We start from the raw sequence: 57,671 nt of genomic DNA, 5'->3' as shown, positions 1-57,671 counted from the left end.
CGGGTCCGCGATCTCCAGCGTCACCGAGTCCGCGCCGGACTTGGCCATCCGGATCCGCAGCGCCGACGCGCCGACCGCGTGCACCTGGACACCGCTCCAGGCGAACGGAAGCCGCGCCTGGCCGGTGTTCTCGAAGAACTCGCCGAGGCCGACCGCGTGCAGCGACGCGTCGAGCAACGCCGGGTGCAGCCCGTAGTCGTCGGTGTCCTCGGCGTCGATGACGATCTCGGCGAACACCTCGTCGTCCCGTCGCCAGGCCGCTTTCACGCCCTGGAAAGCCGGGCCGTACTCCAGGCCGATGGCCTCGAAGCCGTCGTAGAGACCGCTGACGTCGACCTGCATCGCGTCGAGCGGCGGCCACACGTCCAGGCCGCCGGCCGGCTGGTCCCCGGCCGCCGCCAGCACACCGGTGGCGTGCCGGGTCCACGGCTCGTCGTCGAGTCGCGAGTGGACGGTGACCGTGCGGCGGTCCTCGTGGTCGGGTCCGCCGACGAGCACCTGCACCTGGACGGTGCCGTGCTCGGGCAGGACGAGCGGCGCGGCGAGGGTCAGCTCCTCGAGCACCCCGCAGCCGGCCTCCTCGCCCGCCCGCAGCGCCATCTCGACGAACGCCGTGCCGGGCAGCAGGACCGTGCCGGAGACCGCGTGGTCGCCGAGCCACGGCAGGCTGCCCCGGCCGATGCCGCCGGTGAAGAGGTAGCCGTCGGAGTCGGGCAGGCCGATGCCGGCGCCGAGCAACGGGTGCCCGGTCGCGGCGAGCCCCTGGCCGGTGGCGGGCGAGCCGTCGTTCAGCCAGTAGCGCTCGTCGTCGAACGCGTAGGTCGGCAGGTCGACGCGGCGAGCGTCGGTGCCCGCGAAGAACGTCTTCCAGTCGACCTTCGCGCCCCGCACGTAGGCGGTGCCGAGAGCGTGGAACACGGTCTGGACCTCGCCGCGGCCCTTGCGCAGCGACGGCGCGAACACGGCGTCCTCGGCGCTCTCCGCGCCCATCGCGGTGAGCACGGCGTCCGGGCCGAGCTCCACGAACGTCCGCACGCCCTTGGCTTCGAGCGTCGTGACGGCGTCGGCGAACCGGACGGTGTCCCGCACGTGCCGCACCCAGTACTCCGGGTCCGTCACGTCGCCGAGCACCGCGATCTTGGGCTCGTTGAACGTCAGTTCCGAGACCACCGAACGGAAGTCGTCCAGCATCGGGTCCATGAGCGGCGAGTGGAACGCGTGGGACACGGTGAGGCGCTTGGACTTGCGGTCCGGGAACTGCTCGACCACCTGCTGCACGGCGTCCTCGGCGCCGGCGAGGACGATCGCGCTGGGGCCGTTGACGGCCGCGACGGACACGGCGTCGGTCAGGTGACCGGCGACCTCGTCCTCGGTGGCCTGCAGGGCGACCATCGCACCGCCGGTCGGCAGTGCCTGCATGAGCTGGCCGCGAGCGCTGACCAGCGTGCCCGCGTCGGCCAGGGACAGCACCCCGGCGACGTGGGCGGCCGCGATCTCGCCGATGGAGTGGCCCGCCAGGAAGTCCGGCTTCACACCCCAGTGCTCGAAGAGGCGGTACAGCGCGACCTCGATGGCGAACAGCGCGGGCTGTGCCGTGCCGGTCTCGTTGAGCGCCTTGACGTCGATGCCGAACACGACCTCCTGCACCGGCGCGTCGAGCACGGCGCACGCGGCGTCGAAGGCCTCGGCGAACACCGGGAAGCGGTCGTACAGGTCGCGGCCCATGCCGAGCCGCTGGCTGCCCTGGCCGGTGAAGAGGAACGCGAGCTTGCCGTGGCCCGCCACCCCGGTGAGCGTCACCTCGTCGAGCCCGTCCTGGGCCGGCTGGACCACGAACGCGCGGTGCTCGAACGTGGACCTGCTGGTGGCCAGCGAGTACGCGACGTCGAGCGCACGCAGGTCGCGGTCGCGGACGTGCTGCCCGAGCCGTTCGACCTGGCCGCGCAACGACCCGGCGGTGCGCGCCGAGAGCATCCACGGCAGCTCGACGTCGGCCCCGGCCTCGACCGGCTCCTCGTCCGGCGCCTGCTCGATGATCGTGTGCGCGTTGGTGCCGCTGATGCCGAACGACGACACCGCGGCCCGGCGCGGCCGGTCCACCGACGGCCACTCGACCTGCTCGGTGAGCAGCTCGACCGCGCCGGCGGTCCAGTCGATGCGCGGCGAGGGCTCCCCGACGTGCAACGTCTTCGGCAGCACGCCGTGGCGCAGCGCCATGACCATCTTGATGATGCCCGCGACACCGGCGGCGGCCTGGGTGTGGCCGAGGTTGGACTTGATCGAGCCGAGCAGCAACGGCTGCGTGCGGTCCTGGCCGTAGGTGGCCAGCAGCGCCTGGGCCTCGATCGGGTCGCCCAGCGAGGTGCCGGTGCCGTGCGCCTCGACCACGTCGACGTCCGAAGTGGACAGACCGGCGTTGGCCAGCGCCTGGCGGATCACGCGTTGCTGCGAAGGGCCGTTGGGGGCGGTCAGGCCGTTGGAGGCGCCGTCCTGGTTGATCGCGCTGCCACGGACGATGGCGAGCACCGGGTGGCCGTTGCGGCGGGCGTCGGAGAGGCGTTCGACGAGCAGCATGCCCGCGCCCTCGCCCCAGCCGGTGCCGTCCGCATCGGCGGAGAACGCCTTGCAGCGGCCATCTGCGGCGAGCCCGCGCTGGCGGCTGAAGCCGATGAACGTGCCGGGCGTGGCCATGACGGTCACACCACCGGCCAGCGCCAACGTGCACTCACCGCTGCGCAGCGCCTGCACGGCGAGGTGCAGCGCCACCAGCGACGAGGAGCACGCGGTGTCGACCGTGACGGCCGGGCCCTCCAGGCCGAAGGTGTAGGACACGCGGCCGGAGATGACGCTGCCCGAGCTGCCGGTGCCGAGGTAGCCCTCGATGCCGTCCGGCACGGACCGCAGCCGCGACGCGTAGTCGTGGTACATGACGCCGGCGAACACGCCGGTCCTGCTGCCGCGCAACGTGTGCGGGTCGATGCCCGCGCGCTCCAGGGCCTCCCAGGACGTCTGCAGCAGCAGGCGCTGCTGCGGGTCCATCGCCAGCGCTTCCTTCGGGTTGATGCCGAAGAACGCCGGGTCGAACTCGCTGGCGTCGTAGAGGAAGCCGCCCTCACGCGAGTAGGACGTGCCCTGGTGGCTCGGGTCCGGGTGGTACAGGTTCTCGATGTCCCAGCCGCGGTCGGTCGGGAAGCCGCCGATGGCGTCGCCGCCGTCCTCCAGCAGGCGCCACAGGTCCTCGGGGGACGTGACGCCGCCGGGGAAGCGGCAGCCGATGCCGACGATGGCGATCGGTTCGTCGTCGACGACGTCGACCGTCACCGGGCCGGTCACCTCGGTGGCCGCTCCGCCGAGCTCGGCGCGCAGGTGCTCGACCAGCGCGAGCGGGGACGGGTAGTCGAAGACGAGCGTCGCGGGCAGCCGCAGGCCGGTGTCGGCCGCGAGCCGGTTGCGCAGCTCGACCGCGGTGAGCGAGTCGAAGCCCAGTTCGCGGAACGACCGGACGGCGTCCACGTCGTCCGCGCCGCCGTAGCCGAGCACGTCGGCCGCCTGGCCGCGCACCAGCTCCAGCAGCACCACGTCCTGGTCGGCCGAGGTCAGCCCGGCGAGCTTGGCGCGCAGCCCCGCGTCCCCGGCCACCGCGGTGGCGGCCCGGCGGGTCGTGCGGACGAGCCCGCTCAGCAGCGGCGGGACGGCCGTGCCCTTGAGCGCGGCGACGTCGAGGCGCATCGGCACCACGACCGGGTTCCCGGTGGTGGGCGCCAGGTCGAACAGCCGGACGCCCTCGTCGGCCGACAGCGTGGCGAGGCGGCTGAGGTGCTCGGCGGTCATGCCGCCGGTGTCCTCCCACAGACCCCACGCGAGTGACAGCGCCGGAAGTCCCTGCGCTACGCGGTGTTGCGCGAGGGCGTCGAGGTAGGCGTTGGCGGCGGCGTAGTTGCCCTGGCCCGCGTTGCCGAACGTGCCGGCCGCCGAGGAGAAGACGACGAACGCGGACAGGTCGTGGGTCAGCTCGTGCAGGTTGCGCGCCGCGTCCACCTTGGGGCGCAACACGGTCTCGACCTGCTCCGGGGTGAGCGAGGTGATCGTGGCGTCGTCCAGCACACCGGCGGTGTGCACGACGGCGTTGACGACCCGGTCGTCCAGGAGGTTCTTCAGCGCCGTGAAGTCGGCGACGTCGCAGGCGACGAGCTCGGCCGACGCGCCCAGCGCGAGCAGTTCCTCGCGCAGCTCGGTGGCGCCGGGGGCGTCCGGGCCGCGCCGCGAGGTGAGCAGCAGGTCGCGGACGCCGTACTCGGTGACGAGGTGCTTCGCGAAGACCGCACCCAACGCGCCGGTGGCGCCAGTGACCAGCACCGTGCCCTCGAACGAGAGCTTCGTGTCCACAGTGGACGACGCACGGGCGAGCCTCGGGGCGAGCGCAACGCCCTGGCGCACCGCGATCTCGGGCTCACCGGTCGCCACGGCGGCGGCCAGGTCGAGCGTGAAGTCGGTGTCCACCAGCACGAACCGGTCGGGGTTCTCGGACTGCGCCGACCGCACCAGGCCGCGCACCGCGGCACCGATCAGATCGGTCACGTCGTCGCCGGGCTTGACGGCGACGGCCTCGCGGGTGACGAAGACCAGCCGCTCGGGGCGGTCCTCGGCGAGCCAGGCGCGCACCGTGGCCAGCGCCTCGTGCACGGCGGCCGACACGGACTCGCCGGTGATCTCGGCCTCGACCACGTCGATCTGCTCGGTGCCGGTGACCGGCACCCAGTCGACCTGGAAGAGAGAGCGGCTCACCGGCGGCGCGCCGACCTCGTCGGGCGAGAACGCCCGCAGCACCAGCGAGTCCACCGAGGCGACCGGCGCGCCGGTGCCGTCGGCGATCTCCAGCGCGACGCCCTCGCCGGCCTTGGTGATGCGCACACGCAGTGCCGTGGCGCCTTCCGCGTGCAGGGCGACGCCCCGCCACGCGAAGGGCAGCCGGGTCTCCCCCGCCGCCGCGCCCAGCGAGAGGGCGTGCAGCACGGAGTCGAACAGGGCCGGGTGCAGGCCGAAGCGGTCGGCCGTGCCGTCCAGCTCGATCTCGGCGAAGATCTCGTCACCCTGACGCCACGCGGCGCGCAGGCCCTGGAACGCCGGTCCGTACTCCAGTCCGGCGGCCGCGAGGCCGGGGTAGATCTCCTCCACCGCAACGGATTCGGCGGCGGGCGGCCACTGGGCGAGCGTGAACGCGGCCCGGGGTGCCTGCGGCAGCAGGGATCCGGTGGCGTGCCGGGTCCACTGCTCGTCGCCCTCCGGCCGCGAGTGCACGGTCAGCGAGCGGCGGCCCTCGTCGTCGGCCTCACTGAGCGCGAGCCGCAGCTGGACCGGGCCGTGCAGCGCGAGAGGTGCTTCCAGGGTCAGTTCCTCGACCAGGTCGCAGCCGACCTCGGCACCCGCGCGGAACGCCATCTCGGCGAACGCGGTACCGGGCACCAGGACCGTGCCGGACACGACGTGGTCGGCGAGCCACGGGTGGGTCTCGACCGAGAGCCGGGCGGTGAACAGGTGGCCGTCGGGCAGGGACACCGCCGCACCCAGCAACGGGTGGTCGGCGTCGCCGAGACCGACGGACGTCACGTCGCCGAACGCCACCCCGGCCGTCGGCCAGTAGTTGAGGCGCTGGAACGCGTAGGTGGGCAGGTCGACCCGGCGGCCGCCGTCGAGCAGCTTCGCGAAGTCCACGTCGAACCCGGCCGCGTAGGCCTGGCCGACGGCGTGCAGCAGCGTGCTGACCTCGGGACGGTCCTTGCGCAGCACCGGGAAGACCGGCACGTCGGCCATCGCGGCCAGCACGCCGTCCGGGCCCAGCTCGACGAACGTCCCGACGCCGGCGGCGGTCAGGTCGCGCATCGTGTCGGCGAACCGGACCGTGCCGCGCACGTGCCGCACCCAGTACTCGGGGTCCGTCACGTCGCCGAGCATCGCGATCTTCGGCTCGTGGAACGTCAGCTTCGCGACCACCGCGCGGAAGTCGGCCAGCATCGGGTCCATCAACGGCGAGTGGAACGCGTGCGAGACGGAGAGGCGCTTGAACCTGCGGTCGGCGAACTGCGCGACCACCTGCTGGACCGCGTTCTCCTCCCCCGCCACGACGACGGAGTCGGGACCGTTGATCGCGGCCAGCGACACCAGGTCACCCAGGTGCGGCGTGACCTCGTCCTCGGTGGCCTGCAAAGCGACCATCGCGCCACCGGCCGGCAGCGCCTGCATCAATCGGCCGCGCGCCTCGACCAGCACGGACGCGTCCTCCAGGGAGAGGACACCCGCGACGTGGGCCGCGGCGATCTCGCCGATGGAGTGGCCGGCCAGGTGCGACGGGGTCAGCCCGAAGTGCTCCAGGGTGCGGAACAGCGCGACCTCGATCGCGAACAGCGCGGGCTGCGTGAGCGCGGTCTGGTCGAGCGCCGCCGCGTCCGTGCCGAACACGATGTCCCGCAACGGGAGGTCGAAGTGCGAGCGCACCTCGTCGAAGGCCCGCGCGAACTCCGGCACCGCGTCGTACAGCTCGCGGCCCATGCCGAGCCGCTGGCTGCCCTGACCGGTGAACAGGAACGCGAGCTTGCCGCCCGTCACCTCCGCGCGGCCGACCGCGGCCAGGTCGCGCAGGACGTTCTCGCCGGACACGACCACCGCGCGGTGCTCGTGGGTGGCGCGGGTGGTGAGCAGCGAGTGGCCGATGTCGAGCGGGTCGATTTCCGGGTGGGCCTCGACGTGCGCGGCGAGTGCCAGCGCCTGGCCGCGCAGGGCGGCCGGGGTCTTCGCCGAGAGCACCCACGGGCGCGGAGCCTCGGTGACCTCGCGGGCCTCGACGGTCTCGACCGGCGGCTGCTCGATGATCACGTGGGCGTTGGTGCCGCTGATGCCGAACGACGACACCGCGGCGCGGCGCGGCCGGTCGACCGACGGCCACGGACGTGACTGCGTGGTCAGCTCGATGTCGCCCGCGGTCCAGTCGACCTCGGGGGTCGGCTCGTCGATGTGCAGCGTCCTCGGCACGATGCCGTGCTTGATCGCCTCGACGACCTTGATGATGCCGGCGACACCTGCGGCGGCCTGCGAGTGGCCGATGTTCGACTTGATCGAGCCGAGCAACAGCGGGGTCTCGCGGTCCTGGCCGTACGTGGCGAGCAGGGCCTGGGCCTCGATCGGGTCGCCGAGCTTGGTTCCGGTGCCGTGCGCCTCGACCAGGTCGACGTCCGAAGTGGACAGCTGGGCGCTGGCCAGCGCCTGCTGGATCACGCGGCGCTGGGACGGACCGTTGGGGGCGGTGAGGCCGTTGGACGCGCCGTCCTGGTTGACCGCGGAACCGCGCACGATGGCGAGCACCGGGTGACCGTTGCGCTGCGCGTCGGACAGCCGCTCGACGAGCAGCATGCCCGCGCCCTCGCTCCAGCCGGTGCCGTCCGCCGCGCCCGCGAAGGACTTGCAGCGGCCGTCCGGCGCGAGCCCGCGCTGGCGGCTGAAGCCGACGAACGTGGACGGGGTCGCCATCACCGTGACGCCACCGGCGAGAGCCAGGCCGCACTCGCCGTTGCGCAGCGCCTGCACCGCCAAGTGCAGTGCCACCAACGAGGACGAGCAGGCCGTGTCGACCGTGACGGCCGGGCCTTCCAGGCCGAACGTGTAGGACACGCGACCGGACGCGAGGCTGCCGCCGGTGCCGAGGTAGCCCTCGACCTGCTCGACGCCGCGCTCCACCACGGACGCGTAGTCGTGGTACATGATGCCGGCGAACACACCGGTGCGGCTGCCGCGCACGGACGCGGGGTCGATGCCGCCGCGTTCGAAGGCCTCCCAGGTGGTCTCCAGCAGCAGCCGGTGCTGCGGGTCCAGCGCGAGAGCCTCACGCGGCGAGATGCCGAAGAACGTCGGGTCGAACTCGGCGGCGTCGTGCAGGAAGCCGCCGTCGCGCACGTAGGACGTGCCGGGGTGGTCGGGGTCGGCGTTGTACAGGCCCGCGAGGTCCCAGCCGCGGTTGTCCGGGAAGCCGGTGATGGCGTCCGCGCCGGAGTCGACGAGCCGCCACAGGTCTTCCGGCGAGCCGATGCCGCCGGGGAACCGGCAGCTCATGCCGATGATGGCGATCGGCTCGTCGGAGCCGAGGACGACCGGCTCGGTGACGGTCGCGGTGGTGGCGGCGCCGCCCAGTTCCTCCCGCAGGTGCTCGGCGAGCGCGAGCGGCGTCGGGTAGTCGAAGACCAGGGTGGCGGGCAGCCGCAGGCCGGTGTGGCCGTTGAGGCGGTTGCGCAGCTCGACCGCGGTCAGCGAGTCGAAGCCGAGCTCCTTGAACGCCAGCAACGGTTCCACGTCGGCGCCGGAGCCGTAGCCGAGGACCTCGGCGACGTGGTGGCGGACGATGTCGATCAGCTCGGCGCGGGACAGCTTGGCCGCCTGGGCCGGGGCGGCGGTGGCACGGGCGGCGCGCTTGGCCGGGCGGACGAGGCCGCGCAGCAACGCCGACACGGTGCCGTGCGAGCCGAGGACCTTGGTGTCGAGGTGCGCGGGCACCTGGACCGGGAGGTCCGCGGTGAACGCGGCGTCGAACAGCGCCAGGCCCTCGGCCTCGGTCAGCGGGCGGACGCCCATGCGGGTCAGCCGCTCGAACGCGGCGGCGTCGACGTCCATGCCGCCCACGCCGGTCCACAGGCCCCAGGCGAGCGACAGGCCGTGCTGCCCGGCGGCGGTGCGGCGGCGGGCGAGGTTGTCCAGCACGGCGTTGGCGGCGGAGTAGTTGGCCTGGCCCGCGTTGCCGAACGTGCAGGCCGACGAGGAGAACAGCACGAACGCCTTGAGGTCCGTGGTCAGCTCGTGCAGGTTGAGCGCGCCGTCGACCTTCGGCCGCAGCACGCGGGTGACCTGGTCGGGGGTCAGCGCCTCGACGACGCCGTCCTCCAGCACACCGGCGGTGTGCACGACGGCGGTCACCGGGTGCTCGGCCAGCAGCGCGGCCAGCGCGTCGCGGTCGGCCGCGTCGCAGGCGGCGACGGTCACCGCGGCGCCGAGGTTCTCCAGGTCGGCGACCAGGTCCGCCGCGCCGGGGGCTTCGGGGCCGCGGCGGGAGATCAGCAGCAGGTCCGTGACGCCGTACGCGGTGACGAGGTGCTTGGCGAACAACGCGCCGAGCCCGCCGGTGCCACCGGTGATCAGGACCTTGCCGTCGAGCACCGGTGCGCCGGTGCGGACGTCGGAGCTGCGGGCGAGCCGGGCCGCGTGCACGACACCGTCGCGGATCCGCAGCTCGGTCTCGTCGGCGAGCGCGGCGGCGGGCAGCGCCTGCCGGGAGGCGTCGGACCCGTCGGTCTCGACGAGCAGGAAGCGGTTCGGGTGCTCGGTCTGCGCGGACCGGATCAGCCCGTGCACGGCGGCGGCCTGGCCGTCCTCGGTCAGGTCGCCCGTGAGGAACGCGAGGCGGGCAGCGGCGAACCGGTCGTCCGCGAGCCACGCGCGGACCAGCGCCAACGCGGCGTGCACGGCGTCGTGGATCTCGGCGGCGCGGTAACCGTTGGCCTGCAACGGAACCAGCACCACATCGGGCACGGTCTCGATCGTCGTGAGGTCGATGTCCAGCGCGGCCTCGACGATCGTGGCCTCGCCGCCCTGGACCTTGATCGGCGTCCAGTCGACGTGGAACAGCGACTCGGTGTGGCCGGCCGAGACCTGACCGGCCTCGCGCAGCACCAGCGCGCCGATGGTGGCGACGGGAGCGCCGGAGCCGTCGGCGACGGTCAGCTCGTAGCCCGCACCGGCAGGGGCCAGCCGCACGCGCAACTCGGTCGCACCGGTGGCGTGCAGGGCGACGTCGCGCCAGGAGAACGGCAGCCTGGCGGCACCTTCGGTGACCAGGGCGAGGGGATGCAGGGCCGCGTCCAGCAGGGCGGGGTGCAGGCCGTACGCCTCGGTGTCGGCGTCGACCGCGATCTCGGCGAACAGCTCGTCGCCGCGCCGCCAGACCGCCTGAACGCCCTGGAAGATCGGGCCGTAGACCAGGCCGGCGCTCGCCAGGCCGTCGTAGAGGGAGTCGATCTCGACGGGCTCGGCGGCCGGCGGCCACTCGGACAGCCCCTGTGCGGGTGCGGGTGCGGCCGGAACCACCGTGCCGGTGGCGTGCCGGGTCCACGGTCCGTCCACACGCGAGTGGACGGTGAACGCGCGGCGGCCGGTCTCGTCCGGTCCCCCGACGCCGACCTGGACCTGCACACCGCCGTGCTCCGGCACGACCAGCGGCGCTTCGAGGGTGAGCTCCTCCAGGTGATCGCAGCCGACCTCGTCGGCGGCCCGGATCGCCAGCTCCACGAACGCGGTGCCGGGCAACAGGACCACACCGTGCACCGCGTGGTCGGCCAGCCATTCGTGGGTGTCCAGCGAGAGATACCCGCTCAGCACCAGGCCGTCCGAGTCCGCGAGCGACACGGTGGAGCCGAGCAGCGGGTGGTCCGACGCGCCGAGGCGGACGCCGTGGACCTCGGAGAGCCAGAACCGGTCGCGCTGGAACGCGTAGGTGGGCAGGTCGACCCGGTTGCCTCCGCCGAGGAACGCGGCCCAGTCGAGTGCGACGCCGCCGACGTGCAGGGCACCGATCGCGGCCGCGACGGTCTCGGCCTCGGGGCGGTCCTTGCGCAGCAACGGGATGACCGGGACGTCGGCCATCGCGGCCAGCACGCCGTCCGGGCCGATCTCCAGGAACTTGCGGACGTGCCGCGACTCCAGCGCGGCCATCGTGTCGGCGAACCGCACGGTGTCCCGCACGTGGCGCACCCAGTGCTCCGGGTCCGTCACGTCACCGAGCATCGCGATCTTCGGAGCGTTGAAGGTCAGCTTCGAGACAACGGCCCGGAAGTCGTCGAGCATCGGGTCCATCAACGGCGAGTGGAACGCGTGCGAAACACTGAGGCGCTTGGACTTCCGGTCCGCGAACTGCGCAACAACCTGCTGCACAGCGGCTTCCTCACCGGCGACCACTACGGACGAAGGCCCGTTGATCGCGGCCAGCGACACCAGGTCGGTGAGGTGCGGCGTGACCTCGTCCTCGGTGGCCTGCAACGCCACCATCGCCCCGCCCTCGGGCAGGGCCTGCATCAAGCGCGCACGAGCGCTGACCAGCGTGGCCGCGTCTGCCAGCGACAGCACGCCGGCGACGTGCGCGGCCGCGATCTCGCCGATCGAGTGGCCGGCCAGGAAGTCCGGGCGGATGCCCCACGACTCGACCAGGCGGTAGAGCGCGACTTCCAGCGCGAAGATCGCGGGCTGGGTGAACTCGGTGCGGTCGAGCTGGTCGTCCCGCACGTCCACCAGCGCGGCGACCTCGTCGAACGCCTTGGCGTACACCGGGAACGCGGCGTACAGCTCACGCCCCATGCCGGAACGCTGGCTGCCCTGACCGGTGAACAGGAACGCGAGGCCCGCTTCGGTCGCGACGCCGGAGGTCAGGTTGCCGAGCCCGCGCGTCACGTCGGCCAGGTCGCGGCCGACGATCGCGGCGCGGTGGCTGTGCGCGGTGCGGGTGGTGGCGAGCGACCAGGCAAGGTCGCGCGGGTTCAGCCCGGGGTTCGCCGCCAGGTGGTCGCGGAGCTTGGCCGCCTGCGCACGCAGTGCCTGCTCGCTCTTGCCCGACAGCACGAACGGCACGGTCGCCGGGCCGGTGAACTCGGCGGGCTCGACGGCGTCCGGAGCCTGTTCGATGATCGTGTGCGCGTTGGTGCCGCTGATGCCGAACGACGACACGCCCACGCGGCGCGGACGGTCGGAGGCAGGCCACTCGCGCGCCTCGGTCAGCAGCCGGACGTTGCCCTCCGACCAGTCGACCTGCGGCGTCGGCGTGTCGGCGTGCAGGGTCTTGGGCAGCACGCCGTTGCGCAGCGCCATGACCATCTTGATGACGCCCGCGACACCGGCGGCGGCCTGGGTGTGGCCGACGTTGGACTTCAGCGAGCCGAGCCACAACGGCTCCGCGCGGTCCTGGCCGTAGGTGGCGAGCAGCGCCTGCGCCTCGATCGGGTCGCCCAGCCGGGTGCCCGTGCCGTGCGCCTCGACCGCGTCGATGTCCGAAGTGGACAGACCGGCGGACGCGAGCGCCTGGCGGATGACCCGTTGCTGCGCCGGCCCGTTCGGGGCGGTCAGGCCGCTCGACGCGCCGTCCTGGTTGATCGCGCTGCCCCGCACCACCGCGAGCACGGGGTGCCCGTTGGCCACGGCGTCGGACAGCCGCTCCACCAAGAGCATGCCGGCGCCCTCGCCCCAGCCGGTGCCGTCGGCCTCGGCCGCGAAGGCCTTGCAGCGGCCGTCGGCGGCCAGTGCGCCCTGACGGGCGAAGTCGATGAACGTGCTGGGCGTGGACATCACGGCCACACCACCGGCCAGTGCCATGTCGCACTCGCCCAGCCGCAACGCCTGCACGGCCCAGTGCAGCGCCACCAACGACGACGAGCACGCGGTGTCGATCGTGACGGCCGGACCTTCGAGCCCCAGCGTGTAGGCGATCCGGCCGGTGGCGATACTGCCCGCGCTGCCGTTGCCGAGGTACGCCTCGACGCCCTCCGGCGGCGCGATGTCCCGCATGACGTAGTCGTGGTACATCAGACCGGCGAACACGCCGGTCCGGCTGCCCCGCAACGTCGTGGGGTCGATGCCGGCGCGTTCGAAGGCCTCCCACGCGGTCTCCAGCAGCAGCCGCTGCTGCGGGTCCGTCCCCAGCGCCTCCCGCGGCGAGATCCCGAAGAACGCCGGGTCGAACTCGCTGGCGTCGTGCAGGAACCCGCCCTCCAGCGGGATGTCCGCCGCCTGCCAGCCGCGGTCGGCCGGGAAGCCGGCGATCGCGTCGTGGCCGCCGGCGACGAGGTCCCACAGGTCCTCCGGGGTGGAGACCCCGCCGGGCAGGCGGCACGACATCGCGACGATCGCGATGGGTTCGGAAGCCCTGTCCTCGACGTCCTTCAGGCGCTTGCGCGCGTCCCGCAGGTCGGCGGTGGCACGCTTCAGGTACTCGAGGTACTTGTCCTCATTCGCCACGTGGTCATCTCCTCGGGCAGCGGCGTCGGTCACGTGGGTCATGACAGCTCGTTGTCGAGCAGGTCGAAGAGCTCGTCGGCGGTCACGGAGGCGAGGTCGTCCTCGGCCACTTCCGTGGCGGCCCCCGTGTCCCATTCGGCGAGCAGGGACCGCAGCCGATCGGCCACCTGCTGTCGTCCGGTGTCGTCCAGGGCGGCCGTCGCGAGCGCGGCGGCCAGCCGGTCCAGTTCGGTGTGCACCGGCGTCGCCGCGTCCTCGACGGGCACGACCGTGCCGAGGTGCTGGGCGAGCGCGTTCGGTGACGGGTAGTCGAAGATCAGCGTGGCCGGCAGGCGCACCCCGATCGCCGCGCTGACCTGGTTGCGGAACTCGACGGCGGTGAGCGAGTCGAAGCCCAGCTCCAGGAAGCCCCTGCCGGGTTCGACCGCCGTGTGGGAGTCGTAGCCGAGCACCGCGGCGGCGTGGCCGCGCACCAGGTCGAGCAGGGCCTTGTCGCGGTCGGCACCGGTCAGTCCGGCGAGCTTGCTGACCGCCGCCCCCTCGCTGACCGCTTCCGCGGCCCTGCGGGCGGGCATGCGGACCAGGCCGCGCAGCAACGGAGCGAGCGTCCCGGCCGTGGCCTGCGTGCGCAGCACCGCGGTGTCCAGCTTGATCGGCACCAGTCCGGCGAGGTCGTGTCCGAGTGCGACGTCGAACAGCGCCAGGCCCTCCTCCGGGCTGAGCGGTGCGACACCGGCGCGGGCCATGCGCTGGAGGTCGGCGTCGGTGAGACCGCCGCCCATGCCGTCAGCGGTGCCCCACAGGCCCCACGCGACCGAGGTGGCGGGCAGTCCGGCCGCCCTCCTGCGCTGGGCCAGCGCGTCGAGGTAGGCGTTCGCCGCGGCGTAGTTGCCCTGGCCCGCGGCGCCGAAGACGCCACCGGTCGAGGAGAACAGGACGAACGCGGCGAGGTCCAGGTCGCGGGTCAGCTCGTGCAACGTCTGCGCGGCGTCGACCTTCGGCGCCAGGACGCGGTCGAACTGCTCCGCGGTGAGCGAGGTGATCGTGCCGTCGTCCAGCACACCGGCGGTGTGCACGACGGCGGTCAGGGGGTGCTCGGCAGGGATCGCGTCGAGCAGCCCGGCCAGCGCGGCGCGGTCGGCGACGTCGCAGGCGACGAAGTCCACCTCGGCACCGCCCGCCACCAGTCGGTCGCGCAGGTCCTCTGCGCCGGGGGCGGCGAGGCCACGCCTGCTGGTGAGGACCAGGTGGCGCACCCCGCGCTGGGTGACGAGGTGCTCGGCCACCAGCCCGCCGAGCGTGCCCGTGGCGCCCGTGACCAGCACGGTTCCGTTCGGGTCGAGCGCGGCCGGGTGCTCCGCCGCGGCCGCCTTGGCGAGCCTCGGCGCGAACGCGGTTCCGTCGCGCAGCGCCACTTCCTGCTCGCCGGCGGCGAGTGCGGCGGCGAGCGCCCGGTAGGAGCTCTCCGCCTCGTCGAGGTCGACGAGCCCGAACCGGCCGGGGTTCTCGGCCTGGGCCGAGCGGACCAGGCCGCGCACGGCGGCACCGGCGAGGTCCGCGACGTCGTCGCCTGCGTTGACCGCGACCGCGTTCCTGGTGACCAGCACCAGGTGCGACTCGTGTCCTTCGGCGAGCCACGTGCGGAGCCGGTCGAGCACGGCGGCCGTGGCGGTGCGGACCGAACCGTCCTGGTGGGCCACGCAGGAGGCGAAGACCACGTCGGCGTCGGCGGCGGGCACCAGGTGGACTCCTGCGGCTTCGAGGCCCGCGCCCACTTTCAGCTCGTCGTCGCCGAGCACGGCGTACGTGACGCCGGGCTCGGGGGTGCCGGGCGTGACCGCGGTCCACTCGACCCGGTACAGCGACTCCAGGTGCTGTGCCGGACCGGCGAGCTGGTCGGCCGAGATCGCCCGCAGGGCGAGGGATTCCACCGACGCGACCGGGGCTCCGGTGCCGTCGGCGAGCTGGATGGCGACGGACTCACCCGTCGCGGTCAGCCTGACCCGCACCGACTTGGCGCCCGTGGAGTGCAGCCGGACCCCGCGCCAGGCGAACGGCAGGAGCGCGCCGCCGGAGAGGAGGCCGCCCGCGCCGATGCCGTGCAGCGTGGCGTCGAGCAGGGCCGGGTGGACGCCGAAGCCGTCGGTGTCCGCGGCGGAGGGCAGCGAGACCTCGGCGAAGACGTCGTCACCGCTCCGCCAGGCCGCGTTCAGGCCCTGGAACAGCGGCCCGTAGCCGAAGCCGGCGTCCGCGAACCCGTCGTAGACGTCCGTCACGTCGATCTGCTCGGCGCCGGCGGGCGGCCACTGGGTCAGCTCGAAGTCCGCGTCCTGCGACTCCGTCAGCGCACCGGTGGCGTGCCGCGTCCACTGCTCGTCGTCCACGCGGCTGTGCACGGTGATCGGCCGCACGCCCGACTCGGGAGCGCCGACCACGACCTGCAGCTGGACCGACCCGGTCCGCGGCAGCACCAGCGGCGCCTGCAGCGTCAGCTCGTCCAGGGTGCCGCAGCCGACCTGCTCACCGGCGTGCAGCGCCAGTTCCACGAAAGCCGTGCCGGGCAACAGGATCGAGTCGAAGACCTCGTGCTCGGCGAGCCACGGGTGTGTCTCAGGCGAGAGCCTGCCGGTGAAGAGGAACCCGTCGGAGTCCACCAGCGGCACGGCGGCGCCGAGCAGCGGGTGGTCCGCCGCGTCCAGTCCGGCGGACGAGACGTCGATCAGGACGCCCGCGTCCTCCAGCCAGTAGCGGGAGGTCTGGAACGCGTAGGTGGGCAGCGCGACTCGCTGGGTGGCGCGACCGGCGAAGAACGCCTTCCAGTCCACGGACGTGCCGCGCACGTGCAGCTCACCGAGTGCGGTGGTGAGCGCGGCGACCTCGGCGCGGTCCCGGCGCAGCACCGGCACGGCGGTCACGTCGGCCTCGGCGGCCATCGCGGTGAGGATCGCGTCCGGGCCGACCTCCAGGAACGTCGTCACGCCGCGCTCGGTGAGGGTGGTGAGCGCGTCGGCGAACCGGACCGCGTCGCGGACGTGGCGCACCCAGTACTCCGGGTCCGTCACCTCGCCCAGCATCGAGATCTTCGGCTCGTGGAACGTCAGACCCTCGGCGACCGCGCGGAACTCGGCCAGCATCGGGTCCATCAACGGCGAGTGGAACGCGTGCGAGACGCGCAACCTCTTGGTCTGGCAACCCTGCTCGGCCAGCTGACCCGCCACCGCGAGGACCGCGTCCTCGTCGCCGGCGACCACGACGGACTTCGGCCCGTTGACCGCGGCGATGGAGACGCCGTCGGTCAGCAGCGGCAGCACGTCGGACTCGGCCGCACGAACGGAGATCATCAGGCCACCGGGCGGCAGCGCCTGCATGAGCCGGGCGCGGGCACCGACGAGCGTCGTCGCGTCGTCCAGCGAGAGCACCCCGGCCACGTGGGCCGCGGCGAGCTCGCCGATCGAGTGACCCGCCAGGAAGTCGGCGCGGACGCCCCAGCTCTCCAGCAGGCGGTAGAGCGCGACCTCGACGGCGAACAGCGCGGGCTGCGTCATCTCGGTGCGGTCCAGCGCTTCCGCGTCGATGCCGAACACGACGTCCCGCACCGGCACGGAGAACCGGTCGCACACCGAGTCGAACGCCTCGGCGAACACGGGGAACGCGTCGTAGAGCTCGCGGCCCATGCCGAGGCGCTGGCTGCCCTGACCGGTGAACAGGAACGCGACCTTGCCCGCGTCCCCGTCGATGCCGGTCGTGGCGTCGAACGCGCTGAGCTTGTCCAGCAGCTCGATCCGGGACCCGGCGACGACGACCGCGCGGTGCTCCAGTGCCGCGCGGTGCGTCGCGAGGGTGCCAGCGGCGGCGACCAGGTCGAGGTCCGGGTTCGCCAGCACGTGGTCGTGCAGCTGGACCGCCTGTGCCTTCAGGGCTTCCTCGCCGCGCGCCGACAGCAGCACCGGGACCACCTGCTCGGTGATCGCCGGAGCGGCCGGAGCGGGCTCGGCGGGAGCCTGCTCGATGATCGCGTGGGCGTTGGTGCCGCTGATGCCGAACGACGAGACGGCGGCCCGGCGCGGGCGCCCGGTCTCCGGCCAGTCGCGCGGCTCGGTCAGCAGCTCGACGTCGCCCTCGGTCCAGTCGATGTGCGGGGACGGCGCGTCGACGTTGAGGGTCTTCGGCAGCACGCCGTGGCGCATCGCCTCGACCATCTTGATCACGCCCGCGACACCCGCGGCGGCCTGGGTGTGGCCGATGTTGGACTTGATCGAGCCGAGCCACAGCGGCTCGTCGCCGGCGCGCTCCTGGCCGTAGGTGGCCAGCAGGGCCTGTGCCTCGATCGGGTCGCCCAGCGTGGTGCCGGTGCCGTGCGCCTCGACGGCGTCCACTTCGGACGCCCCGAGCCGCGCGTTCGCCAGCGCCTGGCGGATGACCCGCTGCTGCGAGGGACCGTTGGGGGCGGTGAGGCCGTTGGACGCGCCGTCCTGGTTCACGGCGGTGCCGCGCACGATGGCGAGCACCGGGTGGCCGTTGCGGCGGGCGTCGGACAGGCGCTCGACGAGCAGCAGACCGGCGCCCTCGCCCCAGGCCGTGCCGTCGGCGCCGGCGGCGAACGACTTGACCCTGCCGTCGGCGGCCAGGCCGCGCTGACGGGCGAACGAGGTGAACGTGCCGGGCGACGGCATCACCGTGACGCCACCGGCCAGCGCGAGGTCGCACTCTCCGCTGCGCAGCGCCTGCACCGCGAGGTGCAGTGCCACCAACGAAGAAGAGCACGCGGTGTCGACCGTGACGGCCGGGCCTTCCAGCCCGAACGTGTAGGCGACGCGGCCGGAGACGACGCTGGCGGAGTTGCCGGTACCGACGAAGCCCTCCACCTCCGCCGGGATCATCGCGAGCCGCGAGGCGTAGTCGTAGTACATGACGCCGGCGAAGACACCGGTCTTGCTGCCGCGCACGGCCGTCGGGTCGATGCCCGCCCGCTCGAAGGTCTCCCACGCGGTCTCCAGCAGCAGGCGCTGCTGGGGGTCGGTGGCGATCGCCTCACGCGGGCCCATCCCGAAGAACGCCGGGTCGAACTGCGCGGCGTCGTGCAGGAAGCCGCCTTCGCGGGCGTAGGTCGTGCCGGGGACGTCGGCGTCGTCGTCGAACAGGTTCTCCAGGTCCCAACCGCGGTCGGCCGGGAACGGCGAGATGCCGTCGCGGCCGTCCATCACCAGGTCCCACAGCTGTTCCGGGGTGCGCACGCCGCCGGGGTAGCGGCAGCTCATCGCGACGATCGCGATGGGCTCGTCGTCGACGACCTTGGCCGCGCGGACCTCGACGGCCGGGGTGTCGTCGGCGCCGAACATCTCGGCGACCAGGTGGTCGGCCAGCACAGCGGAGTTCGGGTAGTCGAAGACCAGCGTGGCGGGCAGGCGCATCCCGGTGACGGCGTTGAGGCCGTTGCGGAGCTCGACCGCGGTGAGCGAGTCGAAGCCCAGTTCCTTGAACGCCCTGGCGGCCGGCACGGCGTCCGGCGAGTCGTAGCCGAGCACGGCCGCGACCTGCGTGCGGACCAGGTCGAGCACGGCCTCGGCGCGCTGCGGTCCGGCCAGTTCGGCCAGGCCGAGGCGGGCGGCGGAGTCGGCGGCCCGCGCGGCCCGGCGGGCCGGGCGGACGAGACCCTGCAGGATCGTCGGGACCGTCGGGTAGGTGCGCAGCACCGCGAGGTCCAGGCGCACCGGCACGAGGCAGGCCTCGCCGGTGGCCAGCGCGGCGTCGAACAGCGCCAGGCCGTCCACAGTGGACAGCGTGCCGATGCCGCCTCGCCCGGCGCGGTCGGTGGCCATGCCGGTGTCGGTCTGCCACAGGCCCCACGCGAGCGAGGTGGCGGCGAGGCCTTGGGCCCGGCGGTGCTGGGCGAGGCCGTCGAGGTAGGCGTTGGCGGCGGCGTAGTTCGCCTGGCCCGCCGTGCCGTAGGTGCCGGAGAGCGAGGAGAACAGCACGAACATCGCCAGGTCGTCGCCGGTCAGCTCGTGCAGGTGGCGGGCGGCCACGGCCTTGGGCAGGGCCACCGCGTCCAGCCGCTCGGGGGTGAGCGCCTCGAACGTGCCGTCGTCCAGGACACCCGCGGTGTGCACGACACCGGTCAGCGGGTGCTCGGCGGGCACGGCCGCGAGCAGCCGTTCGACGGCGGCGCGGTCGGCGACGTCGCAGGCCGCGAACGTCGTCGTGGCGCCGAGTTCGAGCAGCTCGGTGGCCAGCTCGGTGGCACCGGGCGCGTCCACGCCGCGCCTGCTGACGAGCAGCAGGTTCGTGACGCCGTACTCGGTCACCAGGTGCTTGGCGACGAGGCCGCCCAGGGCGCCGGTGGCGCCGGTGATCAGGACGGTGCCGGCCGGGTCGAGCTCCGGCTGTGCCTGCGCGGGCTCGGTGACCCGGGCCAGGCGCGGCACGGAGACGGTCCCGGCGCGCAGGGCCAGCTGCGGCGTGCCGTCGGCCAGGGCGGCCGGCAGCGCGGTACGCGACTCGGCCGTGCCGTCGAGGTCGGCGAGCACGAACCGGTCGGGGTTCTCGGTCTGGGCCGAGCGGACCAGGCCCCACACCGAGGACGCGGCCGGGTCGGTGACGTCCTCCCCCGCCGTCGTGGCGACGGCTCCGGTGGTGGCGAACACGAGCTTGCTCTGCGCGAAGCGGTCGTCCGCGAGCCAGGTCTGGGCCAGCGCGAGCGCCTGCCGTGCGTCGGTGGCCTGCACCACCACGGCTTCCGGCACGTCGGTCAGGGTCTGAAGGTCCTCAACGGACACGATGTCGAGCGTGGAGATCGGCTCGGCGTCGACCGAGACCGTCCGCCACTCGACGCGGAACAGCGAGTCGTTGTGCGACTTGGTGTTCACCGCGTCGGCGGACACCTCGCGCAGGACCAGCGACTCGACGTGCGCGACCGGTGCGCCGGTCTGGTCGGCCACCGCGAGGGTGATGCCCTCACCCTGACCGCGCGACAGCTTGACGCGCAGGGCGGTGGCGCCGACCGCGTGCAGCGAGACGCCGGACCAGGCGAACGGGATGCGCGCCTTGTCGCCGCCGGGCAGCAGCCCGCCGAACCGGGTGGCGTGCAGCGCGGCGTCGAGCAGGGCCGGGTGCAGGTCGAAGCCGGTGCCCTCGGTGGGCAGCGCGACCTCGGCGTACACCTCGTCGCCCGCGACCCAGACGCCGGTCAGGCCCTGGAACGCCGGGCCGTAGCCGTAGCCCGAGTCGGCCATCGACTCGTAGAAGCCGGTCAGGTCAACCGTTTCGCCGGCGGGCGGCCACTCGGTGAGGCTGGTCCGCGCACCGTCGCCGGTGGCGAGCGAGCCGCTCGCGTGCCGGGTCCACGGGCCGTCCGCGACGCTGGAGTGGACCTGCAGCGACCGGCGGCCGTGCTCGTCGGCGGCACCGACGGTGAGCTGGATCGCGACGTCGCCGTCGACGGTCAGCGGGGCTTCGAGGGTGAGCTCCTCGAGCAGGTCGCAGCCGACCTGCTCCCCCGCGTGCAGCGCCAGTTCGACGAACGCGGTGCCGGGCACCAGGACCGAGCCGAGCACGACGTGGTCGGCGAGCCACGGCTGGGAGGTCGTCGACAGACGGCCGGTGAGGACGAGGCCGTCCCCCTCGGCGAGCGACAGGGCCGCGCCGAGCATCGGGTGGCCGACCTCGCGCAGGCCGATGGCCGTGACGTCGGCCCAGCCCTGCGCGGGCTGCGGCCAGAAGCTCTCGTGCTGGAAGGCGTAGGTCGGCAGCTCGACGCGGCGGGCGCCGGTACCGGTGAAGAACGCGGGCCAGTCGATCTGGATGCCCCGCACATGCAGTGAGCCGAGAGCCTTGACCAGGGTCGTCGTCTCGGGACGGTCGGCGCGCAGCGCGGGCACCAGCACGGCGTCGGTGACGCTCTCGGCACCCATCGCGGTGAGCACCGCGTCCGGGCCCAGCTCCAGGAACGTCGACACACCACGGTTTTCGAGGTCCTGCACGGTGGCCGCGAACCGCACGGCCTCCCGGACGTGGCGGACCCAGTGCTCGGGGTTCGTGACGTCGCCGAGCATCCCGATCTTCGGCTCACTGAACGTCAGCTTCGAGACCACAGAACGGAAGTCATCGAGCATCGGGTCCATCAACGGCGAGTGGAACGCGTGCGACACGCTGAGCCGCTTGGACTTCCGGTCGCCGAACTGCGCGACGACCTGCTGCACGGCGTCCTCGTCACCCGCGATGACGACCGAGGTGGGCCCGTTGATCGCGGCGATCGACACCAGCCCACCCAGGTGAGGCGTGACCTCGTCCTCAGTGGCCTGCAGGGCGACCATCGCACCACCGGACGGCAACGCCTGCATGAGCCGGCCGCGGGCCTCGACGAGCTTGGTGGCGTCTTCGAGCGACAGCACCCCGGCGACGTGCGCCGCGGCCAGCTCGCCGATCGAGTGGCCCGCCACGAAGTCCGGGCGGACACCCCACGACTCGGCCAGCCGGAACAACGCGACCTCGATCGCGAACAACGCGGGCTGGGTGAGTCCGGTCTGGTTCAGCGCAGTGCCGTCGATGCCGAACACGGTCTCGGCGACCGGCACCTCGAAATGCGCGCAGACCGCGTCGAACGCGTCGGCGAACGCGGGGTACGCGTCGTAGAGCTCGCGGCCCATGCCGAGCCGCTGGCTGCCCTGGCCGGTGAACAGCACGGCCAGCCTGCCCTCAGAGGCCTCGCCGCGCACCAGGTTCGCGTCCTGGGTGCCGCCGGCCAGCGCGGTCAGGCCGCGCACGAGGTCGTCGCGGTCGGTGCCGACCACGGCCGCGCCGTGCTCCAGCCGAGCGCGGGTGGTGGCCGCGGAGAACGCGAGGTCGGTCAGGTCGGCGACGGTGCCCTCGAGGTGGCCGAGAAGGCGTTCGGCCTGCTCCGCCAACGCCTGCGGGGTCTTCGCCGACAGCACCACCGGCAGCACCGGCGACTCGGTCCGCTCGGTCTGCTCGACCTCGACGGACGGGGCCTGCTCGATGATCGTGTGGGCGTTGGTGCCGCTGATGCCGAACGACGACACGGCGGCGCGGCGCGGACGGCCGGTCTCCGGCCAGTCACGGGCCTCCGTCAGCAGCTCCACCGCGCCGGAGGTCCAGTCGACCTTGGGGGTGGGCGTGTCGACGTGCAGCGTCTTGGGGGCGACGCCGTGCCGGATCGCCATGACCATCTTGATGATGCCGCCGACACCGGCCGCCGACTGGGCGTGGCCGATGTTGGACTTGAGCGAGCCGAGCAGCAGCGGGATCTCGCGGTCCTGGCCGTAGGTGGCGAGCACGGCCTGCGCCTCGATCGGGTCACCGAGAACGGTGCCCGTGCCGTGCGCCTCGACCACGTCGACGTCCGAAGTGGACAGACCGGCGTTCGCGAGCGCCTGGCGGATCACGCGTTGCTGCGCCGGGCCGTTCGGGGCGGTCAGGCCGTTGGACGCGCCGTCCTGGTTGATCGCGCTGCCGCGGACCACGGCGAGGACCTGGTGGCCGTTGCGCTGGGCGTCCGAGAGCCGCTCCACGAGGAGCATGCCGACGCCCTCGCCCCAGCCGGTGCCGTCCGCGGACTCCGCGAACGCCTTGCAGCGGCCGTCGGTCGAGAGGCCGCGCTGGCGGGAGAACTCGATGAACGTGCCGGGCGTGGACATGATCGTCACGCCACCGGCCAGCGCCATCGTGCACTCGCCGCTGCGCAGTGCCTGGGCCGCGAGGTGCAGTGCCACCAACGAAGAGGAGCAAGCGGTGTCGACCGTGACGGCCGGGCCCTCCAGCCCGAACGTGTAGGCGACGCGGCCGGAGTGGACGCTGGTGATGTTGCCGGTGCCGAGGTAGCCCTCGACGTTGTCGCCGCCCGCGACGAGCAGCGCGGAGTAGTCCTGGTGCGCGGTGCCGGCGAAGACGCCGATCTGCTCACCGCGCAACGAGGTGGGGTCGATGCCCGCGCGTTCGAAGGCCTCCCACGAGGTCTCCAGCAGCATGCGCTGCTGGGGGTCCATCGCCAGCGCCTCACGCGGGTTGATGCCGAAGAACGCCGGGTCGAACCGGCTGATGCCGTCCAGGAAGCCGCCTTCGACGACGTAGGACGAACCCTTGCTGTCCGGGTCCTCGTCGAAGAGCGCGCCCGCGTCCCAGCCGCGGTCGGACGGGAACGGCGAGATCGCGTCCCGGCCTTCGGCGACGAGCTGCCAGAGCTGCTCGGGCGTGGCCACCCCACCGGGGAAGCGGCAGGACATCGCGACGATCGCGATCGGCTCGTCGTCCACCGGCGTGTTCGCCGTGACGACCGCGCGGCTCGCGCTCGCGCCGCCCAGTTCGCCGTCGAGGTACTCGGCGAGCGCGGCCGGGCTCGGGTAGTCGAACGCGAGCGTGGCGGGCAGGGCCAGACCGGTCTCGGCGGTGAGCCGGTTGCGCAGCTCCACCGCGGTCAGCGAGTCGAAGCCCAGCTCGCGGAACGAGCGGGTGCTCGACACGTCGTCGGCGGAGGCGTAGCCGCAGACCAGCGCGGCCTGGGTGCGCACGAGCTCCAGCAGGGCGCGCGCCCGGTCCTGGGCGGACAGGCCGGCGAACGCGTTGTTCTGCGCCACCTCGGCCGGTGCGGTCTGCTCCAGCGCCGCCTGGACCTCGGGCAGGTCGCCGATCAGCGGGCTGGGCCGCAGCGTGGTGAAGATCTGGCCGAACTTGGCCCAGTCGATGTCCGCGACGGCCACGACGGTGTCGTCGTGCCGGATCGCCTGACGCAACGCGGTGAGCGCGGAGTCCGGGTTCATCGGCGTGACGCCGCGGCGGCGCAGCTGCTCCCCCGCCTCGCCGTCGGCCATGCCGCCGTCGGCCCAGGCGCCCCAGCCGACCGACAGCGCGGTCAGGCCGCGGGAGCGGCGGGCCGACGCGAGGGCGTCGAGGTAGGCGTTCGCGGCGGCGTAGGCGGACTGGCCGCCACTGCCCCACGTGCCGGCGATCGAGGAGAACAGCACGAACGCGTCGACCTCGCCGACGAGCTCGTCGAGGTGGCGTGCGCCGTCGACCTTCGGGGCCAGCAGCGCGGCGAAGTCCGCGTGGTCGTACTCGGCGATCGGCGTGAAGTGTTCGGCGCCCGCGGCGTGGATCACGGCGTTGGGCGGGTACTGCGCCACGAGGGCGGCCACGGAGTCGCGGTCGGCCACGTCGCACGCGGCCAGCGTGACCCGGACACCTCGCTGTTCGAGCGCGGCGGCCAGCTCGGTCGCGCCGGGCGCGTCCGCGCCGCGGCGGGAGGTGAGCACCAGATGCTCGGCGCCCGCCTCGGCGAGCCAGTGGGCGACCCGTGCGCCGAGCGCGCCGGTGCCGCCGGTGACGAGCACGGTGCCGCGCGGGGCGAAAGCTCCCGCGTCGTCGGCGATCCGGGCGTGGGCGAGACGGCGGGCGAAGACGCCGGTGGCGCGCAGGGCGACCTGGTCCTCGGTGCCCGCGAGCACGGCGGCGAGCCGCTCGTACCCGCGCTGGTCCAGCTCCTCCGGCAGGTCGACCAGACCGCCCCAGCGGTCCGGGTGCTCCAGGCCGGCGACCAGGCCGAGGCCCCAGATGGTGGCCTGGTCCGGTGCGGTGACCACGTCGGTGCGGCCGGTCGCGACGGCGCCGCGGGTCGTGCACCACAGCGGCGCGGTGAGGCCGGCGTCGCTGTGCGCCTGCACCAGTGCGAGCACCTCGGCGACGTCCGTGCTGGTGGAGAGCACGCCGTCGATGGCGCCGACGTTCTCCAGCGTGGTCTTCAGCTCCGCGCGGTCGGCCGAGGCCTCGACGCGGACGATCTCGACGCCGGGCAGGGCGAGTTCCCGCGGCCCGACGACCAGCCAGCGGCCGGTGGCGGTGGCGGTCCCGGCCTGCACGTGCCGCCACTCGACCTGGTAGCGCCAGCCCTCCACAGTGGACTCGGCACGGCGGCTCCTGCGCCACTGCGCCAGGGCCGGGACGATGCCGCCGACCTCGTCGACGTTGAGCGACAACGACTTCGCGAACGACTCCAGGTCCTCGCGGTCGACCGTCTCCCAGAACCGGGCCTCGAGGTCGTCGACCCCGGCGGCCACGACCGGCCGCTCCAGCCAGTACTGCTGGTGCTGGAACGCGTAGGTGGGCAGGTCGACGCGGCGGGCGCCGGTGCCGGCGAAGAACCCGGCCCAGTCGACGCGGACGCCGCGGGCGTGCAGCGCGCCGAGGGCGGTCACGATCGCCTTGGCCTCCGGGCGGTCCCTGCGCAGACCCGCGACCAGCTTCGCGTCCTTGACGCTGTCCGCGGCCATGGCGGTCAGCACGCCGTCGGGGCCGATCTCCAGGAAGGTCTTCACGCCCTGGGCTTCCAGGGCGGTCACGGCGTCGGCGAACCGGACGGTGCCCCGGACATGGCGCACCCAGTACTCCGCGTCCGTCACGTCACCGCGCATCGAGATCTTGGGCTCGTTGAACGTCAGCTTCGAGACCACCGCGCGGAAGTCGTCGAGCATCGGGTCCATCAACGGCGAGTGGAACGCGTGCGAGACGTTGAGCTGCTTGGACTTGCGGTCCGGGAAGCGCGCGACGATCTGCCGCACGGCCTCTTCGTCACCCGCGACGACCACGGACGACGGCCCGTTGATCGCCGCCAGCGACACCAGGTCACCCAAGTGAGGCGTGACCTCGTCCTCGGTGGCCTGCAGGGCGATCATCACGCCACCCTCGGGCAGCGCCTGCATGAGCCGGGCGCGGGCGTTGATCAACGTGGCCGCGTCTTCCAGCGACAGCACTCCGGCCACGTGCGCGGCCGCGATCTCGCCGATGGAGTGCCCCGCCAGGAAGTCCGGCTTGACGCCCCACGACTCGACGAGCCGGTACAAAGCCACTTCCAGCGCGAAGATCGCCGGCTGCGCGAACTCCGTGCGGTCCAACTGGTCGTCCTGGATGTCAACCAGAGCGGCGACCTCGTCGAACGCCTTGGCGAACACCGGGTACGCGGCGTGCAGCTCACGACCCATCCCGGAACGCTGGCTGCCCTGCCCCGTGAAGAGGAACGCGAGCCTGCCGGGCACGACCGCGTCCTGAATCTCCAGGGTGTGCAGGTCGGCGTGGTCGGTGGCGAGGACGACCGCGCGGTGCTCCAGGTGCGCGCGGGTGGTGGCGGCGGAGAACGCGAGGTCGGTCAGGTCGACGTCGGTGCGGGACGCCAGGTTCGCGGCCTGGTCGCGCAGTGCGCCGGGCGTCTTGGCCGACAGCACCACCGGGGTGACCGGCGGCGCGACGCGAGGTGCGGCGACCGTCTTCTCGGCGGGCGCCTGTTCGATGATCGTGTGCGCGTTGGTGCCGCCGATGCCGAACGACGACACACCGGCACGGCGCGGACGTCCGGTCGACGGCCAGTCCTGCTGCTCGGTGATCAGCTCGACGGAGCCGGCGGTCCAGTCGACGTGCGGCGACGGCGCGTCCGTGTGCAGCGTCTTGGGCAGCACGCCGTGCTGCATCGCGAGCACCATCTTGATGACGCCCGCGGCACCCGCGGCGGCCTGCGTGTGGCCGAGGTTCGACTTGAGCGCGCCGAGCAGCAGCGGGGTCTCGCGGTCCTGGCCGTAGGTGGCGAGCAGCGCCTGCGCCTCGATCGGGTCGCCCAGCTTCGTGCCGGTGCCGTGCGCCTCGACCACGTCGACGTCCGAAGTGGACAGACCGGCGTCGGTGAGCGCCTGGCGGATCACGCGTTGCTGCGACGGGCCGTTCGGTGCGGTGAGGCCGTTGGACGCGCCGTCCTGGTTGACCGCGGTGCCGCGGACCACGGCGAGGACCTGGTGGCCGTTGCGGCGGGCGTCGGAGAGGCGCTCGACGAGCAGCAGGCCGACGCCTTCGGACCAGGTCGTGCCGTCGGCCGCGGCGGCGAACGGCTTGCACCGGCCGTCGGGGGCCATGCCGCCCTGGCTCGCGAAGTCGACGAACACGCCGGGCGTCGCCATCACCGCGACGCCGCCGACCAGGGCCATGTCGCACTCGCCGGCGCGCAGTGCGCGGACGGCCATGTGCAGTGCCACCAGCGAGGAGGAGCACGCGGTGTCGATGGTGACCGCGGGGCCTTCCAGGCCGAACGTGTAGGAGATGCGGCCGGACGCCACGCTGCCGGAGTTGCCGGTGCTGAGGTAGCCCGACACCTCCTCGGGGATCGTGGTGAGCCCGTTGACGTAGTCGTGGTACATCAGTCCGGTGTAGACACCCGTGCGGCTGCCGCGCAGCGTCGCCGGGTCGATGCCCGCGCGCTCGAACGTCTCGTAGGACACCTCCAGCAGCTGGCGCTGCTGCGGGTCCATCGCGAGGGCCTCGCGCGGCGTGATGCCGAAGAAGGACGAGTCGAACTCGCTGGCGTTGTGCAGGAAGCCGCCCTCGTCGGAGTCCGTGACGAGGCGCAGCAGGTCGATGTCCCAGCCGCGGTCGGTCGGGAACGGCGAGATGGCATCGACGCCGTCGGTCATCACCCGCCACAGGTCCTCCGGCGAGGCGATGCCGCCGGGGAAGCGGCAGGCCATGGACACGATCGCCATCGGCTCGTCGGTGGTGGCGCGGGCGGTCGTGGCGACCACCTCGGGCGCGGTGCCGAGCAGCTCACCGCAGAGGAACTCGGTCAGCACGGCGGCGGTCGGGTAGTCGAACACCAGCGTCGCGGGCAGCTTGAGGCCGGTCGCGGCGCCCAGCTGGTTGCGCAGCTCGACCGCGGTCAGCGAGTCGAAGCCGAGCTCCTTGAACGCCCGGTCCGGGGCCACGTCGGCGGGCGACGAGTAGCCGAGCACGGCGGCGACGTAGGCGCAGACGATCTCCAGCACCTCGGAGACGCGCTCCTCGGCGGGCAGCGCCATGATCCGGCCGACCAGGCCGGCCACGGCCGCCTCGTCGGCGGCGCGGGCGCGACGGCGGGTCGGCGTGCGGACCAGGCCGCGCCACAACCGCGGCACCGTGCCGTCGCCCGCGCGCAACGCGCTGAGCGTGACGCGGACGGGCAGCAGGAGCTCGTGGCCGGTACCGAGGGCCGCGTCGAACAGGGCCAGGCCCTCGTCGTCGGTCAGCGCGTGGAAGCCGCCGCGGGCCAGGCGTTCCTGACCGCCGGTGCCCATCGCGGCGGACAGCCCGCTCGCGCGCTCCCACAGGCCCCAGGCCAGCGAGGTGGCGGGGCGACCGGTCGCGCGGCGGTGCGCGGTCAGGGCGTCGAGGAACGCGTTGGCGGCGGCGTAGTTGCCCTGGCCGGGCGAGCCGAGCACGCCCGCGGCCGAGGAGAAGCTGACGAACAGCGCGAGGTCGTCGCCGGAGGTGAGCTCGTGCAGGTGCCACGCGGCGTCGGCCTTGGGCGCCAGCACGGCGTCGATCCGCTCGGGCGTGAGCGAGGCCAGAATCCCGTCGTCCAGGACACCGGCGGCGTGCACGACACCGGTGAGCGGGCGTTCCTGCCGGATGCCGTCCAGCACGGCGGCCAGTGCGTCGCGGTCGGCCGCGTCGCAGGCCACGACGTACGCGTCGGCACCGAGTTCGGTCAGTTCGGCGACCAGGTCGAGGGCGCCGGCGGCGGCGTTGCCCTGGCGCGAGGTCAGCACCAGGTGGCGCACGCCGTGCTCGGTGACGAGGTGCTTGGCGATCAGGCCGCCCAGCACGCCGGTGCCGCCGGTGACGAGCACCGCGCCCTCGGGGTCGAGCGCCGGACGGTCCACGACGGACGTGGGCTTGGCGAGCCGGGGCGCGGAGACCTCGCCGTCGCGGATCACCAGTTCGGACTCGTCGGCGGCCAGCGCGGTGGTCAGCGCGGCCTCGGAGGTGGCCAGGCCGTCGGTGTCGACCAGCACGAACCGGCCGGGGTTCTCGGACTGCGCCGAGCGCACCAGGCCGCGGGCCGTGGCGGCGGCGAGGTCGGTGACGTCCTCGCCGGGCAGGGCGACCGCGCCGGTCGTGACGAGCACGAGACGCTCGTCGTGGTCACCGGAAAGCCAGTCCTGCAAGGTCTGCAGCACGGAGTGGGTGGTGGCGTGCACGGCTTCCAGGCCGGTGCCGCCCTGGATCGTCTGCAAGACGAACTCACCGGCGTCGTCGCCGCCGGCGGGCACGGGCACCCAGGTGAGCTGGAACAGCGCGTCCGGTGCGGTGACGCGGAGCTGGTCGGCCGAGATCGGCCGCAGCACCAGCGAACCGACGGCCGCGGTCGTCTGCCCGTTGCCGTCGGCCACCAGCAGCGACACCGCGTCGGTGCCCGCCCTGGTCATCCGGACCCGCACCGAGGTGGCGCCGGTGGCGAGCAGCTCCACGTCGTTCCACGAGAACGGCAGGTAGGGGCCTTCGGCGGAACCGAGGAAACCGCTGTGCGCGAGGGAGTGCAGCGCCGCGTCGAGCAGCGCGGGGTGCAGGCCGAAGCCGTCGACGTCGGTGCCCTCGGGCAGCTCGGCCTCGGCGTAGACGGTCTCGCCGTCCCGCCAGACCGCGCGCAGGCCCTGGAACACCGGGCCGTAGTGCAGGCCGGCGGCGGCGAGCGCGTCGTACGAGCCGGTGAGGTCGACCTCTTCGGCGTTCGCGGGCGGCCACTCGGTCAGAGCGTCGACGGCGGAGGAAGAAGCCGGGGCCAGCACACCGGAGGCGTGCCGGGTCCAGGTGCCGTCGTCGGGACGGCTGGAGACGGTGAACGTCCGGCGGCCGGACTGGTCGGCCTCGGCGACGGCGAGCTGCAGCTGGACGCCGCCGTGCGCGGGGAGCACCAGCGGGGCGCGCAGGGTCAGCTCGTCGAGCGACGCGCAGCCGACGTGGTCGCCCGCGCGGATCGCGAGGTCGACGAAAGCCGTGCCGGGCACGAAGATCAGGCCGGACACGACGTGGTCGGCGAGCCACGGGTGGGTGCTCGCCGAGATGCGGCCGGTGAACAGCACACCGCCGTCGTCGGGCAGCTCGACCACCGCGCCGAACAGGGGGTGGTCGGCCTCGCCGAGGCCGGCGGAGGTCACGTCGACGACGGCCACGCCGTCGGCCGTCAGCCAGTAGCGGCGGCGCTGGAAGGCGTAGGTGGGCAACGAGATCCGGCGCGCGCTCGGCAGCAACGAAGCCCAGTCGACCGGAAGGCCGCGGACGTACGCCTGCGCCACCGAGTTCAGCAGCCGGGGCAGGCCGCCCTCGTCCCGGCGCAGCGACCCGGCCACGACGGCCTCGACGCCCGCGTCCTCCACGATGTCCTGCACGGACATGGTGAGCACCGGGTGCGGGCTCATCTCCAGGAAGAACCGGTGGCCACTCGCGACGAGCGTGCGCACGCCCTGCTCGAACTCGACCGTCTCGCGCAGGTTGGTGTACCAGTACTCGGCGCCCAGCTCGGTGCCGTCGACCAGCTGTCCGGTGACCGTGGAGCAGAAGGGGATCTCCCCCGCGACGGGCATGACCGGCGCGAGAGCCGCGGCCATCTCGTCGCGGACGACCTCGACCTGGGCGGAGTGCGAGGGGTAGTCGATCGCGAGCTTGCGGGCGCGGACCTCGTCCGCCTCGCACGCGGCCAGCAGCTCGTCCAGCGCGTCGTTGTCGCCGGACACCACGGTCGCGCGCGGGCCGTTGACCGTCGCGACGGAGATCCTGCCCTCCCAGCGGGTCAGGAGTTCGCGGACCTCGGCGACCGGCAGCAGCACCGACACCATGCCGCCGACACCGGACAGCGAGTTCAACGCCTTGCCGCGCAACGCGACCACGCGGGCCGCGTCGTCCAGCGAGAGCGCTCCCGCGACGCACGCCGCGGCGATCTCACCCTGCGAGCCGCCGATCACGGTGGAGGGCGTGACGCCGAACGAGCGCCACACCTCCGCCAGCGACACCATGACCGCCCACGACGCGGACTGCACGACGTCCGCGCGTTCGAAGCCCGGCGCGCCGTCGGCCTGCCGCAGCACGCCGGTCAGCGACCAGTCCACATAGGACGAAAGCGCTTGCTCGCACTCGGCCATCCGGGTGCGGAAGACCTCGTTGGTGTCCAGCAGTTCCAGGGCCATGCCGGCCCACTGGGCGCCCTGGCCGGGGAACACGAACGCGACCTTGCCGCGCACGTCCGCGACACCCCGGACCACGCCTGCGGCCGGGTCGTCGGAGACGAGGCCGCGCAGCCCGGCGACCGGGTCGCCGCCGACGACCACGGCGCGGTGGTCGAACTGGGTGCGGCCGAGCAGGGAGAACGCGAGATCGGCCGGGTCTGCCTCGGCCGCGGTGGAGAGGAGCTGGGTGGCCTGGCCGCGCAGGGCGTCCTGGGTCTTGCCGGCGAGCACGAGCGGCACGACCGGGAGCGCGGGGCGCTCGACCGGCTCGCTGTCGGCGGGCGCCGGAGCCTGCTCGATGATGGTGTGGGCGTTGGTCCCGCTGATGCCGAACGACGACACGGCGGCACGGCGCGGCCGCCCGGTCTCCGGCCAGTCGCGGTTGCCGGTGACCAGCTCGACCGCGCCGGAGGTCCAGTCGACGTGCGAGGTCGGGTTCTCCGCGTGCAGGGTCTGCGGGACGACGCCGTTGCGGATGGCCATGACCATCTTGATGACGCCCGCGACACCGGCGGCCGCCTGCGCGTGGCCGATGTTGGACTTGAAGGAGCCCAGCAGCAACGGGATCTCGCGCTGGCGGCCGTAGGTGGCGAGCAGGGCCTGCGCCTCGATCGGGTCGCCGAGCTTGGTGCCGGTGCCGTGCGCCTCGACGACGTCCACGTCGGCCGCGGTGAGCCGGCCGCTCGACAGCGCGTCCTTGATGACGCGTTCCTGGGCGAGGCCGTTGGGGGCGCTCAGGCCGTTGGAGGCGCCGTCCTGGTTGACCGCGGAACCCCGCACGACGGCGAGGACCTCGTGGCCGTTGCGGCGCGCGTCCGACAGCTTCTCGACGAGCAGCAGGCCGACGCCCTCCGCCCAGCCGGTGCCGTCCGCGTCCTCGGAGAACGCCTTGCAGCGGCCGTCGGTGGAGAGCCCCTTCTGGCGGGAGAACTCGACGAACATGCCGGGCGTGGCCATCACCGCGACACCGCCGGCGAGCGCGAGCGAGCACTCACCGCTGCGCAGCGCCTGCATCGCGAGGTGCAGTGCGACCAGCGACGAGGAGCACGCGGTGTCGATGGTGAGCGCGGGACCTTCCAGGCCCAGCGAGTAGGAGATGCGGCCGGACGCGACACTGGTCGCGTTGCCGGTCAGCAGGTAGCCCTCGGTGCCCTCTTCTTCCTCGGAGTTCGCGGCGGCGTGGCCGTACTGGTACTGGGCCGCACCGACGAAGACGCCGGTCCTGCTGCCGCGCAACGACTCGGGGTCGATGCCCGCGTGCTCGAGCGTCTCCCACGAGGTCTCCAGCAGGATCCGCTGCTGCGGGTCCATCGCCAGCGCCTCGCGCGGGGAGATGCCGAAGAAGCCCGCGTCGAACTCGCCCGCGTCGTGCAGGAACCCGCCCGTGCCGACGTAGGAGGTGCCCGCGGCCTCCGTGTCGTCGTCCACGGTGAGGTCCCAGCCGCGGTCGGTCGGCATGCCGCCGATCGCGTCCCCGCCGCCCAGGACGAACCGGATCAGGTCGTCCGGAGAGGAGATCCCGCCCGGGAACCGGCAGCCCATGCCGACGATGGCGATGGGCTCCTGGTTGTCCCGGTCGAGCTCCCGCAGCCTGCGCTTGGCGTCGTCGAGCTCACTCGTCACCTTTCGCAGGTAGCCGAGGACCTTGTCTTCGTTGGACATGCGGGTTCGTCTCCTCTTTAACGGGCAGGCGAGGTGAGGGTGATCACGAGGAGCTGAGGTTGTTGTCGATGAAGTCGAAGAGCTCGTCGAAGCTCGCCTCGTTCAGGGCGGGCTTCGCCTCCCCCTCGTCCGCGCCGCTGTCGGTGAGCCGCGCGAGCACCTGCCGCAGGCGGCTCGCGAGCTGGTCGCGCAGCGGGTCGTCCTGGCCGACGCCGGCGAGCGCGAGGTCGAGGCGGTCGACCTCGTCGAGCAACGACGACGAAGGGCTGTCGTCGCCCGCCAGCTCGGTCCGCAGGTGCGCGGCGAGCTCGACGGCGTTGGGGTAGTTGAAGACCAGCGTGGCGGGCAGCTTGACGCCGGTCGCCGCGGCCAGCATGTTCCGGAACTCGACCGCGGACAGCGAGTCGAAGCCGAGCTCCTTGAACGCCAGCGTGGGCTTGATGTCCTGCGGTGACTCGTAGCCGAGCACGACCGCGACCTGGCCGATCACGAGGTCCAGCAGCAGTTCGTCCTGCTCGGCCTTCGTCCGGCCGGCGAGCCGCTGCGACCAGGAGGCCGGTTCCGCCGCACCGGCGGCCGCGGTTCCCCGCTTGGCCTGGGTGCGGACCAGGCCACGCAGCAACGGGTGCACCTCGCCGGCGGCGCGCAGCGTGCCGAGGTCGAGCTTGACCGGGGCGAGCACCGCGTCGTCGGTGGTGCGGGCGAGGTCGAAGAGCGCCAGGCCGTCGGCGGAAGACAGCACCGGCATGCCGGCGCGGGCCATCCGGGCGATGTCGTTGTCGGACAACGACGCGCCCATGCCGGCGGTCTGGTCCCACGGGCCCCAGGCCAGCGAGATCGCCGGGAGGCCGCGCGAACGCCGGTGCACGGCGAGCGCGTCGAGGTAGGTGTTGGCGGCGGCGTAGTTCGCCTGTCCCGCACCGCCCATGAGGCCGGACGAGGAGGAGAACACCACGAACATCGCGAGGTCGTCCTGCGCGGTCAGCTCGTGCAGGTGCGCGGCGGCGTCCGACTTCGGACCGAGCACAGTGGACAGTCGCTCGGGCGTGAGCGAACCGAGCACGCCGTCGGCCAGCACACCGGCCGCGTGCACGACACCGGTGAGCGGGTGCTCGGCCGGGATCCCCTTGAGCAGTGCGGCGACCGCCGCGTGGTCGGACACGTCGCACGCCGCGAGCTGCACGTCCGCGCCGAGCGTGGTGAGCTCCGCGGCCAGGTCGGCCGCACCGGGTGCGTCCGGGCCGCGGCGGGACGTGAGCACGAGGTGGCGGACGCCGTGGTCGATGACGAGGTGCTTGGCGACCAGCGCGCCCAGTCCCCCGGTGCCGCCGGTGACCAGCACGGTGCCCTCGGGGGCGAGCGGCGCGGGGATGGTCAGCACGACCTTGCCGACGTGCTTGGCCTGGCCGAGGTAGCGGAACGCCTCCGGTGCGCGGTGCAGGTCCCAGGTCGTGACGGGCAACGGCCTCAGAGACCCGGCGTTGAACCACTCGTAGAGCCGGTTCAGCAGCTCGCCGATCCGGTCGGGGCCGGCCTCGAACAGGTCGAACGCGGTGTAGGCGACCCCGTGCCGGCGGTCGACCTCCGCGGGGTCGCGGACGTCGGTCTTGCCCATCTCCAGGAACCGGCCGCCCTCGCCCTGCGCCACCAGGCGCATCGAGGCGTCGACGAACTCGCCGGAGAGGGCGTTGAGGACGACGTCGACGCCGTGGCCGTCCGTCGAGATGGTGAACTCGTGCTCGAAGTCCGTGGTGCGCGACGACGCGATGTGGTCGTCGGCCAGCCCGGCGGCGCGCAGCACGTCCTGCTTGCCCGTGCTCGCGGTGCCGAACACCTCGGCGCCGAGGTGCTGGGCGATCTGCGTGGCGGCCATGCCGACACCACCGGCGGCGGCGTGCACCAGGATCTTCTCGCCGGACTTCAGGCCGCCGAGGTCGTCCAGGGCGTACAGCGCGGTGAGGAACACCAGCGGCGCACCGGCGGCCTGCGTGAACGACCAGCCGTCCGGGATCGGGCAGACCTTGCGGCGGTCCGCGACCACGACGGGGGCGAACGCGGCATTGAACATGCCCATCACCCGGTCGCCGGGGGCGAGGTCGGTGACGCCCGCGCCGATCTCCGTCACGACGCCCGCGCCTTCGAGGCCCATGATCCCGGCGTCGCCGGGGTACATGCCGAGCACGTTCATGACGTCGCGGAAGTTGACGCCCGCGGCCCGGATGGCGATGCGGACCTCGCCGGCCTCCAGCGGTGCCGCGGCGGGCGGCCACGAGATGGGCGTGAGGTTGTCGACCGTGCCGGCGGTGGTGAAGTCGAGCCGCCACGGGCCGTCCGGCGCCGGGGCGATCGTGCCGGTGTTCGCCCGCACCAGCCGTGGGGCGTGCAGCACACCCGCACGGGCGGCGACCTCGGGCTCGTCCCCGGCCAGGATGGCGGGCAGCACGTCGTCGAGCTCGGTCCTGGCGTCGAGGTCCACCAGGACGATGGCGCCGGGCTGCTCGGTCTGCGCCGAGCGCACCAGGCCGGAGGCCGCGGCCTGGGCGGGGACCGCGATGTCCTCGCCGGGCAGCGCGGCGACCGCGTTGCGGGTCGTGACGACGAGCAGCGCGTCGTCGGAGCGCTCACCGTCCAGGTAGGACTTGAGGCCCGCCAGGAGTTCCGTCGTCACCTCGTGCACGTCGGCGGACGACGAGACGGCGAGCACCGTCACGTCCGCCGGGGCGCCGCCCTCGGCCGGGGGCAGCTGCGTCCAGTCGACGCGGAACAGCGAGTCGCTGCCGCCACGGGCGCGGAACTGCTCGCCGCTGATCGGCCGCAGCACCAGGGAGTCGACGCGGGCGACCGGGTTCCCGGCGCCGTCGGCGACGTCCACGCTGATGCCGTCACCGGCCGGGCGGACGCGGGCGCGCAGCACCTGGGCGCCCGCCGCGAAGAGGCTCACCCCGTTCCAGGCGAACGGAAGCGAGGCGGTGCCGCCCTCCCCGGCGTCCCCGGACGGGATGCCGAGGGTGTGCAGCACGGAGTCGAGCAGCGCCGGGTGCACGCCGAAAGCGGCGGCCCGGCGCTGTTCCGCCTCGGGCAGCGCGACTTCCGCGTACACGTCGTCGCCGCTGCGCCAGGCGTTCGCCAGCCCGCGGAAGACCGGGCCGTAACCCAGTCCGATCTCGGCGAGGTCCTCGTAAAGGCTGGTCAGGTCAAGGGAAACGGCACCGGCGGGCGGCCACGTGGTCAGCTCGAAGGCGGGCGTGGCGGCCTCGTCGGTGAGCGCACCGGTCGCGTGCACGACCCAGGTGGTGTCATCGTCGTCGGAACGGGAGTACACGGTGATCAGGCGGCGGCCGGGGTCGTCGCCGGGCGCGCCGACCTCGACGTGCAGGCTGATCCCGGCGTTCTCGGGCAGCACCAGCGGGGTCTGCAGCAGCAGCTCCTCGAGGTGACCGCAGCCGACCTGGTCGCCGGCCTTGATCGCGAGCTCCACCAGCGCGGTGCCGGGCACCACGACGTTGCCCGCGACCACGTGGTCGGCGAGCCAGCCGTGCGTGGCGACCGAGAGCCGGGCGGTGGCCAGCACACCGCCGCCGGGCAGCGGCAGGACCGCGCCGAGCAACGGGTGGTCGGCGGCGCGCAGGCCCGCGGAGGTGACGTCCGCGACGGAACCGTTGTCCACCAGCCACAGGCGCTGGCGGTCGAACGCGTAGGTCGGCAGGTCGACGCGGCGCGCGCCGGTGCCGTCGAAGAACTGCTTCCAGTCGATCCGGGTGCCGCGCACGTGCAGTCCGGCCAGCGCGGTCGTGACCGACGTGGCCTCGGGGCGGTCCTTGCGCAGTGCCGCGACGAGCACGGCCTTGGTGACGGTCTCCGCGCCCATCGCGGTGAGCACGCCGTCCGGGCCGAGTTCGAGGAACGTCGCCACGCCGGCGTTCTCCAGCGTGGTGACCGCGTCGGCGAAGCGAACGGCGGTGCGGACGTGCCGCACCCAGTAGTCGGGCGTGGTCAGCTCGGCGGCCGAGGCGATCTTGCCGGTGGCGGTCGAGACGATCGGGATGGACGGCGCCTGGTAGGTCAGCTGTTCCGCGACGGCACGGAAGTCTTCGAGCATCGGGTCCATCAACGGCGAGTGGAACGCGTGCGAAACGCTGAGTCGCTTGGACTTGCGATCCGCGAACTGCGCAACCACCTGCTCGACCGCAGCCTCGTCACCGGCGACGACCACGGACGAAGGTCCGTTGATCGCCGCGATCGACACCAGATCCGTGAGGTGAGGCGTGACCTCGTCCTCGGTCGCCTGCAACGCGACCATCGCGCCACCCTCGGGCAACGCCTGCATCAACCGCGCCCGAGCGCTGATCAACGTCGCCGCATCCTCCAGCGACAACACACCGGCCACATGAGCCGCAGCGATCTCACCGATCGAATGCCCAGCCAGGAAGTCCGGACGGATGCCCCACGACTCGACCAGGCGGTACAGCGCCACTTCCAACGCGAAGATCGCCGGCTGCGTGAACTCCGTGCGATCCAGCTCCTCATCCCGCACGTCCACCAGCGCGGCGACCTCGTCGAACGCCTTGGCGTAGACCGGGAACGCCTCGTACAGCTCGCGGCCCATGCCCAGTCGCTGGCTGCCCTGGCCGGTGAACAGCACGGCCAGGCCGCCGTCGGTGGCGGCACCGCGCACGACGGAGGCCGCGTTCGTGCCGTCGACGAGGGCGTCGAGCCCGGCGAGGAGCGCGGCGCGGTCCGTTCCGACGACCACGGCCCGCTGGGCGAGCGCGGTGCGGGTCGCGGCCAGGGAGAACGCCACGTCGTCGACGTGCGCGTCGGCGGCGTCGAGGCGCTCGCGCAGCTTGCGGGCCTGCTCGCGCAGCCCGTCCTCGGTCCGCGCCGAGAGCAGCCACGGCCGCACCGGGCGCTCAGCGCGAGCGATCTCGGGGGCGTCGCCTGCCGGGGCCTGCTCCAGGACGACGTGCGCGTTGGTGCCGCTGACGCCGAACGACGAGACGCCCGCGCGACGGGGCTTGCCGGTCTCGGGCCACGGCTGGGCCTCGGTGAGCAGGGTCAGGTTGCCGTCGGCCCAGTCGACCTGGTGCGACGGCTCGTCGATGTGCAGGGTCTGCGGGGCCACGCCGTGCTGGAGGGCCAGCACCATCTTGATCACGCCACCGACACCGGCGGCGGCCTGGGAGTGGCCGATGTTGGACTTCAAGGAACCCAGCAGCACCGGGCGTTCGCGGTCCTGGCCGTAGGTGGCGAGGATGGCCTGGGCCTCGATCGGGTCGCCGAGGCGGGTGCCGGTGCCGTGCGCCTCGACGACGTCCACGTCGGACGGCGAGAGCGTGGCGTTGGCCAGCGCCTGCAGGATCACGCGCTGCTGCGACGGGCCGTTGGGGGCGGTGAGGCCGTTGGAGGCGCCGTCCTGGTTGACCGCGGAACCGCGGACGACCGCGAGCACCTCGTGGCCGTTGCGGCGCGCGTCGGAGAGGCGCTCGACGAGCAGCAGGCCGACGCCCTCGGACCAGCCGGTGCCGTCGGCGGCGTCGGCGAAGGCGCGGCAGCGGCCGTCCTGCGACAGGCCGCCCTGCTTGTCGAACTCGACGAACACGGCCGGGGTGCTCATCACCATCACGCCGCCCGCGAGGGCGAGCGAGCACTCGCCGTTGCGCAGCGCCATGACCGCGAGGTGCAGGGCGGTGAGGGACGAGGAGCAGGCGGTGTCGACGGTGACGGCCGGGCCTTCGAGGCCGAACGTGTAGGAGATGCGGCCGGAGAGCACGCTCGGGGCGGCGCCGGTGAGCAGGTGGCCCGCGACCTCGTCGGGCACCTCGGTCAGCCCGATCCCGTAGCCCATCGCGCTGCCACCGACGAACACGCCGGTCTGGCTGCCGCGCAGGCTCCGCGGGTCGATGCCCGCGCGTTCGAAGACCTCCCACGAGGTCTCCAGCAGCAGGCGTTGCTGCGGGTCCATCGCGAGGGCCTCGCGCGGGGAAATGCCGAAGAAGGCGGGTTCGAAATCGCCCGCGTCGTAGAGGAAGCCGCCGCCCTCGACGCCGAAGCTGCCGTTCTCGGTGCCCCAGCCGCGATCGCCGGGCAACGGGGAAATCGCGTCCCCACCGGTGGCGACGAGCTGCCACAGGTCCTCCGGCGTCCGCACGCCGCCGGGGTACCGGCAACTCATGGCGACGATCGCGATCGGTTCCTTGTCGCCCTCTTCCAGCTCGCGAAGGCGCTGTCGGGTGGCCTGGAGATCAGCCGTCGCCAGCTTGAGATACTCCCGGAGCGTCTCTTCATTCGCCATTTAAGAGTACCTCTTCGCTACTGGAGACTAGGTGAATTCCGGCGCAGAGAATGACATGCGTGAAACCGAAGAACCCCGCCCGACGCTGCAGAGAAACTCCAGTTCACGAACAGATTCTGGCCGCGCCCCCATTCACCCTCAACCCCTAACCTGCCCCTAGCCTCCCCCAGCGGAAATGTCTAATGAAAAGTACAGTCGAAAAGCAGCTACCCCCCTCGGAACAGTTCCGAGAGGGGTAGCGGCGGTCGTGCGACTTACTTGCCGAGCTCCTGGTTGATCAGCGCGAACAGGTCGTCGTCCGAGGCGTCGTCGAGGCTCGCCGCCGCCTCGCCCTTGCCCGAGTTCCACTGCGAGACCAGCGCCTGGAGCCGGATGGTGATCTTCGTCCGGGTCAGGGTGTCGGGGGTCGCGCCGGCGAGCACGGCCTCCAGCCGGTCCAGCTCGTCGAGCACCGGCACCGTCGCGCCGCCGACCACGAGCTGCGAGTGCAGGAACCGGGCCAGGGGTTCGGCACTGGGGTGGTCGAACACCAGCGTCGCGGGCAGCTTCAGGCCCGTGGCGGAGGTGAGGTTGTTGCGCAGCTCGACCGCCGTGAGCGAGTCGAAGCCGAGCTCCTGGAACGCCCGGTCCTTCGCGACCGCGTCGGCCGAGTCGTGGCCGAGCACCGCCGCGACCTTGCTCCGGACCAGGTCGACCAGCAACGCGTGCTGCTCCGGCTCGGACAGCGCGGCCAGCTCGGCCGTCAGTCCGGACTCGGTCTCGGCGACCTCGTCCTCGGCCAGTGCCGCGACCACCTCGGGCAGGTCGCTGAGCAACGGGCTGGTGCGGGCCATCGTGAACGCGGGCGCGAACTTCTCCCACTCGACGTTCACCACGGTCACCGTCGGCCTGCTGGAGCGGATGGCCTGCTCCAGCGCGCTGAGCGTCAGCGCGGGCGGCATGGCGATCAGGCCGCGCCGGCGCAGGTGCTCCTCGGTGTCCCCGACCGTGGCCATGCCGGCCTCGGCCCACGGACCCCAGGAGACGGAGGTGGCGACCAGGCCACGAGCTCGCCTGGAGGCCACCAGACCGTCGAGGAACGCGCTGGCCGCCGAGTAGGCGGACTGGCCACCACTGCCCCACGTGCCGGCGATCGAGGAGAACACGACGAACGCGTCCAGCTCGCCCAGCAGTTCGTCGAGCAGCACCGCGCCGGACACCTTCGCGGCCAGCACGGCCTCGAACGTCTCCAGGTCGTGGTCGGCGACCGCCTGGTAGTGGTCGGCACCCGCCGCGTGCACGACGGCGTTCGGCGGGAACTCCGTGACGAGGCTGGTGACCGCGTCCCGATCGGACACGTCGCACGCGGCGATCGTGACGCGTGCGCCGAGCCCTTCCAGCTCGGTCTGGAGTTCCGCCGCACCCGGCGCGGAAAGACCGCGACGGGAAGTCAGCACCAGGTGCTCGGCGCCGTTCTCGGCCAGCCAGCGGGCGACCCGGCCGCCCAGCGCGCCGGTACCACCGGTGACGAGCACCGTGCCGCGCGGCGACCAGTCGGACAGCTTGTCCGCGGACGTGGCGTGCATCAGCCTGCGGCCGAACACCCCCGAGGCCCGGACGGCGACCTGGTCCTCGTCGCCCGCCAGCACACCGGCGATCCGGTCGAACGCGCGATCGTCGAGCGTCTCGGGCAGGTCGACCAGGCCACCCCAGCGCTCGGGGTGCTCCAGCGCGACCACGTACCCGGCGCCCCAGATCGTCGACTGGGCCGGGTCCACCAGACCGTCGGACTTGCCGGTCGACACCGCGCCGCGGGTCGCGACCCACAGCGGTGCCTCGACCCCGGCGTCACCCAGGGCCTGCACGGCCAGGACGACGGACGTGACCTCGGTGGACAGTGCGAGCACACCGGCCACCGGCCCGTCGATGACGGCCTTCTCGAACGCCGTGGTCAGCGCGGCCCGGTCGTCCGCCCACGCCACCGGCACGATCTCCACGCCGCGCGCTTCGAGCCCGGCGAGCAGCGGGTGCCCGGTGTCGCCCGGCACGACGGCGAGCCAGCGTCCCTCGGCGCGCACCTTGTTCTGCGGCACCGACTTCCACTCGACGTGGTAGCGCCAGCCGTCCATGGTGGCCTGCTCGTTGTGCTTGCGGCGCCACTGCGCCAGCGCGGGCAGCACCTCGCCGAGCGGCCGGCTCAGGTCGATCCCGGCGTCGAGCGACGCCAGGTCCTCGCTGTCGACCGCAGCCCAGAAGCGGGCGTCGATCTCCGCCACCTCGGCGGACGCCGAGCTGGTCGGCCACGGCTGCGAGTCGAGCCAGAAGTGCTGGTGCTGGAACGGGTACGTGGGCAGGTCGACGCGTCGCACACCGGTGCCCGCGAAGAACCTCTCCCAGTCGACCGCGACGCCCCGCGCGTGGAGCCGGCCGACGGCCTGCACCAGCGTGGTGACCTCAGAACGGTCCTTGCGCTGCCCGGCCACGAGCACCGCGTCGGTGACGCTCTCGGCGCCCATCGCGGTCAGCACGCCGTCCGGGCCCAGCTCCAGGAACGTCCGCACGCCCGACGACTCCAGGGTGGTCAAGGTGTCGGCAAACCGCACCGCGTCCCGCACGTGCCGCACCCAGTACTCGGGGTCCGTCACGTCACCCAGCATCGCGATCTTCGGAGCGTTGAACGTCAGCTTCGACACCACCGCACGGAAGTCGTCCAGCATCGGCTCCATCAACGGCGAGTGGAACGCGTGCGACACGGTGAGGCGCTTGGACTTGCGGTCCGCGAACTGCGCCACGACCTGCTGCACAGCGGTTTCCTCACCAGCCACCACGACGGACGTCGGCCCGTTGATCGCGGCGATCGACACCAGGTCGGACAGATGCGGCGTGACCTCGTCCTCGGTGGCCTGCAACGCCACCATCGCGCCGCCCTCGGGCAGGGCCTGCATCAGCTTGCCCCGCTCCCCCACCAGCTTCGCGGCGTCGGCCAGCGACAGCACCCCGGCCACGTGGGCCGCCGCGATCTCGCCGATCGAGTGGCCGCCCAGGAAGTCCGGCCGCACACCCCACGACTCGACGAGCCGGTAGAGCGCGACCTCCATCGCGAAGATCGCGGGCTGGGTGAACTCGGTGCGGTCCAGCTCGTCGTCCCGGACCTCCACCAGCGCGGCGATCTCGTCGAACGCCCTGGCGTACACCGGGAACGCGTCGTACAGCTCGCGACCCATGCCGGAACGCTGGCTGCCCTGCCCGGTGAAGAGGATCGCGAGCCTGCCCTCGGCCACGACGTCCCCGGTCTCGACGCCGTCGAGCGCGCGGACCAGGCCGTCGGTGTCCTGCGCCACGACCACCGCGCGGTGGCTGAAGCCGGACCTGGTGGTGGCCAGCGAGAACGCGACGTCCGCCGGGTTCGCGCCGGACGCCAGGTGCTCGCGCAGCTGCTGAGCCTGCTCGCGCAACGCCTGCTCGCCGCGGGCCGCGACGATCATCGGGATGACCGGGAGCTCCCGGTCCTTGGCCGGCACCACGACGTCGGTGACGGGTGCCTGCTCGATGATGGCGTGCGCGTTGGTGCCGCTCATGCCGAACGAGGAGATCGCCGCACGGCGCGGGCGACCCGTCTCGGGCCACGCCTTGGCCTGCGTGAGCAGCTCCACGGACCCGGAGGTCCAGTCGATCTGCGGCGACGGCTCGTCCACGTGCAGCGTCTGCGGCGCGAGGCCGTGCTGCAGCGCCAGCACCGTCTTGATGACGCCGGCGACACCGGACGCGGCCTGGGCGTGGCCGATGTTGGACTTCAGCGAACCGAGCAGCAACGGGCGTTCGCGGTCCTGGCCGTAGGTGGACAGGATCGCCTGCGCCTCGATCGGGTCACCGAGCTTGGTGCCGGTGCCGTGCGCCTCGACCAGGTCGACGTCCGAAGTGGACAGACCGGCGGCCGCGAGCGCCTGACGGATCACGCGCTGCTGCGACGGGCCGTTGGGCGCGGTGAGACCGTTGGACGCACCGTCCTGGTTCACCGCGGAACCGCGGATCACCGCGAGCACCTCGTGCCCGTTGCGCTGGGCGTCGGAGAGCCGCTCGACCACGAGCATGCCGACACCTTCACCCCACGCCGTGCCGTCCGCCGCCGCGGCGAAGGACTTGCACGTGCCGTCGACCGAGAGGCCGCGCTGGCGGGAGAAGTCGATGAACGCACCCGGCGTCGACATCATCGACGCACCACCGGCCAGCGCCAGTTCGCACTCACCGGCCCGAAGCGCCTGCACCGCGAGGTGAATCGCCACGAGCGACGCCGAGCAGGCGGTGTCGACCGTGACCGCCGGGCCCTCCAGCCCGAACGTGTAGGACAGGCGGCCGGAGACGACGCTCGCCGCGAGTCCGGTGCCGAGGTAGCCCTCGATGCCGGCCGGCAGCTCGTACGTCTGCATCGCGTAGTCCTGGCCGTTCGTGCCGGTGAAGACACCGGTCCTGCTGCCGCGCAACGACTCGGGGTCGATGCCGGCCCGTTCCATGGCCTCCCACGACGTCTCCAGCAGCATGCGCTGCTGCGGGTCCATCGCCAGCGCCTCACGCGGGTTGATCCCGAAGAACGCCGGGTCGAACTCGCCCGCGTCGTGCAGGAAACCGCCGCGCGTCACGTAGGTCGTGCCCTCGTGGTCGGGGTCCGGGTCGTACAGACCCTCCACGTCCCAGCCGCGGTTGGTCGGGAAGTCCGAGATCGCGTCGCGACCGGACGTGACCAGCTCCCACAGCTGTTCCGGCGTCTCGATGCCGCCGGGCAGCCGCAGGCCCATGCCGACGATGGCGATCGGCTCGTCGAACCCGGCGCGGGTCGCGGTCTGCACGACCACGTCCTCGCGGCCGCCGACCAGCTCCTCGCGCAGGAACGCGCTGAGCGTGGCCAGATTCGGGTAGTCGAACACCAGCGTGGCCGGGAGGCGCAGCCCGGTGACGTCGTTCAGCTTGCCGCGCAGCTCGACCGCGGTCAGCGAGTCGAAACCCAGCTCCCGGAACGCGGTGCCGAGCTCGATCGCGTGCGGCGAGGCGTAGCCGAGGACGTCGGCGACCTCGACCCTCGCCAGGTCGACGAGCACGGACAGCTGCTCGGCCTCGGGCAGCGCGGTGAGCCTGGCCGCGAGCGGCGAGTCGCTCACCGCGGTCTCGGCCGCGGGCTCCAGCGCCTTCGCCACCTCCGGCAGCGACCCGAGCAGCGGGCTCGGCCGTGCGGCGGTGAACGCCGGGGCGAACCGCGCCCAGTCGACGTCGGCGACGACCACGGTGGGCTCGCCGAGACCGACGGCCCGGCGCAGTGCCGGGACGGCGGTCTCCGGGGTCAGGGCGAACAGGCCCCGGCGGCGCAGCGCGTCGCGGCCCTCCTCGGTCATCGCGCCCTCGGCCCACGGGCCCCAGGCGATCGACGTGGCGGGCAGCCCGGCGGCGTGCCGGCGTTCGGCCAGCGCGTCCAGGTAGGCGTCCGACGCGGCGTACGCGCCCTGGCGGCCGGAGCCCCAGACGCCCGCGGTGGACGAGAACAACACGAACGCGTCGACGTCGCCGACCAGTGCGTCCAGGTTCGCCGCGCCCTCGACGCGGGCGGCCATGACGTAGGCCAGTTCGTCGAGATCGGTGTCCGCCACCGGGTTGTCCTGACCGGCGCCCGCCAGGTGCACCACCGCGTTCGGCGGGTACTCGGCGATCACCGCGGCCAGCGCGTCCCGGTCGGTCACGTCGCACGCGACGACCGTGGCGCCCGGCACCTCGCCGCCGCTGCGGCTGAGCACGATCACCTGGTCGGCGCCGGCCTCGGTGAGCCAGCCGGTGAGGTGGCGGCCGATGGCTCCCGTGCCGCCGGTGACGAGCACCGTGCCGCGCGGGGTCCAGTCGGTGCCCGCGCCGGCCGGAGCCGTCACGAGCCTGCGGGCGTAGACGGCCGAGCCGCGCACGGCGACCTGGTCCTCCGTGCCCGCGAGGAGCGCGGCGACCCGGTCCAGCGACCGGCCCTCCACCGTCTCCGGCAGGTCGATCAGGCCGCCCCAGTTCTCGGGGTGTTCCAGCGCGACCACGCGGCCGAGGCCCCAGACCTGGGCGGCCGGCGGGTCGGCGACCGGGTCGGCGGGGCCGGTGGCGACCGCGCCGCGGGTGGCGACCCAGATCTTGGCGTCACCGTGGGACTTCACGAGCTCCAGCACCTCGGCGACGTCGTTGCTCACGACGAGCACGCCGTCGAACGGGCCCTCCGCGACCACGTCGACACCGCGCTCGGCCAGCCCGGCCGCGAGCTCCGAGTCGGTGACCAGCCAGCGGCCGGACGCCGTGGCCGTGCCCGCCTGGACGGACCGCCAGTCGATCCGGTAGCGGCCGCGGTCGTCGGCCTGTGCGACCGGCTCGCTGTCGACCAGCCAGTAGCGGTCCCGCTGGAACGCGTAGGTCGGCAGGTCGACGCGCTGAGCGCCCGACTTGGCGAAGTACGCGGCCCAGTCGACCTTGACACCCCGCACGTGCACGGCGCCGAGCGCCCGCACCAGCGTGGTGACCTCGTCGCGGTCCTTGCGCAGCGCACTGACCAGCACCGCGTCCGTGACGCTGTCGGCGCCCATCGCGGTGAGCACGCCGTCGGGGCCGAGCTCCAGGAAGGTCCTGACACCACGGCCTTCCAGCGTCGTGACCACGTCGGCGAACCGGACCGTGCCGCGCACGTGGCGCACCCAGTACTCGGGGGCGGTCACCTCGCCCGGCATCGGGATCTTCGGAGCGTTGAACGTGAGCTGTCCGACGACCTCGCGGAAGTCGTCCAGCATCGGGTCCATCAACGGCGAGTGGAACGCGTGCGACACGGTGAGCCGCTTGGACTTGCGGTCCGCGAACTGAGCAACGACCTGCTCGACACCGGCCTCGGCACCAGCGATCACGACCGCGTTGGGCCCGTTGATCGCGGCGATCGACACCAGCTCGCTGAGGTGAGGCGTGACCTCGTCCTCGGTGGCCTGCAAGGCGACCATGGCGCCACCGGCCGGCAGAGCCTGCATCAGGCGACCCCGAGCCGCGACCAGCTTGGCCGCGTCCTCCAGCGACAACACCCCGGCCACGTGCGCGGCCGCGATCTCGCCGATCGAGTGCCCGGCCAGGAAGTCCGGCCGCACACCCCACGCCTCGACGGTGCGGAACAACGCGACCTCGATCGCGAACAGCGCGGGCTGCGTGTACTCCGTGCGGTCGAGCGCCTCGGCGTCACCGAACACGACGTCCCGCAACGGCCGGTCCAGCAGACCGTCGAGCTGCGCGCAGACCGCGTCGAACGCGTCCGCGAACACCGGGAACGCCTCGTACAGCTCGCGTCCCATGCCCACGCGCTGGCTGCCCTGTCCGGTGAACAGGAACGCCACCGGCGCGTCGACCAGGGTGCTGACCGAACCGCCCCGGCTCGCCGCCGAGAGGGCCTCGATCGCCGCGTCCCGGTCGGCCGCGTCGACGACCAGCCGGTGCGCCAGGGTGCCGCGGGTGGTGGCCAGCGAGTAGGCCACGTCGAGAGCGTCCACATCGGACTGCTGGAGCAGGTCCGTCAGCCTGGAGGCCTGCTCCGCCAACGCGGCCGCGTTCTTGGCCGAGACGACGAACGGCACGACCGGCGGGGTGACCCGCCCAGCCTGCACGGCCTCGACGACCGGGGCCTGCTCGATGATCGTGTGCGCGTTGGTGCCACTGACACCGAACGACGACACGGCTGCCCGGCGCGGACGGCCGGTCTCCGGCCACGCCACCGGCGAGGTGACCAGCTCGACCGAACCGGTCGACCAGTCGATCGCGGGCGACGGCTCGTCCACGTGCAGGGTCTTCGGCACCTGGCCGTGGCGCATCGCCATGACCATCTTGATGATGCCGCCGACGCCGGCCGCGGCCTGCGTGTGACCGATGTTCGACTTGACCGACCCCAGCAGCAGCGGGGTCTCGCGGTCCTGACCGTAGGTGGCCAGCAGGGCCTGCGCCTCGATCGGGTCGCCCAGGGCCGTGCCCGTGCCGTGCGCCTCGACCACGTCGACGTCCGAAGTGGACAGACCGGCGCCGGCCAGGGCCTTGCGGATCACGCGCTGCTGGGCCGGGCCGTTCGGCGCGGTCAGACCGTTGGACGCGCCGTCCTGGTTGATCGCGGAACCCCGCACCACGGCGAGGACCTGGTGGCCGTTGCGCTGGGCGTCCGACAGCCGCTCCACGAGCAGCATGCCGACACCCTCACCCCAGCCCGTGCCGTCCGCGGCGGCCGCGAACGACTTGCAGCGACCGTCGACCGCGAGACCGCGCTGCCGTGAGAAGTCGATGAACGTGCCCGGCGTGGACATGACCGTCACACCACCGGCCAGGGCAAGGTCGCACTCACCGGCCCGCAGCGACTGCACTGCCATGTGCAGTGCCACCAACGAAGAGGAGCACGCGGTGTCGACCGTGACGGCCGGGCCTTCCAGGCCGAACGTGTAGGAGATCCGGCCCGAGGCGATGGCGGCCGCGTTGCCGGTGCCGAGGTGACCCTCGACGCCCTCCGGGATCTCCTGCAGCAGGCCGATGTAGTCCTGGCCGTTGCTGCCCACGAACACACCGGTCTGGCTGCCGCGCAGCACCGCCGGGTCGACCCCGGCCCGTTCGAAGGCCTCCCACGACGTCTCCAGCAGCAGGCGCTGCTGCGGGTCCATCGCGGTCGCCTCACGCGGCGAGATGCCGAAGAACGTCGGGTCGAACTTGGACGCGTCGTGCAGGAACGCACCCTCGCGGGCGTAGGACGTGCCCTGGTGGTCGGGGTCCGGGTGGTACAGGTTCGCCAGGTCCCAGCCGCGGTCGGTCGGGAAACCGGTGATCGCGTCCTCCCCGGCGGCGACCATCCGCCACAGGTCCTCCGGCGACGCCACGTCACCGGCGTACCGGCAGCTCATCGCCACGATGGCGATCGGCTCGTCGGTGCTCGCCGCGACGGACGAGACCTCGGCGACCTGCGTTGCCGCACCGAGGAGTTCGGTGCGCAGGTGGCCGGCCAGCACGACAGCGTTCGGGTAGTCGAACACCAGCGTCGCCGGCAGCTTCAGGCCCGTCGCGGTGGTCAGCGTGTTGCGCAGCTCGACCGCCGTGAGCGAGTCGAAGCCCAGCTCCTGGAACGCCCGGTCCTTCGCGACCGCGTCGACCGAGGAGTGGCCGAGCACGGAGGAGACCTGCGTGCGAACGAGGTCGACCAGCAGCGTGTTCTGCTCCTGCTCGGAGAGCGCCACCAGGCTGCGGACCAGCTCGGAGTCCGCCTCGGTGCCGGCCTCCTCGGCCAGCGCGGCACGCACCTCCGGCAGGTCGCCGATGAACGGGCTCGGGCGGGCCAGCGTGAACGCGGGCGTGAACTTCTCCCACTCCATGTTCACGACGGTCACGGTCGGCTCGCCGGAGCGGATCGCCCGCTGCAGCGCGGTGAGCGTCATCGCGGGCGGCATCGAGATCAGACCGCGCTTGCGCAGGTGCTCCTCGGTGTCGCCGACCGTGGCCATGCCGGCCTCGGCCCACGGACCCCACGACACGGAGGTCGCGACGAGCCCACGAGCACGGCGCGACTCGGCCAGACCGTCCAGGAACGCGCTGGCCGCCGAGTACGCGGCCTGCCCGCCACTGCCCCAGGTACCGGCGATCGAGGAGAACACGACGAACGCGTCCAGCTCGCCCAGCAGCTCGTCCAGCAACACCGCGCCGGACACCTTGGCGCGCAGCACGTCCTCGAACGTCGGCAGGTCGTGGTCCACCAGGGCCATCGTGTAGTCGGCACCGGCGGCGTGCACCACGGCGTTCGGCGGGAACTCGGTGACGAGGCTGGTGACCGCGTCCCGGTCCGCCGCGTCGCACGCGGCGATCGTGACCCGTGCGCCCAGCTCTTCCAGCTCTGCCTGGAGTTCCGCGGCACCCGGCGCGGCGAGACCGCGACGGGAAGTGAGAACCAGGTGCTCGGCGCCGTTCTCGGCCAGCCAGCGGGCGATCCGGCCACCGAGTGCACCGGTACCACCGGTGACCAGGACCGTGCCGCGCGGCGACCAGTCGGACAGCTTGTCGCCCAGCGGCGCGTGCACGAGCCGGCGGCCGAAGACGCCGGAGGCGCGGACCGCGACCTGGTCCTCCAGTCCGTTGAGGACACTCGCGAGCCGGTCCAGCACTCGCGCGTCGAGCGTCTCGGGCAGGTCGACCAGACCACCCCAGCGGTCGGGGTGCTCCAGGCCGATCACGTAACCGAGGCCCCAGATGCCGGTCTGCGCCGGGTCGACCACGCCGTCGGACCGGCCGGTCGACACCGCGCCGCGCGTCGCGAGCCAGAGCGGCGCCGCGACACCCGCGTCCCCGAGCGCCTGCACGACCTCGACGGACTCGGTGAGGCCGGTGAGAGCCAGGACTCCGTCAAGCTGACCGAGGTTGGCGAACGCCCCGGACAGCGTGGCGCGGTCGGCGCTCGCGACCGTGACGACGTCGGCGCCGCGAGCCGCGAGCCCGGCGGTGATCTCCTCCGCCACCACGCCTTCCGGCACCACCACGGCCCAGCGGCCCGTCAGCGTCGACGAGTCCAGCTCGGTCAGCGGCAGCCAGGAGACGCGGTAGCGCCAGCTGTCGATCTTGTTGGTGGTGCGGCGGGCCTTGCGCCACGACGACAGCGCGGGCAGCACCACGCCCAGCTCGTTCTCGTCCAGCGCGAGGGTGCTGCCGACGAGGCTGAAGTCCTCCCGCTCGACGGCCTCCCAGAACTTGAGCTCGGCCTCGTCCGCGCCACCTTCGAGGGCGGGGAACCCGGTCGACTCCAGCCAGAACCTCTGGCGCTGGAACGCGTAGGTCGGCAGGTCGACGCGTTGCGCGCCGGTGCCGGCGAAGAACGCGTCCCAGTCGACCCGCACACCGGCGGTGTGCAGGGCGCCGAGCGCGGTGGTGACGCCGAGGACCTCGGACCGGTCCTTGCGCAGGGCCGGGATGACCGGCACGTCGGCCATGGCGGCCAGCACGGCGTCCGGGCCCAGCTCGAGGAACGTGCGCACACCCGCGTCGGTGAGGGTCTGCACGGCGTCGGCGAAGCGGACCGCGTTGCGGACGTGGCTGACCCAGTACTCCGGGTCCGTCACCTCGCCCAGCATGGCGATCTGCGGCTCGTTGAAGGTGAGCTGACCGACGACCTCGCGGAAGTCGTCCAGCATCGGGTCCATCAACGGCGAGTGGAACGCGTGCGAGACGGCCAGTCGCTTGGACTTGCGGTCCGGGAACTGCGCGACGACCTGCTCGACGGCGGCTTCCTCACCGGCGACGACCACGGCGTTGGGCCCGTTGATGGCCGCGAGCGACACGACGTCGGTGAGGTGCGGTGTGACCTCGTCCTCGGTGGCCTGCAACGCGACCATCGCACCGCCCTCGGGCAACGCCTGCATCAGGCCAGCCCGGGCACTGATCAACGTGGCCGCGTCCTCCAGAGACAGCACGCCGGAGACGTGAGCCGCCGCGATCTCGCCGATCGAGTGGCCCGCGAGGTAGTCCGGGCGGACACCCCACGACTCGACCAGCCGGTACAACGCCACTTCGAGCGCGAAGATCGCCGGCTGAGTGAACTCCGTGCGGTCGAGCTCCTCGTCCCGCACGTCGACCAGAGCAGCGACCTCGTCAAAAGCCTTGGCGTACACGGGGAACGCGTCGTACAGCTCGCGACCCATGCCGACCCGCTGGCTGCCCTGCCCTGTGAAGAGGAAGGCGAGCTTGCCGTCGGCCGTCGTGCCGAGCCCCTGCCCGGCGGTGATGGCGGTGAGGCCGCGGACCAGGTCGTCGTGGTCGGCGGCGACCACAGCGGCCCGGTGCGGCATCGGGGTGCGCAGCAACGCGGAGTGCGCGACATCGGTCAGCGACCAGGTCGCGTCCACGCCGGCGAGCAGCGCCGCTGCCTGGCCCTTCAGCGCCTCGGCGGACTTCGCCGACAGCACCACGGGAACCATCGGGACGGTCCGGGTCGCCTCGGCGACAACGGCCTGCGTCGCCGGGGCCTGCTCGATGATCATGTGCGCGTTGGTGCCGCTCATGCCGAACGCGGACACCGCCGCACGGCGCGGACGGCCGGTCTCCGGCCAGTCCTGGTTCTCGGTGAGCAGCTCGACCGAACCGGAGGTCCAGTCGATGTGCGGCGACGGCTCGTCGACGTGCAGCGTCTGCGGCATCACGCCGTTCCGCAGCGCCATCACCATCTTGATGACACCGGAGACACCGGCGGCGGCCTGGGTGTGGCCGATGTTGGACTTCAGCGAGCCCAGGTACAGCGGGACGGCGCGGTCCCGGCCGTAGGTGGAGAGCAGCGCCTGCGCCTCGATCGGGTCACCGAGCTTGGTGCCGGTGCCGTGCGCCTCGACCAGGTCGACGTCCGCAGTGGACAGACCCGAGTTGGCCAGTGCCTGGCGGATCACCCGCTGCTGCGACGGACCGTTGGGCGCCGTCAGACCGTTCGACGCACCGTCCTGGTTCACCGCGGAACCGCGGATCACCGCGAGCACCTGGTGGCCGTTGGCCTGCGCGTCGGACAGCCGCTCGACGAGCAGGATGCCGACGCCCTCGCCCCAGCCGGTGCCGTCGGCGGCGGCCGCGAAGGACTTGCAGCGGCCATCAACGGCAAGACCGCGCTGACGCGAGAAGTCGATGAACGCACCCGGCGTCGACATCATCGACGCGCCACCAGCGAGTGCCAGATCGCACTCACCGGCACGCAGTGCCTGCACCGCAAGGTGAATCGCGACGAGCGACGCCGAGCAGGCGGTGTCGACCGTGACGGCCGGACCCTCCAGCCCGAGAGCGTACGAAATGCGACCCGACACGACACTGGCCGCGACACCGGTCCCGAGGTAGCCCTCGATGCCGGGCGGCAGCTCGAACGTCGCCGCCGCGTAGTCCTGACCGTTCGTACCGGTGAACACACCGGTCCTGCTGCCGCGCAACGACTCCGGGTCGATGCCCGCGCGTTCCACGGCCTCCCACGAGGTCTCCAGCAGCATGCGCTGCTGCGGGTCCATCGCCAGGGCCTCGCGCGGGTTGATCCCGAAGAAGCCGGCGTCGAACTCACCAGCCTGGTAGAGGAACCCGCCTTCGCGGGCGTACGAGGTGCCCTCGTGGTCGGGGTCCGGGTCGTACAGGTTCTCCAGGTCCCAGCCGCGGTCGGTGGGCCAGCCACCGACAGCGTCGCTGCCGGTGGACACCAGGCGCCACAGGTCTTCCGGCGTCCAGACGTCGCCGGGCAGACGGCAACCCATGCCCACGATGGCGATCGGCTCGTCGGCCAGCACGCCCTGCGCGGCGACGATGGCGTCGCCGGCCTCGGCGCCGAGCAGCTCGTCACGCAGGTGCGTGGCCAGCGTGGCCATGTTGGGGTAGTCGAACACCAGCGTGGCGGGCAACCGGAGTCCGGTGGCCTCGGCCAGCCTGGTTCGCAGCTCGACGGCGGTCAGCGAGTCGAAGCCCAGGTCGCGGAAGGCGAGGCCGGGTTCGATCGAGTCCGCGGACGCGTAGCCGAGCACGGCCGCGACCTCGGTGAGCACCAGGTCGACCAGGGCGGTCTCCTGCTCGGCGGCGGACATTCCGCGCAGGCGTACGACCAGTTCGGACGCGGCGGCGTCGTCCTCGGTCGCGGGCTTGAGCGCGGCCACGACCTCGGGCAGGTCGCCGAGCAGCGGGCTCGGCCGGGTCGCGGTGAACGCCGGGGCGAACCGCGCCCAGTCGACGTCCGCCACGACGAGCGAGGTCAGCTTCCAGGCCAGGGCGTTGCGCAACGCGGTGAGGGCCGCCGACGGTGCCAGCGGCATGACGCCCTGACGCCGCAGCAGGTCCGCCCACTCGACGTTCGACGTGGCCCACGGGCCCCACGAGATCGACAGCGCGGCGAGGCCACGGGCGCGGCGGGACTCGGCCAGCGCGTCCAGGAACGCGTCACCGGCCGCGTAACCGCACTGCCTGCTCGCGCCCCACACGCCGGAGGTAGACGAGAACAGCACGAACGCGTCCACGTCGCCGACCAGCTCGTCCAGCAGCCGGGCGCCCTCGACGCGGGCCGAACGGACCTCGTCGAGCAGCGCGGCGTCGGTGTCGGCGAGCGCGCTGTCCTGGCCGATGCCGGCCAGGTGCAGCACGGAGTTCGGCGCGAACTTCTCGACCAGCGCGGACATCGCGGCCCGGTCGGTCACGTCGGCGGCGACGATGGTGACCCGGTCACCCAGCTCGGCCTTGAGCTCGGCGGCGCCGGGCGCGTCCTCGCCGCGACGGGACGTGAGCACGAGGTGCTCGGCGCCTTCTGCGGCAAGCCAGCGGGCGACGTGCCCGCCGAGCGTGCCGGTGCCACCGGTGACGAGCACGGTGCCGCGCGGCGCCCACGTGCCGGCCTCGACGGAGGCGTGCTTGAGGCGGCGGACGTAGATCCCGTTCTCGCGGATGGAGACCTGGTCCTCGGTGCCGGTGAGCACGGTGGCGAGCCGGTCGAGCGCCGGTCCGTCCAACGTGTCCGGCACGTCGATCAGGCCGCCCCAGCGGTCGGGGTGCTCCAGCGCGGCGACCCGGCCGAAGCCCCAGACCTGGGCGGCGTCCGGAGTGGACTCCGCGCCGCGGGTAACGCACCACAGCGGTGCGGTCGTCCGCTGCACCAGCAGCAGCGCCGTCTCGACGCCCGCCGCCGACAGAACGCCGTCGAACTCTTCCTCCGGCAGGTCGGCCACGTCGGCGATCGCGACGACGTCGAGACCGCGGTCGGCGAGGCCGGAGGCGATCTCCGCGTCCCCGACGACGAGCCAACGGCCGTAGGCCATGGCGGTGCCGGGGTTGACGGCCTGCTGCCACGCGACGCGGTAGGCCGAGGTGTCCCTGGCCTTCGCGGGCGTGACGTCGAACCAGAACCGTTCCCGCTGGAAGGCGTAGGTGGGCAGGTCGACGCGCTGCGCGCCGGTGCCCTCGTAGAAGGCCGCCCAGTCGACCGCGACACCGCGGTTGTGCAGGACGCCGAGCGCCCGCAGGATCGTCGGCACCTCGTCGCGGTCCTTGCGCAGCGCGCTGACCAGCACCGCGTCCTGGACGCTCTCGGCGCCCATCGCGGTGAGCACGCCGTCCGGTCCCAGCTCCACGAACGTCCGGACGCCCCGGCCTTCCAGGGTGGTCACGGCCTCGGCGAACCGGACCGTGCCGCGGACGTGGCTGACCCAGTACTCCGGGTCCGTCACCTCGCCCAGCATGGCGATCTTCGGCGTGTTGAACGTCAACTTCGAGACCACGGCCCGGAAGTCGTCGAGCATCGGGTCCATCAACGGCGAGTGGAACGCGTGCGAGACCGTGAGCCGCTTGGACTTGCGGTCCGCGAACTGAGCGACGACCTGCTCGACGGCAGCCTCGTCACCCGCGACGACCACGGACGACGGCCCGTTGATCGCGGCCAGCGACACCAGGTCACCCAGGTGTGGCGTGACCTCGTCCTCGGTGGCCTGCAACGCGACCATGGCGCCACCGGTCGGCAGAGCCTGCATCAGGCGGCCACGCGCGGCGACCAGTTGAGCGGCGTCCTCCAGCGACAGCACCCCGGCCACGTGCGCGGCCGCGATCTCACCGATCGAGTGGCCAGCCAGGAAGTCCGGCTTCACACCCCAGGCCTGCAGAGTGCGGAACAACGCCACCTCGACCGCGAAGATCGCGGGCTGCGTGTACCCGGTCTGGTCGAGCGCCTCGGCGTCACCGAACACCACATCGCGCAACGGCCGGTCCAGCAGACCGTCGAGCTGCGCACAAACGGCGTCGAACGCGTCCGCGAACACCGGGAACGCCTCGTACAGCTCGCGCCCCATGCCGAGACGCTGGCTGCCCTGTCCGGTGAAGAGGAAGGCCGTGCGGCCCTCGCCGGGCATGCCGCGCTCACCGCGACCGGCCGCCACGTCGGCGAGGCCGGCGAACAGCTCCTCGTGGTTCCGGGCGACGACGGTCGCGCGGTGCTCCAGCTGGGCGCGGGAGGTGGCGAGCGAGAAGGCGAGGTCGGTCAGGTCGGCACCGTCCACACCGGACTGGAGTCGGGCGGCCTGCGCCCGCAGCGCGGCGGCGGTCCGGCCGGACAGCACGACCGGCACGGCGGGCAGCGGCGTGCGCACAACGGCCGAGGCCTCAGTCGCGGGCGCCTGCTCGATCACGGCGTGCGCGTTGGTGCCGCTGAACCCGAACGACGACACGGCGGCCCGGCGCGGACGCCCGGTCTCCGGCCACTCGACGGGCGAGGTCACCAGCTCGACCGCACCGGCCGACCAGTCGACCTGCGACGACGGCTCGTCCACGTGCAGCGTCTGCGGCACGAGTCCGTGCTGCATGGCCATGACCATCTTGATCACGCCGCCGACGCCGGACGCCGACTGCGTGTGGCCGATGTTGGACTTCAACGAACCCAGCAGTAGCGGACGGTCGCGGTCCTGGCCGTAGGTCGAGAGAATCGCCTGGGCCTCGATCGGGTCACCCAGAGCGGTACCCGTGCCGTGCGCCTCGACGACGTCCACTTCGGACGGTGCGAGGCCCGCGTTGCCGAGGGCGTGCCGGATGACACGCTGCTGCGACGGGCCGTTCGGGGCGGTGAGCCCGTTGGACGCGCCGTCCTGGTTCACCGCGGTGCCGCGGACGACCGCCAGCACCTGGTGGCCGTTGCGCTGCGCGTCGGAGAGCCGCTCGACGAGCAGCATGCCGACGCCCTCGCCCCAGCCGGTGCCGTCGGCCGCGTCGGCGAACGCCTTGCAGCGTCCGTCGACCGCGAGGCCGCGCTGGCGGGAGAAGTCGATGAACGTGCCGGGCGTCGCCATGACCGTGACACCACCGGCGAGCGCCAGGTCGCAGTCACCGGCACGCAGCGCCTGCACGGCGAGGTGCAGCGCCACCAGCGAGGACGAGCAGGCGGTGTCGACCGTGACGGCCGGGCCTTCGAGGCCGAACGTGTAGGACACGCGGCCGGACACGATGCTGGCGGCGTTGCCGGTGCCGAGGTGGCCTTCGAGGCCGTCCGGCACCTCCTCCAGCAGCGCGAGGTAGTCGTGGTTGTTGGTGCCGGCGAACACACCGGTCCGGCTGCCGCGCAACGAGTTCGGGTCGATCCCGGCCCGTTCGAACGCCTCCCACGAGGTCTCCAGCAGCAGGCGCTGCTGCGGGTCCATCGCGGTCGCCTCGCGCGGCGAGATGCCGAAGAACGTCGGGTCGAACATCGGGGCGTCGTGCAGGAAGCCGCCCTCGCGGGCGTAGGAGGTGCCCTGGCGGGTGGGATCGGGGTCGTACAACGCCTCCAGGTCCCAGCCGCGGTCGGTCGGCATGCCCGAGACCGCGTCGGTGCCCGTGGCGACGAGCCGCCACAGGTCCTCCGGCGACGACACGTCACCGGCGTAGCGGCAGCTCATCGCGACGATGGCGATCGGCTCGTCAGCGTGCGAGGAGACCGTGGTGGCAACGGTTTCGGTCTGCGCGCCGAGGAGTTCAGCGTGCAGGAACGCGGCCAGCACCGCCGCGTTCGGGTAGTCGAACACCAGCGTCGCGGGCAGCCGCAGGCCGGTGTCGGCGGTGAGCCGGTTGCGCAGGTCGACGGCGGTCAGCGAGTCGAAGCCCAGCTCGCGGAACGCGCGCCCGGTCTCGATCGCGTCGGCCGACGAGTACGCCAGCACGGCCGCGGTGTGCGTGCGGACCAGCTCGACCACGGCGTCGCGCTGCTCGGACTCGGTGAGCGCGGCGAGCGTGCGCACCAGCTCGGACTCGCCGGTGGGCGCGGGCGTCTCGGCCTCGAGCGCCGCGCGAACCTCGGGCAGGTCGCCGATCAGCGGGCTCGGGCGGGCCATCGTGAACGCGGGCGTGAACTTCGACCAGTCCATGTCCACGACGGTCACGGCCGGTTCGCCGGAGCGGATCGCCCGCTCCAGCGCGGTGATCGCGAGCTCCGGCGCCATCGAGGTCAGACCGCGCTTGCGCAGGTGCTCCTCGGTGTCGCCGACCGTCGCCATGCCGCTCTCGGCCCACGGACCCCACGACACCGACGTCGCCACGAGCCCACGAGCGCGCCGCGACTCCGCCAGGCCGTCCAGGAACGCGCTGGCCGCCGAGTACGCGGCCTGCCCGCCACTGCCCCACGTGCCGGCGATCGACGAGAACACCACGAACGCGTTGACGTCGCCGAGCAGTTCGTCCAGGTGGACGGCGCCGGAGACCTTGCCGCGCAACACCTCGTCGAACTCGGCGAGGCCGTGGTCCTCGATCGCCATCAGGTAGTCGGCACCGGCCGCGTGCACCACGGCGTCCGGCGGATATTCGGCGAGCAGGGCGGCGACCGCGTCGCGATCGGCCACGTCGCACGCGACGATCGAGACCCGCGCGCCGAGTTCTTCCAGCTCCGCCTGGAGTTGGGCCGCGCCGGGCGCGTCCGGGCCCCGGCGGGACGTCAGGACGAGGTGCTCACAGCCAGAACCAGCCAGCCAGCGAGCTACACGCCCACCCAGTGACCCGGTACCACCAGTGACGATGGTCGTGCCGTTCGGCGTCCATTCCGATCCCTCCGAAGTCAGCGGGGCGTGCCCGAGCCTGCGGCCGAAGACACCGGAGCCGCGAACGGCCACCTGGTCCTCGGTTCCAGCGAGAACTGCCGCGAAGCGGTCCATCGCCCGCTTGTCCAACACCTCCGGCAG

The 57,671-nt window shown here is 73.0% G+C and carries 4 protein-coding genes (2 of these 4 cut by a window edge); all 4 read right to left on the bottom strand.

Annotated features, from left to right (window positions below):
• Positions 1 to 13,077, bottom strand: the 5' portion of a protein-coding gene (locus ACFWNN_RS28795; protein ID WP_382443060.1) for an SDR family NAD(P)-dependent oxidoreductase. The gene continues 1,833 nt to the left of window position 1, outside the view; 13,077 of the gene's 14,910 nt are visible here — the first part of the coding sequence; the start codon lies at positions 13,075 to 13,077; its stop codon lies beyond the left edge, outside the window.
• Positions 13,074 to 32,720: a type I polyketide synthase gene (locus ACFWNN_RS28790; RefSeq protein WP_382443059.1), complete on the bottom strand. Its 19,647-nt coding sequence runs from the start codon at positions 32,718 to 32,720 to the stop codon at positions 13,074 to 13,076. Before ACFWNN_RS28790 ends, ACFWNN_RS28795 begins: the two co-directional genes overlap by 4 nt.
• A gap of 43 nt (positions 32,721 to 32,763) precedes the next feature.
• Positions 32,764 to 39,012 (bottom strand): SDR family NAD(P)-dependent oxidoreductase, encoded by a 6,249-nt coding sequence (locus tag ACFWNN_RS28785; RefSeq protein ID WP_382443058.1) that lies wholly within the window; start codon positions 39,010 to 39,012, stop codon positions 32,764 to 32,766.
• Positions 39,013 to 39,266: 254 nt separating this feature from the next.
• Positions 39,267 to 57,671, bottom strand: the 3' portion of a protein-coding gene (locus ACFWNN_RS28780) for a type I polyketide synthase (RefSeq protein WP_382443057.1). It continues 3,174 nt past the right edge of the window; only the last 18,405 of its 21,579 coding nucleotides appear in the window; the start codon falls outside the window, past its right edge; it ends in the stop codon at positions 39,267 to 39,269.

Origin of the sequence: Lentzea sp. NPDC058450 (assembly GCF_042721395.1) — a bacterium.
Classification (GTDB): domain Bacteria; phylum Actinomycetota; class Actinomycetes; order Mycobacteriales; family Pseudonocardiaceae; genus Lentzea.
This window is presented reverse-complemented; position numbering and strand designations above follow the sequence as displayed.

What these genes read in the sequence shown, in the direction of transcription:
- ACFWNN_RS28790 (WP_382443059.1), bottom strand. Translation starts at nt 32,720, where the DNA reads ATGTCCAACGAAGACAAGGTCCTCGGCTACCTGCGAAAGGTGACGAGT.
- ACFWNN_RS28785 (WP_382443058.1), bottom strand. Translation starts at nt 39,012, where the DNA reads ATGGCGAATGAAGAGACGCTCCGGGAGTATCTCAAGCTGGCGACGGCT.